Annotated in this window: 50 protein-coding genes (2 of these 50 cut by a window edge); 27 read left to right on the top strand and 23 right to left on the bottom strand. The window is 72.0% G+C overall.

Annotated elements, in window-relative coordinates; genetic code table 11:
• A protein-coding gene (locus ACIRPT_RS06330; RefSeq protein WP_403823043.1) for an SMP-30/gluconolactonase/LRE family protein crosses the window boundary here: on the bottom strand, positions 1–82 show its beginning. Its footprint begins 761 nt before the window's first position; the window shows 82 of its 843 coding nt (coding positions 1–82); the start codon lies at positions 80–82; the stop codon falls past the left edge of the window.
• A complete protein-coding gene (locus ACIRPT_RS06325) occupies positions 79–852 on the bottom strand; it encodes an IclR family transcriptional regulator (RefSeq protein WP_403823040.1) in 774 nt (257 codons plus the stop codon). The genes ACIRPT_RS06330 and ACIRPT_RS06325 overlap by 4 nt, the downstream gene beginning before the upstream one ends.
• Positions 853–1,065: 213 nt before the next feature.
• Between ACIRPT_RS06325 and ACIRPT_RS06320 the strand changes: the two genes are divergently transcribed.
• From ACIRPT_RS06320 to mmsB, 6 genes are all read left to right on the top strand, one after another.
• Entirely contained in the window at positions 1,066–2,220 is a 1,155-nt protein-coding gene (locus ACIRPT_RS06320) for a mandelate racemase/muconate lactonizing enzyme family protein (protein WP_403823037.1), read from the top strand.
• Positions 2,217–3,251: a zinc-binding dehydrogenase gene (locus ACIRPT_RS06315; protein ID WP_403823034.1), complete on the top strand. Its 1,035-nt coding sequence runs from the start codon at positions 2,217–2,219 to the stop codon at positions 3,249–3,251. Before ACIRPT_RS06320 ends, ACIRPT_RS06315 begins: the two co-directional genes overlap by 4 nt.
• Before the next feature lie 115 nt (positions 3,252–3,366).
• Positions 3,367–4,365 (top strand): hypothetical protein, encoded by a 999-nt coding sequence (locus ACIRPT_RS06310; protein ID WP_403823031.1) that lies wholly within the window; start codon positions 3,367–3,369, stop codon positions 4,363–4,365.
• A gap of 1 nt (position 4,366) precedes the next feature.
• On the top strand, positions 4,367–5,509 hold the full coding sequence (gene chvE, locus ACIRPT_RS06305) for a multiple monosaccharide ABC transporter substrate-binding protein (RefSeq protein WP_403823028.1): 1,143 nt from the start codon (positions 4,367–4,369) through the stop codon (positions 5,507–5,509).
• Positions 5,510–5,556: 47 nt separating this feature from the next.
• Positions 5,557–7,092 carry a multiple monosaccharide ABC transporter ATP-binding protein gene (mmsA, locus tag ACIRPT_RS06300; protein ID WP_403823396.1) on the top strand — a complete coding sequence of 512 codons (1,536 nt, stop codon included), beginning with the start codon at positions 5,557–5,559 and terminating at the stop codon, positions 7,090–7,092.
• 10 nt (positions 7,093–7,102) lie between these two features.
• Entirely contained in the window at positions 7,103–8,401 is a 1,299-nt protein-coding gene (mmsB, locus tag ACIRPT_RS06295; RefSeq protein WP_403823025.1) for a multiple monosaccharide ABC transporter permease, read from the top strand.
• A 188-nt stretch (positions 8,402–8,589) separates the two neighbouring features.
• On the opposite strand, the gene ACIRPT_RS06290 is transcribed toward mmsB, so the two are convergent.
• The gene (locus ACIRPT_RS06290) at positions 8,590–9,201 is read right to left on the bottom strand and encodes a lipoprotein (RefSeq protein ID WP_403823022.1); all 612 of its coding nucleotides are present in this window, start codon (positions 9,199–9,201) and stop codon (positions 8,590–8,592) included.
• A 210-nt stretch (positions 9,202–9,411) separates the two neighbouring features.
• Positions 9,412–9,975: a DinB family protein gene (locus ACIRPT_RS06285; RefSeq protein WP_403823020.1), complete on the bottom strand. Its 564-nt coding sequence runs from the start codon at positions 9,973–9,975 to the stop codon at positions 9,412–9,414.
• A gap of 315 nt (positions 9,976–10,290) precedes the next feature.
• On the opposite strand from ACIRPT_RS06285, the gene ACIRPT_RS06280 reads away from it, so the two are divergent.
• Both ACIRPT_RS06280 and ACIRPT_RS06275 read left to right on the top strand, forming a co-directional pair.
• Complete coding sequence (locus tag ACIRPT_RS06280; RefSeq protein WP_403823018.1) at positions 10,291–10,731, top strand: GntR family transcriptional regulator; 441 nt, start codon at positions 10,291–10,293, stop codon at positions 10,729–10,731.
• Entirely contained in the window at positions 10,728–12,011 is a 1,284-nt protein-coding gene (locus ACIRPT_RS06275; protein ID WP_403823015.1) for an alpha/beta hydrolase, read from the top strand. The genes ACIRPT_RS06280 and ACIRPT_RS06275 overlap by 4 nt, the downstream gene beginning before the upstream one ends.
• A gap of 172 nt (positions 12,012–12,183) precedes the next feature.
• Here the strand turns inward: ACIRPT_RS06275 and ACIRPT_RS06270 are convergent, their stop codons facing one another.
• Together ACIRPT_RS06270 and ACIRPT_RS06265 are read right to left on the bottom strand one after the other, a co-directional pair.
• Positions 12,184–12,840 carry a hypothetical protein gene (locus tag ACIRPT_RS06270; RefSeq protein WP_403823012.1) on the bottom strand — a complete coding sequence of 219 codons (657 nt, stop codon included), beginning with the start codon at positions 12,838–12,840 and terminating at the stop codon, positions 12,184–12,186.
• A 125-nt stretch (positions 12,841–12,965) separates the two neighbouring features.
• On the bottom strand, positions 12,966–13,607 hold the full coding sequence (locus ACIRPT_RS06265) for a TetR/AcrR family transcriptional regulator (RefSeq protein WP_403823009.1): 642 nt from the start codon (positions 13,605–13,607) through the stop codon (positions 12,966–12,968).
• A 237-nt stretch (positions 13,608–13,844) separates the two neighbouring features.
• On the opposite strand from ACIRPT_RS06265, the gene ACIRPT_RS06260 reads away from it, so the two are divergent.
• From ACIRPT_RS06260 to ACIRPT_RS06250, 3 genes are read left to right on the top strand one after another with little or no spacing between them, the layout of a single operon-like run.
• Positions 13,845–14,099: a ferredoxin gene (locus ACIRPT_RS06260; protein ID WP_403823006.1), complete on the top strand. Its 255-nt coding sequence runs from the start codon at positions 13,845–13,847 to the stop codon at positions 14,097–14,099.
• The gene (locus ACIRPT_RS06255) at positions 14,096–15,469 is read left to right on the top strand and encodes an NAD(P)/FAD-dependent oxidoreductase (RefSeq protein WP_403823003.1); all 1,374 of its coding nucleotides are present in this window, start codon (positions 14,096–14,098) and stop codon (positions 15,467–15,469) included. Before ACIRPT_RS06260 ends, ACIRPT_RS06255 begins: the two co-directional genes overlap by 4 nt.
• A 12-nt stretch (positions 15,470–15,481) precedes the next feature.
• Positions 15,482–16,744: a cytochrome P450 gene (locus ACIRPT_RS06250; protein WP_403823001.1), complete on the top strand. Its 1,263-nt coding sequence runs from the start codon at positions 15,482–15,484 to the stop codon at positions 16,742–16,744.
• A gap of 375 nt (positions 16,745–17,119) precedes the next feature.
• Here the strand turns inward: ACIRPT_RS06250 and ACIRPT_RS06245 are convergent, their stop codons facing one another.
• Positions 17,120–18,076 carry a LysR family transcriptional regulator gene (locus ACIRPT_RS06245; protein WP_403822998.1) on the bottom strand — a complete coding sequence of 319 codons (957 nt, stop codon included), beginning with the start codon at positions 18,074–18,076 and terminating at the stop codon, positions 17,120–17,122.
• Between the two features lie 161 nt (positions 18,077–18,237).
• Between ACIRPT_RS06245 and ACIRPT_RS06240 the strand changes: the two genes are divergently transcribed.
• Positions 18,238–19,155, top strand: a complete 918-nt coding sequence (locus tag ACIRPT_RS06240; RefSeq protein ID WP_403822995.1) for a zinc-binding dehydrogenase — start codon at positions 18,238–18,240, stop codon at positions 19,153–19,155.
• Between the two features lie 77 nt (positions 19,156–19,232).
• The gene (locus ACIRPT_RS06235; protein ID WP_403822992.1) at positions 19,233–19,679 is read left to right on the top strand and encodes a nuclear transport factor 2 family protein; all 447 of its coding nucleotides are present in this window, start codon (positions 19,233–19,235) and stop codon (positions 19,677–19,679) included.
• A gap of 120 nt (positions 19,680–19,799) precedes the next feature.
• Here ACIRPT_RS06235 and ACIRPT_RS06230 read toward each other — a convergent pair whose 3' ends face one another.
• Both ACIRPT_RS06230 and ACIRPT_RS06225 read right to left on the bottom strand, forming a co-directional pair.
• Positions 19,800–20,183: a barstar family protein gene (locus ACIRPT_RS06230; protein ID WP_403822989.1), complete on the bottom strand. Its 384-nt coding sequence runs from the start codon at positions 20,181–20,183 to the stop codon at positions 19,800–19,802.
• A gap of 118 nt (positions 20,184–20,301) precedes the next feature.
• Entirely contained in the window at positions 20,302–21,756 is a 1,455-nt protein-coding gene (locus ACIRPT_RS06225) for a serine hydrolase domain-containing protein (RefSeq protein ID WP_403822986.1), read from the bottom strand.
• A 135-nt stretch (positions 21,757–21,891) separates the two neighbouring features.
• On the opposite strand from ACIRPT_RS06225, the gene ACIRPT_RS06220 reads away from it, so the two are divergent.
• From ACIRPT_RS06220 to ACIRPT_RS06160, 13 genes are all read left to right on the top strand, one after another.
• On the top strand, positions 21,892–22,617 hold the full coding sequence (locus ACIRPT_RS06220) for a TetR/AcrR family transcriptional regulator (RefSeq protein WP_403822983.1): 726 nt from the start codon (positions 21,892–21,894) through the stop codon (positions 22,615–22,617).
• Positions 22,618–23,028: 411 nt separating this feature from the next.
• Positions 23,029–24,270 (top strand): glutamate--cysteine ligase, encoded by a 1,242-nt coding sequence (locus tag ACIRPT_RS06215; protein WP_403822980.1) that lies wholly within the window; start codon positions 23,029–23,031, stop codon positions 24,268–24,270.
• A gap of 747 nt (positions 24,271–25,017) precedes the next feature.
• Complete coding sequence (locus tag ACIRPT_RS06210) at positions 25,018–26,913, top strand: chloride channel protein (RefSeq protein ID WP_403822976.1); 1,896 nt, start codon at positions 25,018–25,020, stop codon at positions 26,911–26,913.
• A gap of 328 nt (positions 26,914–27,241) precedes the next feature.
• Positions 27,242–30,850 (top strand): nitrate reductase subunit alpha, encoded by a 3,609-nt coding sequence (locus ACIRPT_RS06205; RefSeq protein WP_403823393.1) that lies wholly within the window; start codon positions 27,242–27,244, stop codon positions 30,848–30,850.
• Between the two features lies 1 nt (position 30,851).
• On the top strand, positions 30,852–32,471 hold the full coding sequence (narH, locus tag ACIRPT_RS06200) for a nitrate reductase subunit beta (RefSeq protein ID WP_403822973.1): 1,620 nt from the start codon (positions 30,852–30,854) through the stop codon (positions 32,469–32,471).
• Positions 32,468–33,058 carry a nitrate reductase molybdenum cofactor assembly chaperone gene (narJ, locus tag ACIRPT_RS06195; protein WP_403822970.1) on the top strand — a complete coding sequence of 197 codons (591 nt, stop codon included), beginning with the start codon at positions 32,468–32,470 and terminating at the stop codon, positions 33,056–33,058. The genes narH and narJ overlap by 4 nt, the downstream gene beginning before the upstream one ends.
• A complete protein-coding gene (gene narI, locus ACIRPT_RS06190) occupies positions 33,055–33,810 on the top strand; it encodes a respiratory nitrate reductase subunit gamma (RefSeq protein ID WP_403822967.1) in 756 nt (251 codons plus the stop codon). Before narJ ends, narI begins: the two co-directional genes overlap by 4 nt.
• A 245-nt stretch (positions 33,811–34,055) precedes the next feature.
• On the top strand, positions 34,056–34,946 hold the full coding sequence (locus ACIRPT_RS06185; protein ID WP_403822964.1) for an alkaline phosphatase family protein: 891 nt from the start codon (positions 34,056–34,058) through the stop codon (positions 34,944–34,946).
• Between the two features lie 5 nt (positions 34,947–34,951).
• Positions 34,952–36,253, top strand: coding sequence for an MFS transporter (locus ACIRPT_RS06180; protein WP_403822962.1), 1,302 nt, complete (start codon positions 34,952–34,954; stop codon positions 36,251–36,253).
• Positions 36,254–36,320: 67 nt separating this feature from the next.
• Positions 36,321–37,346, top strand: a complete 1,026-nt coding sequence (locus tag ACIRPT_RS06175) for a TolB family protein (protein ID WP_403822959.1) — start codon at positions 36,321–36,323, stop codon at positions 37,344–37,346.
• 270 nt (positions 37,347–37,616) lie between these two features.
• The gene (locus tag ACIRPT_RS06170) at positions 37,617–38,342 is read left to right on the top strand and encodes a hypothetical protein (protein WP_403822956.1); all 726 of its coding nucleotides are present in this window, start codon (positions 37,617–37,619) and stop codon (positions 38,340–38,342) included.
• 117 nt (positions 38,343–38,459) lie between these two features.
• A complete protein-coding gene (locus tag ACIRPT_RS06165) occupies positions 38,460–39,095 on the top strand; it encodes a hypothetical protein (protein ID WP_403822953.1) in 636 nt (211 codons plus the stop codon).
• Between the two features lie 76 nt (positions 39,096–39,171).
• Complete coding sequence (locus ACIRPT_RS06160) at positions 39,172–39,927, top strand: dienelactone hydrolase family protein (protein ID WP_403822950.1); 756 nt, start codon at positions 39,172–39,174, stop codon at positions 39,925–39,927.
• 52 nt (positions 39,928–39,979) lie between these two features.
• Here ACIRPT_RS06160 and ACIRPT_RS06155 read toward each other — a convergent pair whose 3' ends face one another.
• Together ACIRPT_RS06155 and ACIRPT_RS06150 are read right to left on the bottom strand one after the other, a co-directional pair.
• On the bottom strand, positions 39,980–41,113 hold the full coding sequence (locus ACIRPT_RS06155; protein ID WP_403822947.1) for an AI-2E family transporter: 1,134 nt from the start codon (positions 41,111–41,113) through the stop codon (positions 39,980–39,982).
• Positions 41,114–41,439: 326 nt separating this feature from the next.
• Positions 41,440–42,150: a hypothetical protein gene (locus tag ACIRPT_RS06150; protein WP_403822944.1), complete on the bottom strand. Its 711-nt coding sequence runs from the start codon at positions 42,148–42,150 to the stop codon at positions 41,440–41,442.
• Between the two features lie 77 nt (positions 42,151–42,227).
• Here ACIRPT_RS06150 and ACIRPT_RS06145 point away from each other — a divergent pair, with 77 nt between their 5' ends.
• Positions 42,228–43,133: a LysR substrate-binding domain-containing protein gene (locus ACIRPT_RS06145; RefSeq protein WP_403822941.1), complete on the top strand. Its 906-nt coding sequence runs from the start codon at positions 42,228–42,230 to the stop codon at positions 43,131–43,133.
• A 59-nt stretch (positions 43,134–43,192) separates the two neighbouring features.
• Here the strand turns inward: ACIRPT_RS06145 and ACIRPT_RS06140 are convergent, their stop codons facing one another.
• From ACIRPT_RS06140 to ACIRPT_RS06085, 12 genes are all read right to left on the bottom strand, one after another.
• Positions 43,193–44,851 (bottom strand): amidase, encoded by a 1,659-nt coding sequence (locus ACIRPT_RS06140; protein ID WP_403822938.1) that lies wholly within the window; start codon positions 44,849–44,851, stop codon positions 43,193–43,195.
• An 81-nt stretch (positions 44,852–44,932) separates the two neighbouring features.
• Entirely contained in the window at positions 44,933–46,480 is a 1,548-nt protein-coding gene (locus ACIRPT_RS06135) for an AMP-binding protein (RefSeq protein WP_403822935.1), read from the bottom strand.
• 70 nt (positions 46,481–46,550) lie between these two features.
• Positions 46,551–47,168, bottom strand: coding sequence for a 4'-phosphopantetheinyl transferase family protein (locus ACIRPT_RS06130; RefSeq protein WP_403822932.1), 618 nt, complete (start codon positions 47,166–47,168; stop codon positions 46,551–46,553).
• Complete coding sequence (locus ACIRPT_RS06125) at positions 47,165–48,337, bottom strand: acyl-CoA dehydrogenase family protein (protein ID WP_403822929.1); 1,173 nt, start codon at positions 48,335–48,337, stop codon at positions 47,165–47,167. The genes ACIRPT_RS06130 and ACIRPT_RS06125 overlap by 4 nt, the downstream gene beginning before the upstream one ends.
• Complete coding sequence (locus tag ACIRPT_RS06120; protein WP_403822926.1) at positions 48,330–49,511, bottom strand: acyl-CoA dehydrogenase family protein; 1,182 nt, start codon at positions 49,509–49,511, stop codon at positions 48,330–48,332. The genes ACIRPT_RS06125 and ACIRPT_RS06120 overlap by 8 nt, the downstream gene beginning before the upstream one ends.
• Positions 49,508–49,786, bottom strand: coding sequence for an acyl carrier protein (locus ACIRPT_RS06115; RefSeq protein WP_403822923.1), 279 nt, complete (start codon positions 49,784–49,786; stop codon positions 49,508–49,510). The genes ACIRPT_RS06120 and ACIRPT_RS06115 overlap by 4 nt, the downstream gene beginning before the upstream one ends.
• A gap of 26 nt (positions 49,787–49,812) precedes the next feature.
• Positions 49,813–50,958 (bottom strand): acyl carrier protein, encoded by a 1,146-nt coding sequence (locus tag ACIRPT_RS06110; protein ID WP_403822920.1) that lies wholly within the window; start codon positions 50,956–50,958, stop codon positions 49,813–49,815.
• 64 nt (positions 50,959–51,022) lie between these two features.
• Positions 51,023–51,730: a maleylpyruvate isomerase family mycothiol-dependent enzyme gene (locus ACIRPT_RS06105; protein WP_403822917.1), complete on the bottom strand. Its 708-nt coding sequence runs from the start codon at positions 51,728–51,730 to the stop codon at positions 51,023–51,025.
• On the bottom strand, positions 51,727–52,998 hold the full coding sequence (locus tag ACIRPT_RS06100; RefSeq protein WP_403822914.1) for a pyridoxal phosphate-dependent aminotransferase: 1,272 nt from the start codon (positions 52,996–52,998) through the stop codon (positions 51,727–51,729). The genes ACIRPT_RS06105 and ACIRPT_RS06100 overlap by 4 nt, the downstream gene beginning before the upstream one ends.
• The gene (locus tag ACIRPT_RS06095; RefSeq protein ID WP_403822911.1) at positions 52,995–54,377 is read right to left on the bottom strand and encodes a KamA family radical SAM protein; all 1,383 of its coding nucleotides are present in this window, start codon (positions 54,375–54,377) and stop codon (positions 52,995–52,997) included. The genes ACIRPT_RS06100 and ACIRPT_RS06095 overlap by 4 nt, the downstream gene beginning before the upstream one ends.
• Positions 54,377–56,056, bottom strand: a complete 1,680-nt coding sequence (locus tag ACIRPT_RS06090) for a carbamoyltransferase C-terminal domain-containing protein (protein WP_403822908.1) — start codon at positions 56,054–56,056, stop codon at positions 54,377–54,379. Before ACIRPT_RS06090 ends, ACIRPT_RS06095 begins: the two co-directional genes overlap by 1 nt.
• A 30-nt stretch (positions 56,057–56,086) precedes the next feature.
• Positions 56,087–56,546 carry the 3' portion of an ATP-grasp domain-containing protein gene (locus tag ACIRPT_RS06085; RefSeq protein WP_403822906.1) on the bottom strand. 1,973 nt of this gene lie beyond the right edge of the window, so only the last 460 of its 2,433 coding nucleotides appear in the window; its start codon lies beyond the right edge, outside the window; its stop codon occupies positions 56,087–56,089.

Below are 56,546 nucleotides of genomic sequence, written 5' to 3'. Positions count from 1 at the left end.
AGATCAGCCGGCGCGCGGCGGTGTCCCAGGTCGGGCCCTCGCCGAGCTCGGCCGATGCGCGTACCGCGAGTTCGGCCCTCACCAGTTGCCCCGGTAGCCCAGGCTGACGGACAGGTCGCCGGCGCCCTTCACGGCCAGCTCGCTCAGTGCGCGCTCCCGCTCCTCGCTCCAGCGCACCATGGGAACGGAGATGGACAGGGCCGCGACGACCGCGCCGGAGGCGTCCCTGACCGGGGCGGCGACACAGCTGACGTCCGGGTTGGCCTCGCGGTGCTCGACGGCGGTGCCCGCCATCCTGATCTCGGCGAGCTCCTCGCGCAGCGCGTCGGAGTCGGTGATGCTGTTCGGGGTGAGGGCCACCAGCTCCTCGCACTCCTCCAGGCGGGCCTCCAGCTCGTCGTCGGCGAGCGAGGCGAGCAACATCTTGCCCACGGAGGTGCAGTGGGCGGGCAGTCTGCGGCCGGTGGCCGAGACCATGCGTACGGCGTGGATGGAGTCGACCTTGGCGATGTAGATGACGTCCACGTCCTCAAGGATCGCGACGTGCACGGTCTCGTCGCAGGTCTCGGCGACCTCGCGGGCCACGCGCTGGCCTTCGGCGGCGAGGTCGAGCTTCTCCGCGTACCGGCTGCCGAGCTGGTAGTTGCGCACTCCGAGGCGGTAGCGGCCGGGCTGTTCGGGGACGGGCACCAGGTAGGAGCGGGCGGTGAGCGTGGTGACGAGTTCGTGCACGGTGGTGCGCGGTAGTTGGAGCTTGCGCACGATGTCGGGTGACGAGAGCGTGCCGTCGCCTTCCAGGAACAGTTCCAGTATGTCCAGCGCCCGGGTCACTGCCGGAACGTGTCGCCCCATGGGTGCGCACCCACCCCTCTGCTTCGTTCGAAACCCCGGCCCCTTGCCGGTATGACGAACACAGGCTAAGCACAGGTCACTTCGGCGGGCAATCGTCCTACCGACGATCCCTCCTCCGCGCAACCCATTGACACCCCTTGGACGGCCTGTTTACGTTCACGCCACGATCTCGAACGGCTGACGAAATACCGAACACGCGAGAGGGCAACTGCCTTGCGCATCACCGGAATCAGCACCCACGTCGTCGGAACTCCCTGGCGGAACCTCACGTATGTCCTGGTCCACACCGACGAGGGACTCACGGGGGTCGGCGAGACCAGGATGCTCGGGCACACCGACGCCCTGATCGGCTATCTGCGCGAGGCGGAGGCCCATCACATCGCCGGCTCCGACCCGTTCGCGGTCGAAGACCTGGTGCGCCGCATGAAGTACGGCGACTACGGGCGGGCCGGGGAGATCGTGATGTCCGGCATCGCGGTGATCGAGACGGCGTGCTGGGACATCAAGGGCAAGGCGCTCGGCGTACCGGTCTGGCAGCTGCTCGGCGGCAAGGTGACGGACCGCGTCAAGGCGTACGCCAACGGCTGGTACACCACCGAGCGCACCCCGGAGGCGTATCACCAGGCGGCCCAGGAGGTCGTGGCCCGCGGCTACCGCGCCCTGAAGATCGACCCGTTCGGGACCGGTCACCTGGAGCTGGACCACGAAGCGACCCTGTACGCGGTGGGGCTGATCGAGGCCGTGCGCGACGCGATCGGCCCCGAGACCGAACTGATGCTGGAGATGCACGGCCGGTTCGCGCCCGCCACGGCGATCCGGCTCGCCCGCGAGCTCGCCCCCTTCGAGCCCGCCTGGCTGGAGGAGCCGGTGCCGCCGGAGAACCTCAAGGCGCTGAAAAAGGTCGCCGACAAGGTGGATCTGCCGGTCGCGACGGGTGAGCGGATCCATGACCGGATCGAGTTCCGCGAGCTGTTCGAGTCCCAGGCGGCCGACATCATCCAGCCCGACCTGGGCCACATAGGCGGCATCCTGGAGACCCGCAAGCTCGCGGCCACGGCCGAGACCCACTACGTGCTGGTGGCTCCGCACAACGTCGGCGGCTCGGTGCTGACCGCGGCCTCCCTCCAGCTCGCCGCCTGCACCCCCAACTTCAAGGTTCTCGAGCACTTCAACGACTTCGCGGACGCGGAGATCAAGAAGGTGGTGCGCGGGGCGCCCGGGGTCGACCCGGCCACGGGCTGCTTCGAGGTGTCGCACGCCCCGGGCCTCGGCGTCGAGCTCGACGTGGACGCGGCGGCGGAATTCCCGCAGCAGAAAGCCCGGTTCGACCTGTGGGCCGACGGCTGGGAGCAGAGGAAACCCCGGTGACCGGCCCCACGGCACCCCCCGCGAGCCGCGCGCTGGTCATCGACCGCCCCGGACGGCACCGGCTGGTGTCCGGCACGGTGCCCGCGCCGGGCCCCGGCGAGGTCTTGGTGCGCGTCGCGGCGGCCGGGATCTGTATGAGCGATCGCGAGGTGTACGACGGGCACCGCGACGCCGCCTACGTCCGCTACCCGGTGATCCCCGGGCATGAATGGTCCGGCACCGTCGAGGACGTCGGCGCGGGAGTGGACGGCGCGCTCGTCGGGCGCAGGACGGTGGCCGAGGGGTTCCGCGCGTGCGGGTCCTGCGAGCGCTGCCGGTGCGGCGAGACCAGCCTGTGCACCGACGGCTATGCGGAGACCGGGTTCACCGAGCCGGGCGCCTTCGCCGATCATCTCGTGCTGCCCGCCCGCCTGTTGCACCTGCTGCCGGACGACGCGGACCTGCGCGCCGCCGCGCTGCTCGAACCGGCCGCCGTGGTCGCCGCGGCGGTACGGGCCGGGCGGCCGGTGCCCGGCGAGCGGGTCGCCGTGGTCGGCGCGGGCACCCTCGGCCTGCTCGCGGTGCAGCTGCTCGCCGCGTCGTCGCCGCGAGAACTGACCGTGATCGATCCCCGGTCCGCGCGCGGCAAGCAGGCCCTGGCCTTCGGCGCGAGCGGGGCGCGCACGCCCGGCGAGGCCAAGGGGCTCGTGGCCCGCTTCGATCTGGTGGTGGAGACCGCCGGTGCGCCCACCACGGCCGGTGACTCCTGCCGGCTCGCCCGCAGGGGCGGCCGGGTCGTCCTCACCGGCATGTTCGCACCCGGCGCCGAGGGCATCGACCCGGTGCATCTGTCGCTCAGCCAGCTGGAGGTGCGCAGCGTCTTCGGCGCCCCCTCGTCCGCCTGGTCGGACGCGGTGCGGGCGTTCGCCCAAGGACTGCTCGATCCCGCACCGTTGATCACCCACGAGTTCCCGCTGGAACGGTTCGGTGAGGCCGTCGCCCTGGTCGGCAGCGGGGACCCGACGGCCGGAAAGGTGCTGCTCCGGCCCTGAAGACGTACGCCGGTACGGAGCACGCGCCCGCTCCGTACCGGCGTACACCCACGACCCGCACGGCCGTATGTCCTTCTGCCCGAACCGCGTCCGAAATACCGAACATTGGAGTCTCGTGATCGACCCTTCCGTGATCGGCCCGTCCGCGATCGCCCCTGCCGCCCCGCGCAGGCCCGGCGGCGCAGCGCTCGACCGCATCGGTCACCCCTCGCCCCGCACCGACCCCGCCGACGCCTCGCCGCACACCTTCCCCGACGGCGGCACCTGGCGCACCGAGATCCCCTCCGTGGAGGGCCCCGAGGCGCTGGCCACCGTGCTCAAGGAGAGCTCACGGCTCGATGTGCCGATCCACCGCATCAGCCAGGGCAGCGGCGTGTGGATGCTCACGGACACCGAGATCACCGAGATGGCCGAGTCGTGCGCCGAGCGCGATATCGAGCTGTGCCTGTTCACCGGCCCGCGCGGCACCTGGGACACCGGCGCCGCCACCCGCACCGACTCGGGCGGCGCGGGGCTGCGCGCCCGTGGCCATGATGCGTTCGCGGGCTGCGTCGAAGACGCCCTGCGCGCCGCCGAGTTGGGCGTGCGGTGTCTGCTCGTCGCCGACGAGGGGGTGCTGTGGACGCTGCACCGGCTGCGCGTGGCGGGCGTGCTGCCCGCCGACACGACCCTCAAGGTGTCGGCCCTCATCGGCCCGGTCAACCCGGCGTCGTACATCGTCTTCGAGCGCCTCGGCGCCGATTCCCTGAACGTGCCGTCCGATCTCACCCTCGACCACCTCACCGAGATCCGCCGGGCCGGCCGCGCCCCGATGGACCTGTATGTCGAGGCGCCCGACGACCTCGGCGGCTTTGTGCGGATGTACGAGGCCGCCGAGCTGATCCGACGCGGCGCGCCGCTGTATCTGAAGTTCGGGCTCAGCAAGTCGCCCGGCATCTATCCCTACGGCGCCCAACTGCGTGAGACCGCTCTGGCCGGCGCCCGGGAACGGGTGCGGCGCGGCCGGCTGGTCCTCGACCTGCTCGCCCGGCTGGGCGCCGACGGCGGTATGTCGCCGCTCGGCTCCCGCGACCCCGGTGAGCTGCGCCGCTTCCCCGTTCCGGAAGGAGACTGATATGCGCACCCGTACCCGCCGTGCCGCCCTCGCCGCGACCGTGGCCGGGCTGCTCGCCCTGTCCCTCGCCGCCTGCGGCCAGGAGGCCCTGGGCGGCAGCCGCTACAAACCCGGGAAGGGCAAGGGCGTCACCGTCGGCCTCGCCATGCCGACGAAGTCCTCGGAGCGGTGGATCGCCGACGGCGAGAACATGGCCAAGCAGTTCCGGAAGGCCGGATACCGGACAGATCTGCAGTACGGCGACGACAAGGTGGAGAACCAGGTCGCCCAGATCGAGAGCATGATCACGAAGGGTGACGGCCTGCTCGTCGTCGCGGCCATCGACGGCTCCGCCCTCTCCGACGTGCTCGAGCAGGCCCACGAAGCGGGCATCCCCGTGATCTCCTACGACCGCCTCATCATGGGCACCAAGAGCGTCGACTACTACGCGTCCTTCGACAACGAGCGGGTCGGCCGCCTCCAGGCCCAGTACATCGTCGACAAGCTGCACCTCGGCAAGCCAGGCAGACCCGAGAAGCCCGGCAGGTCCGAAGAGGGCGGCAGGTCCCACACCATCGAGCTGTTCGCGGGCTCGCCGGACGACAACAACACCAAGTACTTCTGGAACGGCGCCATGAAGGTGCTGCGCCCGTACTTCGACAGCGGCCGGCTGGTCGTACGCAGCGGGCAGACCGGCATGGCCAAGGCGGCGACGCTGCGCTGGAGCGGCGAGAGCGCGCAGAAGCGGATGGACGACATCATCACCAAGAGTTACGGGCAAGAGCGGCTCGACGCCGTGCTCTCGCCGTACGACGGCATCTCGATCGGCGTCATCTCGGCGCTGCAGAGTGCCGGTTACGGCACCAAGAGCCAGCCGCTGCCGGTGGTCACCGGCCAGGACGCGGAACTGGCGTCGGTGAAGTCGATCATCCGCGGCGAGCAGACGCAGACCGTCTTCAAGGACACCCGCAAGCTCGCCAAGCAGGCCGTGCAGATGGGGGATGCCGCGCTCACCGGCAAGAAGGTCGAGGTCAACAACACCACCGACTACGACAACGGCGTCAAGACCGTCCCGTCGTACCTCCTCGACCCGGTCAGCGTCGACGAGAAGAACACCCAACTCCTCGTGGACGAGGGGTACTTCACGGCGGGACAGCTCAGGTGACCGGGGCCGCGGGCACCACCGTCGAAGGCGCCGGCCCGGTGCTGCGGATGTGCGGCATCACCAAGACCTTCCCCGGCGTGACGGCGCTCAGCGACGTCGATCTGACCGTGCGCGCGGGCGAGGTCCATGCCGTCTGCGGGGAGAACGGCGCGGGCAAGTCGACGCTGATGAAGGTGCTCAGCGGGGTGCATCCGCACGGCAGTTACGAGGGCGAGATCTCCTTCGAGGGCCGGCCGGTCGCGTTCAAGGACATCCGCGCGAGCGAACGCCTCGGCATCGTGATCATCCACCAGGAGCTGGCGCTCGTCCCCCATCTGTCGATCGCGGAGAACGTCTTCCTCGGCAACGAGCAGACCTCCGGCGGCTTCATCGACTGGAACGGCACCCTGCGCCGGGCGGCGAAACTGCTCGCCCGGGTCGGCCTGCGCGAGCAACCCGGGACCCCGGTCAGTGAACTGGGCGTCGGGAAACAGCAGTTGGTGGAGATCGCCAAGGCCCTGGCGAAGGAGGTGAAGCTGCTCATCCTCGACGAGCCGACCGCGGCACTCAACGACGAGGACAGCGCGAAGCTCCTCGACCTGATCCTGGAGCTGCGCGCCCAGGGCATCGCCGCCATCGTCATCTCGCACAAGCTCGGCGAGATCAGGGCCGTCGCCGACTCGGTGACGATCCTGCGCGACGGGCGGACCATCGAGACGCTCGCCGTCCGCGCCTCCCCGGGCGCCGCGCCGGAGGTGTCCGAGGACCGGATCATCCGCGGCATGGTCGGCCGCGACCTCGACCACCGCTATCCCGAGCGGACCCGCTACGAGGGCGCGGACGCGGGCGAGGTCGCCCTGCGCGTCAAGGGCTGGACGGTGCGCCATCCCGTCGACCGGCAGCGCACGGTGGTCGACGACGTGTCGCTGACCGTGCGGCGCGGCGAGATCGTCGGCGTCGCCGGGCTGATGGGCGCGGGCCGCACCGAGCTCGCCATGTCCGTCTTCGGCCGCTCGTACGGGAGTTATGTCTCCGGAACGGTCGAGGTCGGCGGGCGCGAGGTGCACACCGGGACGGTGCCCGCCGCGGTCGCCGCCGGGATCGCGTACGTCACCGAGGACCGCAAGCAGTACGGCCTGAACCTGATCGACACCATCCACCGCAACATCTCCCTGGCGTCGCTGCCGGGCATGGTGCGCCGGGGCGCCGTCGACGAGCACCGCGAGCGGTCCGTCGCGGAGCGCTACCGCTCGTCGATGAACATCAAGGCGCCCACGGTCTTCGAGCGGGTGGGCCGGCTCTCCGGCGGCAACCAGCAGAAGGTCGTGCTCGGCAAGTGGATTCACGCGGACCCCGAGGTGCTGATCCTCGACGAGCCGACCCGTGGCATCGACGTCGGTGCCAAGTACGAGATCTACACCGTGATCGACCGGCTCGCCGCGCAGGGCAAGGCGGTGCTGATCATCTCCTCCGAACTGCCCGAGCTGCTCGGGATGTGCGACCGGATCTACACGATGGCCGAGGGCCGCCTCACCGGTGAGGTCGAGCGGGCCGACGCCACCCAGGAAGTCCTGATGCGTCATATGACCATGAACAGAAGCTGAGGCCCCTGTCATGACGACCACGACCACACCGCCCGAGGACGCGGCCACCGGAGCGGCGCCGCCGCCGTCGACCGGTGCGCTGCTGCTGCACGGGCTGCGCACCAATATGCGCCAGTACGGCATGCTCTCCGCGCTGGCCCTCATCGTGCTGCTCTTCGGGTTCTGGACGGACGGCGCGCTGCTGCGCCCGGGCAACATCTCCAACCTGCTGCAGCAGAACGGCTACATCCTCATCCTGGCCATGGGCATGATGGTCGTCATCATCGCGGGCCATATCGATCTGTCGGTCGGCTCGGTCGCCGCGTTCGTCGGCGCGATATCGGCCGTCATGATGATCGAACACGAGCTGCCCTGGGGCCTGGCACTGGCCCTCTCGTTGCTCATCGGCGCGGTGGCGGGCGCCTGGCAGGGCTTCTTCATCGCCTACCTCGGCATCCCGTCGTTCATCGTGACCCTCGCCGGGATGCTGCTCTTCCGCGGCCTGACGCAGATCACCCTGGCGGGCCAGTCCCTTTCCCCGTTCCCAGAGGCTTTCCAGAACCTCGCCAAGGGCGTCGTACCGGAGGCGGGCCCGGCCTGGAGCATCCCGTTGCCCTTCGATCTCCACCTCGACCTGGGCTTCATCGAGCTGAAGACACAGGCGATCGGCCCGTACCACAACCCGACGCTGCTGATCGGCCTCCTGGTGATCGCGCTTCTGCTGCTGCGCGAGGTCCGCGACCGCCGCCGTCAGCGCTCCTACGAACTGGAGGTGCTGCCGCGCACCCTCTGGATCCTCAAGTGCGTGGCCATCGGGGCGGCGGTGCTGGCGTTCACGCTGACCCTGGCGAGCTGGCACGGCATGCCCGTGATCATGCTGATCGTGAGCGGACTGCTGCTCGGCCTCGGCTATGTCATGCGCAATGCGGTCGTGGGCCGGCACGTCTATGCGCTCGGCGGCAACAAGGCCGCGGCGAAGCTGTCGGGCGTCAAGGACAAGCGCGTCACCTTCTTCGTCTTCGTCAACATGGGCGTCCTGGCGGCCCTCGCCGGCTGTGTCTTCGCGGCCCGGCTCAACTCCGGCACCCCGCAGGCCGGCCTCAACTTCGAGCTGGAGGCCATCGCGGCGGCGTTCATCGGCGGGGCGTCGATGAGCGGCGGCGTCGGCACGGTCCTCGGTGCCGTCATCGGCGGCCTGGTGCTCGGCGTCCTCAACAACGGCATGAACCTCGTGGGCGTCGGCACCGACTGGCAGCAGGTCATCAAGGGCCTGGTGCTGCTCGCCGCGGTCGGCGTGGACGTGTGGAACAAGCGCAAGGCCGGTTCGTAGCCCGGCGCCCCGCCCCCGATGACGGCATGCGACGGCCCGGCCGGAGGGAGGTCCGGCCGGGCCGGCGCGCGCAGTTCTTGCCGTCGGGGCGCCATTGCCCGTCGCCTGGGTCTCCTGTGGCCCGTCACCGTTGTTGTCGCGATGAAGCGCACGCGGAGGCCAGGAGTCAGGAGTGCGGAGGCCAGGAGTCAGGAGGTCAGGCCGAGGGACTTCTTGGCCAGCTCGAACGCCGGAAGCATCGCCTTGTGCTCGTCCGCGTCGAGCCCTCCGAGATGGAGGACCACGCCACCGTGCTTGGTCATCACTGCCAGCGCGCGTTCGGGCCTGACCTCGCCGGCGGACGGGTCGGCGACGGTGTAGCTGGCCTCGGTGGCGGACAGACCACCGGCCTTGACCTCGCGGAGCTTGAGCTTGCTCTCGAAGTGCTCGGCGGCGACGAACTCCTTCATCAGGGCGCGGGAGGTGCCGCCGGGCGCTGCGGCGCCCTTGGTGCCGGACCACACGGTGAGGAACCCGATGTTCCCGGCGGGCTTGGCGTCGAGCTCGCAGGCGGGCGTGAGCGGTCCCTGATGGCCGAGCGGACCCATCTGGTCCACCGTTGCCTGCGTGATGGCCTCCGCCTTCCAGGACGTCGCGAGGGTGAAGTGCACCGGCAGTACGCACGCCGTGCCCTTGTCGCCAAGCTTCTTCTCGGGGGCCTTCTTCTTCTCGTCCCCGCCCTCGCCTCCGCCGAACGAGCAGCCGCCGAGGACGCTCATCGCGACCATCGCACTCACCATGGCCTGCGACACCTTGCGCATTCCGGAAATCCCCCGCCCTTTGAGCATGAAGTTTTGAAAATTCGCCGCAGCATATACGACAAGTTCGATCTCGAACCACACCGTTTCACCGATGCGGCAGGGCGGGGTACGCGTCCCATCCGTCCGACGGCGCGGAGACCGGCGCCGTCGGACGGTGTGTGAGGTCTGACTACTTCGGGAGTCCGGCGACGGATGTACCCCCGGCCCTCGTCACTGGCCCACCCTTCCGTCGATGCACTCGCGCAACAGATCGGCGTGCCCGCAGTGACGGGCGTACTCCTCGATCCTGTGCACCATCAGCTCCCGCACGGCGATCCCGTCCTTCCGCAGACGCTCGCCCAGATCCGGGTGCTCGGCCAGCGCGGCGTCGGTGGCGGCCTGCTCGCGCTCCAGATCGGCGTACGCGGCGTCGACCTCGGCCTGTTCGCCGACGGCTCCGTCGAAGTCCCCGTCGCGCTCGCCGTACAGCTTCGGCAGCGGATCATCGTCGCTGATCCAGTTGAACCAGTCCCGTTCCGCCTCGGCGAGGTGCCGCAGCAGGCCGAGCAGCGACATCGTCGACGGCGGAACCGAACGACGGGCCAGTTGCTCCGCGTCCAGACCCTCGCACTTCATGCGCAGGGTCATGCGGTAGCCCGACAGGAAGTCCAGCAGCGTCGCAAGCTCGCCGTCCGGACTGGCACCGTCGCGGGGGTCGTCGTCCGGGTCAACCCACATGTCGGGGTAGACAGTTGCCCGGGTCCATCGTGCGGGTTCATCGCTCATGCGGCCCATGGTCGTCCGTGAGGGCCCCGGCTCGCGAGTGCGTTTTCCGGTTGACGGCTCGGCGGCTCGGCGGCTCGGGCGGGGAGGTCGCGGATGGGCCGGAAGGTGCCGCGTGAAGCCACGGTCGGTGGAGGCTCGGCGCTCGATCGGGGAGAACCGGACCTCGCCCCGGCCGCGGCGGTGACCATCCCGACCGGCCCAGGGCCGACGCAGAACCGCAAGCCCTCACCGAAATTTTGTCGCGTCCTTAACGGCCTCACCGCCCCCGCAGACCGCTTTACTGTTCTATAAAAGATATAACAGCCCGACAATGGGAGCCGGAACGTGATCCTCAGCCTCGATCTGAGCAGCGAGGTCCCGATCTACCAGCAGATCCGGAACCGGATCGTTGAGGCCATCGCGTCCGGTGAACTGCTCGAAGGCAGTTCCCTGCCCTCGACCCGGCAGCTCGCCGTCGATCTGGGCATCAATTTCCACACCGTGAACAAGGCGTATGACCTGCTACGGCGGGAGGGCCTGCTGCGGATCAACCGCAAGAGCGGCGCCCTGGTGCAACGCGACGCGCGCAGCGGTCCGCCGGAGCCCGGTTTCGCCGACGAGTGGGAGACACGGCTGCGGACGCTGCTCGCCGAAGCGGTTGCCCATGGCGTCGGCGATCCGACGGTTCTGGACAGCTGCGGGGCCGTACTGACCTCGTTCAGGCCATCCGCATGTGCCGCAGGCGGCGCGGGCCACGGTGCGGAGGTAGGAGATTCGGCGTTATGAACAGCGGAACGCTACTGGTCAACGCGGCCATACCAATAACCTGGCCGATCCGGCACGCCGACCAGCCGCTGTCGCCGGTGCTCGCGGTGCTGCCGGTGCTGCTCGGTCTCGCCATCGTCGTCGGCGTCGCGCTCCGTACCCGGCACAGGAGCAGCCGACCGCCCGTGAGCACCGGCGCCTGGCGGCGCCGCGTACTGGCCGTGCTCATGGCCGCGGTCGCCGTCACCGCGGCCGGACCGGTGTCGGGGACGGCCGTGGTGACGGCGACCGCGGCCACGGCGGCCCGTTCCACGGCCGTGATACCCGCCAGTGATCGCCAGGTGGAGTTCACCGTCGACGGCGCCACCACATACGGCACCGTGCACATCCCCGCCCATCTCGCGGGCCAAAAACTTGCCGCCGCCCTGTTGCTCCCCGGCAGCGGCCCGACGGACCGCAACGGCGACCAGCCGCCTGAGATCAGACCGCACACCCTCGCCCTGCTCGCGAACGCCCTTGGCGATGACGGTGTGATGAGCCTGCGCTTCGACAAATACGGCACGGGCCGTACCGGATATGGCCGGTACAAGAACTCCGACAGCCTCGACATGACCGCGTACACCGACCAGGCTGTCGCCGCGTACAACGCCCTGCGCGCCCAGCCCGAGGCCGACTCGCACAAGCTGATCGTCGTCGGGCACAGCGAGGGAGGCCTCCAGGCGCTGCTCGTCGACCACGCCGTACGGCCGAAGCCCGCCGGGCTGGCGCTCATCGCCCCGCAGGACACCCGGCTCCTGAACGCGCTCGGCCGTCAGCTCGCGGACGACTTGGACCGGCAGGTCAGGGCGGGCGAACTCTGGCCCGGGCAGGCGGAGTTGAACAAGGAGGGCCTGGCCCAGGCCATCGCGGACTTCCGTGCCGGACGTCCGGTGGAAACGTCGAGGCTGCTGCCCTTCATCGCTTCCTTTCTCACCGCGGCGCTCGGTCCGCACAACGCCGCCTTCGTCCGCAGCGACGACGTCCTCTATCCGCCGGACATCGCCCGAGGCGTCGTCCCTGGCACCCGCGTACTGATCACCTGTGGCACCGCGGACACCAACGTGCCGTGCCGGACCCTGACGCCACTGGTCGCGGCCTTGGCCGCGGCCCACACCACCGGTCCCGGGCTACGGATCCTGCCCGGCCTCGACCACTTCCTTCACCCGGCGGGCACCCCGGTCAACTACCAGGTGATCGCCCCGGCCGCGCAGCGCGCCCTGTCCGACTTCGTCCGCCCCTGGAAGCCCCATCCGGCGCCCTGAGCGACTCGTACAGGGCCGCGGCCAGGCCGGCGCTTTCGTTCTGGTGAACCGGGTGCCCCGGCAGCGGTGACGCCGGCGATGACTCAGCACGGGATCCCCTGGCGGCGGGACCGACGGGCCGGCCGTCAGGGGCGGGTGGCCGAGACGGTCGCCCGCACGAGGTCCTGCCCGGTCACGTTGTCGCCCGGGCCGGGCTCGGCTGCCCGGTCGTCCGGGGGGTGGGGGCGATCAGCAGCTTGGCGTGGACCCTGGGCCCCAGGACGGTCACGGTGACGGCGATGGCCGCGGCGGTCAGCACCTGGGCGTTGGCCACGTAGGGATCGATCAGCATCTGGGCCAGCAGCGCGGCGGCGATGAGGCCCAGCTTGGCGCAGATGACCCGGGGTGCCGACAAGGTGGGGCGGGCCGAGGGGTGCACACCCCCGGCCCGTGCGCGGTGGGCGGCGCGGATCTGCAGCGGGATGGTCAGCAGGACGCAGAGGATGCGGATGCCGAGCGCCGTGGTGTCGTGGGCGGTGTGCGGGTCCATCAGGTGGCCGAGGAGGGCGCCGGCGACGAGGGCCGCCGAGACGATGAGGATCCGGGCCGCGATCAGCCGGGCGAGCGCCGGGCCGGGGTGCGCGGACTCGTAAAACGCGGCGGTGAGGCGGCGGTTGGTCCGCAGCAGCAGCGGCGGTATGAGCAGCAGGAGGAAGGCGGCGCGGACGGCGTGGGCCCAGGCCGGCTCGTTGGCCTCTCCCAGCCACATGAAGGCGAGGACCGCCCCGGCCACCACGTAGCCCCTGCGGATGCCCCGGGCAGCTGATGGCCGTTGCGGGTTCGGGTTCATGAATGCGGCTCCTTGCGGGAGGAGTTGCGGGCGATCGGGGCCCTGCCGTGGCAGTGGCGCACGGGACGCCCGCCGTTGGTGGCGGACCGCGGGGCGATCCAGGAAGCCGTGCCGGTGAGTGCCGCTCAGTCCTGGTCGGCGGGACGGGCCGGTGCGGGGCCCGCACCGATGCCGCTGAACAGCCAGCGCAGGGCCTGGCCGAAGAGCTCTTCGGGAACGCTGTCCGGATCGACGCGCCGCAGGCGCACCAGCCCCTGGAACAGCGCCACCACCACGGTGGCCACGGAGTCGGTGGGGACCTCGGACGGGGCGCCCTGCTCGGCGAGCCAGGTGTCGATCAGGCCTTCCAGCGCCTGACGCGGTTCGCGCAGGGCGTCGGCCATCGTGTCGAGGACGTGGGGGTTGCGTACCGCGTAGAGCCAGAACTCGGCCTGGAGGGGTGCGAAGTCGGTGTCCTTGTCGGCGACGTGCACCAGCAGGCGGCCCAGCTCGGCGGCGGCCTCCCCGGTGCCCGCCTCGTGGCGGTCGAGGGTCTGGGCGGCCTCGGCGACGCGGCCCAGACCGCGTTCGGCCATCAGCTCCAGGAAGAGGGCCTCCTTGCCGCCGAAGTTGGAGTACAGCGCACCGATGGAGAAGCCCGCGGACTCGGCGATCTCCTCCACCGAGGCACCGGCGAAGCCCTTACGGGCGAAGACCCGGGCCGCCGCGTCCAGCAGCAGCCGCCGGGTGCGGGCCTTGGCCTCCGCGCGGGTGAGTCGCTGCCGCACGGGTTCAGCATGTTCATCACGCTCGGTACTCATGTTGCTCATGCTATTCAAATAGTGATGACTATGTCAATGCGCCGATAGCGTGTACAGTCCAAATAGTGGTTGCTATCTGAATGGCGGTTGCGGCGATGGGATCCGCGGGCGGTCCCGAGACGCCCCCGACGATCGCGGAGAGGTCCGCGGACCGAGCCGCAGAACGTGCCGCCGTACCCCGCTGACCTGGGAGGAGAGCGAAAGATGTGCACCGATTCGCCACCCGCCGAGCTCCGGCTCGTCGTGGATCTCAATCGATGCCAGAGCTACGGACAGTGCGTCTACGCCGCGCCGGACGTCTTCCGGTTCCACGGTGAGGAGGCCGTGGAATACGACTACGCGCCCGATCCCCGTACGCGCCGCGAGGTCGAGCGGGCCGCCGCGGCGTGTCCCGTACAGGCCATCACCCTGGGCAGGGCCACCGAGGCCGCGCCCCTGACCACGCAGAGTGAACGATGAACGGCCCCGGGCGCATCGTCGTGGTCGGCGCCTCCCTGGCCGGGCTGCGCGCCGCCGAGGCGCTGCGCGACGAGGGGTTCGACGGCGAACTCACCCTCATCGGCGACGAACCGCACGCGCCCTACGACCGCCCGCCGCTGTCGAAGGCGGTCCTGTCCGGCTGGCTGTCCACCGACCACACCGTGCTGCCCCGGGTGCGCAACATCGACGCCCGTTGGCTGCTCGGCACCCCCGCGAGCGGCGTTGACCTGCGCGAACGCCGGGTGACGCGGGCCGACGGGCGGGAGGTTCCGTACGACCGGCTGCTGATCGCCACCGGCACCCGGGCCCGGCCCTGGCCCCAGCGGCAGGGCGGTGCCCTGGACGGGGTGCATCTGCTGCGGTCCCGCGACGACGCCGACCGGCTGCGCGCGGCACTCGCCGCCGGGCCGGGCCGGGTGCTGGTGATCGGCGCCGGATTCACCGGCGGCGAGGTCGCCTCGTCCTGCCGCGACCTGGGCCTCGAGGTGACGGTGACCCAGCGCGGCGGCGGCCCGTTGGCGAGCGCACTGGGCGGTGTCATCGGCCGTTCCGTGACCGGCTGGTACCGCGACGCCGGGGTGGACCTGCGGCTCGGCACCACGGTCCAGGCACTGGAGGGCGACGCCCACGGCTGGTTGCGGCGCGCGGCCCTGTCCGACGGGACCCTGGTGGAGGCCGAGGTGGCCGTCGTCGCCACCGGCGCCCTCGCCAACACCGAGTGGCTGACCGGCTCCGGGCTGGCGGCGGACGTCCGCGGTGTGGAGTGCGACAACGCCTGCCGGGCCCTGTCCGACGACGGAACACCGGTGCCGGACGTCTTCGTCGCCGGTGACATCGCCCGCTGGCCGCACCCGCTCTACCCCGGGCAACTGCTGTGCCTGGACCACTGGGACAACGCCGTCGCGCAGGCCCGTACCGCCGCACACAACATGACCCACGGGTCACGGTCGCCTCGTGCGCATCGCCCCCTGCCGGCGTTCTGGTCCAACCAGTTCGGGGTCAACCTCAAGTGCCTGGGGCTGCCGGCGCAGGCCGATCAGGTCGTCGTCACCCAGGGCTCGCTCGACCAGCGGCGCTTCGTGGCCGCGTACGGCCGGCGCGGCCGCATGGTGGCCGCCGTCGCGGTGGACTCCCCCCGTGTACTGGACGGATACGCCGCCCTGATCGAGGCCGGAGCGCCTTTCCCTCCGGAGCTCAACGCCGCCGACGGACCGGAACGGCTCGACCCGCTCGACGCGGAGTTCCCCCGGCCCGCCGGCGCTGCGTTCGCGCCGGGTCCGTCCATCCCGTCCATATCGCCCGCCCCTTCCACCCCTTCCATCCCTTCCGCCCTGGCCGGACACGAGTGAGGGAGCTCCACCATGACTTCAACCACGACCTCGACCACGACCTCCACCGCTACCTCGACCACGCACCGGCACACCGCCTCGGACCTGTTCACCCAGGCCCTCCGCCACGAGCACCGGGCCGACCCCTACCCCCACTACGAGCAGTTGCTCCGGCAGCCGGTCGTGCGCATGGACGACGGGACCTGGCTGGTCAGCGGTCACCGCGAGATCAGCCTGCTGCTGCGCGACCCCCGCATCAGCGCCGACCGGCTCCCCCCGGAACACCAGCGGCCGATCCGCAAGAGCCTGCTGGTGGAGGACCCGCCCCGCCACGACCAGCTGCGCCGCCTGGTCACCCAGCAGTTCGTCCCCCGCGTCATGGGCATGCGCGACCACATCGACGCGCTCGTCACCGGGCTGCTCGACGCGCACACCAGCGAGCGGCCGGGACAGCTGGACGTCGTCGCCGACCTGGCCTACCCCCTGCCCGTCACCGTCATCTGTGAACTGCTCGGCGTACCGCGCGAGGACGAGTCCCTCTTCGGCAGCCTCGCCCGTCGGCTCACCCGGGGTCTGGACCCCATCGACACCCAGACCGAGGACGAGATCCGCGAACTCCTGGCGGCGCGGGCCGAGTTGCAGCAGTACCTCGAAGGGCTCATCGCGCGGCACGGCGCCGTCGCCCCCGGTGACGACCTGCTCTCCGGCCTGATGCACGGCCAGGGCCCCGAAGGCCCCATGGACCCCGTGGACCTCCGCGTCACGCTCGGCCTGCTGCTCATCGCCGGCCACGAGACCACCGTCAACCTCATCGCCAACGGCACCCTCGCTCTGCTGCGGCACCCCGAAGCCCTTGCCCGGCTGCGCACCGATCCCGATCTCGCCACTCCGCTCGTGGAGGAGGTGCTGCGCTACGACCCGCCGGTACAGATGTCCGGACGCAGCACCCTGGCCGACATCGACGTCTCCGGCACCACCATCCCCAAGGGGTCACGCATCCGCCTGCTCCTCGCCGCCGGCAACCGTGACCCGCGGCGCTTCGCGGACCCGGGCCGGTTCGTACCCGACCGTCCCGACAACGCCCATCTCGGGTTCGGCGGCGGCATCCACTACTGCATCGGCGCCACCCTCGCCCGTGCCGAGGCGGGGATCGCCCTGACGGCGCTCGCCCGCCGCCTGGAGTCCCCCCGCCTCGTTGCCGACCCCCCGCCCTACCGGGAGAACGCCATCCTGCGCGGCCCGGAACGCCTCCCGGTCTCCTTCACCCGCCTCGTGCCCGCTGCGGGCGGCGCCTGACGGCCCACGGAGCGCGCGGGACGCGTACGCCTCGGCCGTGGACCGCACGAACGGGTGGTGACCGATGGTGGCGTGGCGTGGACCGGCCCGGGCGGGGTCGCCTCGAGGGCGGCCCCGCCCGGTTGGGTAACCGCGCGGCGCAGCCGGTCCAGTTCGTCCCGCAAGCGGGCGTCCTTCTTCGCGTCCCGACGCAGGGTCCGCCGGGTGACGATGTGACGAACACGCTCGCCGCGTCCGCGGGTACGGGGCCAACAGCGCCTGCGTGGAAGGTACTTGGCGGTGAAGGCAGGGACCGGTATCGCACGGGTACGCCCGTGCCCGCGCCCGAGCCACGGTCCGGGCGGGCCGAGGAGACGGGGAGAGCCCCGGGTCCGACTAAGGGGTGCGGCCCGCGAGCTTCACGTGGTCGGTGTCCGGGAGCCAGTCGCGCTGGGGGTCGTAGTCCAGCCAGCGCCGCGAGCGGCCGGTTTCGGTGAAGCCGCGCAGCAGGGTGTCGAGCTGCGGGTGGCGGGCGGACTCGCGCCAGGCCAGCGACCAGGCGTACAGCGGGGTCGGCTCGACGAGCGGGATGGCCCGCAGGCCCGCGTGGTCGGGCAGCGGTGCGTCGGCGGGGAAGAGGGTGAAGGACCCGGCGTCGTCGCGGAGGTGCTGAACGAGGTGGTCCGGGCCCAGGTTGGGGCCGTCCTGCCGCCGGGTGAGGGCGAAGTGGTCGGCGAAGCGGCGGAGGAAGTCCAGGCGGGTCAGTTCGGCGGGGCACCACAGGGTGCTGTCGCGCAGGTCGGCCGGGCGCAGCGCGTCCGCGCCGGCCAGCGGGTGGGACGGTCCGACCAGTGCGTCGACCGGTTCGAGCCGCACCAGCCGCTGGGTCAGCTCCGCGTCGCGGCCGCCGGGCAGCGGGTGCACCCGGCCGAGACCCAGGTCGGTGTCGCCGCGCAGCAGCGCCTGCGCGACCGAGGGCCAGTCGCGTCCGTGGCCGGGCTCCAGCCGCACCGGCCCGAGCGCCTGCACGGCCTGGGCGACGGTGCGCATCGGGGCGTAGAGGTGCCCCCAGGTGTCGATCCGTACGACGGACCCGGCGCCGCACACCGCCGCGATCGCGCGCTCACCCGCCGTCAACGCCTCGTGCGCGGCCGGCAGGAACCGTTCGCCCGCCTCGGTCAGCCGGACGCCGCCCTCGCGCTCGAACAGCCGGACGGTCAGCAGCTCCTCCAGCCGCGCGATGCGTTTGGACAGCGCCTGCTGACTGGTGTTCAGCTCCCCGGCCGCCCGTCCGAAGTGCAGCGTTCCGGCGGTCGTGGTGAACGCGCGGACGAGGGCGAGGTCGAGATCCATGGCGCTGACCTTATGCGACAACCGAACGTTGTCGGCCTGGCGGCTTCGTTGTTGGCGGGGCCACACCGCCACCCGGTCAGATGGTCCTCGACGCCGCACCGGGCGCCGGACCGGGCACCACACCACGGACGGCCCCGGAGATCACCGAGGAGAGGACCACGATGAAAGCCCTGATACCGACCGGGGATCCGGCCGAACCGGTCGTACTCGCCGACGTCCCGGAGCCGGCGCCGCGCCCGCATGAGGCGCTGGTGAAGGTCGAGGCGTTCTCGGTCAACCGGGGCGAGACGTTCAAGCTGGAAAAGCCGGTGCCCGGCGAGCGGCCGGGCAAGGACATCGCGGGGCTGGTCGTCCAGCCGGCCGCCGACGGAAGCGGACCGTCCGGGATCACCCGGGTCGTCGGCCACCCCATGGCGGGCGGCTGGGCGGAGTACGTGGCGGTGCCGACGGACGCCCTCGCGGTACTGCCGGACGGCGTCTCCGTGCTCGAGGGCGCGGCGCTGCCGCTGGCCGGGCTCACCGCGTTGCGGCTGCTGCGGGTCGCCGGGCCCGTGCCGGGCCGGCGCGTCCTGCTGACCGGTGCGTCCGGCGGCGTGGGCCACTACGTGACCGAACTCGCGGCCGCGGCGGGGGCGCAGGTCACCGCCGTGACCCGGGACGCCGAACGCGGCGCCCGGCTGGCCGAGCTCGGCGCCGAAGTCGTCCACGACGTCGCCGACGCCCGTGGCCCCTACGACGTCGTGCTGGAGTCGACCGGCGGCCGGGCCCTCCCGCTCGCCCTGGCGCGGCTCGCCAGGCGCGGCACGCTCGTCTGGTTCGGCCAGGCCAGCCGTACGCCCGCCACGCTCGACTTCTTCGACTTCTTCAAGGGCCCCGAATCGGCCGTCATCCGCCACTTCCACTATCTGGACGCGGACTCCCGCCTCGACGACGACCTGGCAGCGCTGGTCCGGCTGACCCAGCAGGGCCGTCTGCACCCGGAGATCGGCCGCGTCACGGACTGGGCCGACACCGCGACCACCCTCACGGACCTGCGCGACCGCCGCATCCGCGGCAAGGCCGTCCTCACCCTGCCCTGAACCCTGAACCCCGAACTCCCTTCCCCCGCCCCCTTCCCCGACCGCGAACTCCGCACAGCAACCCAAGGAGCATGACCATGACCACCATGAACGTCACCACCGACCCCCGGACCGTCGTCATCCGCTACGTCGAGGCCGTGCGCGACGGCGACGCCGATGTCATCCACGACAGCTTCGCCGAGGACGCGACCTGGCACTACCCGGGCAGCCTGCCGGTCTCCAAGGTGTGGCACGGCCGCGACGCGATCATCAACGACTTCCTCGGCGGCATGGGACCCGCCTTCGTCCCCGGCACCCTGGAAATAGCCCTGGTCAGCACCGTCGCCGAGAACGACCGCGTGGTGGCGGAATGGACCTCGAAGGCCACGACCGTGCACGGCGGCCGCTACGACAACCGCTGCCTCGGCATCTTCACCGTCCGCGACGGCAAGATCACCTCCGTCATCGAATACGCCGACACGCACCATGTCGCCGCCGCCCTCTTCCCGGATCAGGACAGCCCCCGGCCCACCGGCGACGCGTGACGCGTGACGCGTGACGCGTGACGCAGCTTCGTCCCTGCCGCACTTGGTCTCCCATGGGTCTCGATCCGCGGCCCTCGACGAGGCCAGCGGCAGGGAGAGCTGCGTGACCCGTCCGCACGGTCAAAGAAGGCGCAGGCCGCCCGGAAGTTCCTCTTCGATGATCTCGACCAGCCAGTCGAAGGCGGTCGGGCCACGCCCGGCACGGGCCTCCGCAAGCCTGGCGGCCATGCGGTCCTTGTTCGTCGGATGACAGCGGACGAGCCATTTCTCGAGCTGGCGAGCGGTTTCATCGTGTCCGAGGCTCCGGCGGGAGGCTTCGTGATCACGCCACTCGATCACGAAGTCGCCGTCGTCCGGTGTCCCGAAACCGCCTCGGAGGCAGTCCGCGAAGGCATCGAGGTTGCGGCCGAAGTAGCCGCCGCAGCCGATGCTTTCGCCGGCGACCCGCCAGAAGTCCTCCAGCGTCTTGACCTCACTGCCGTCCAGCACATATCTCACCGTCACAGCCCGCAGACTATGTCCGGCCCGGTGGCGCGCCTATCCGTTTTTGACCCGGGCCGTTCCGGCAGCGGCTCACGCGGATTCACCGGAATGCGGGCCGGCTTCGCGCGGTGCGGCCGTGCTACGCGACCTTGGGGCCGCAGCGCATCCCGATGTACACGCACCCGGTGCCGTCCAGCAGCGTGGAGAAGATCACGGGCATGTAGTCCTCGCTGAACGCCGCGCCCACCCCCGTACCGGCGAAGACCGTCTCCGTCACCGGCACCAGATCGATATCCAGGGGTTCGGAGAAGTCCTTCATGCCGTCGACGAACTCGTACACCATGTGCCCCGCACCGTCGCGCTCGGTCACGGTGATGATCACGCCCTCGCGCCGGTACGTGCCGACGAGCGGCGCGAAGTCGACCACGGGAGGCTCCGCCGGCGGGGCGAAGGCGTCCGGCATCGTCACCCCGGCGAGTTCGGCGAGGAGTTCGCGGTAGAGCGCCGCGTACAGCTCGCGCGCTCCGCCGCCGTTGGTGAGCAGCGCGACCGCGACGCCCGCCGACGGGACGACGCGCAGATAGCCGTACTGCCCGATCGAGGCGCCGTCGTGGCCGTAGCCCTGGATTCCGTTCCAGTCGTACAGGGTCCAGCCCAGACCCCAGCCGTCCGCGCTGACCGACCACTTGTCGGGGGAGTCCACGACCCGGCGCTGCATCAGCGCGACGGTCTCCTCGGAGAGCACCCGGGTACCGTCCTGTGCCACTCCGCCCGCGAGGTGCATCCGCGCGAGCCGCGCGAGGTCCCCGGCCGTGGCGAGGACCCGGCCGTACGGGCCCGCCGAGCGCGGCATCAGGTCCCAGGACGGCGCCGGTTCCGGGTCCTGGCCCGGCTCGCCCAGGTGGCCCATCGCTGCGCGGAACCGCAGTGCCTCCTCGGGCAGCGTCATCGTGTGGTCGAGGCCGAGCGGGGTGAAGAGCAGGTCCTTCAGTGCCTCGTCCCAGACCTTGCCGGTCAGCACCTCGATGATGCGGCCGAGCACGACGTACCCGATGCCGCTGTACGAGAGCGCCTCGCCGGGCGGGCAGTCGAGTGCCACGCCCTTCGCTGCCTCGACGTACTTGGCGAGGCAGTCGTCGCCGCGCCCGCTGTCATAGGTGAAGTCGCAGGTGAGGCCGCTGGTGTGGCTGAGCAGCTGGCGCGTGGTGATCGCCCTGGTCACCTCGGGGTCGGCGACCGAGAACTCCGGCAGGACGTCCACGACCGGTGCGTCCAGGTCCAGTTGGCCCGCGTCGGCGAGCTGCATGATCAGGGTCGCGGTGTAGACCTTGGCGATCGAGCCCATCTGGAAGACCGAGTCGGTCGTCGCCGTCACGCCCGTGCCGCGGTGCAGCACTCCACTGGCCAGCTCGTGGACGGTTCCGTCCACGAGGACCGCGAGGGACGCGGCCGGGACGTGGTGCTTGGCGCGCAGTGCGTCGAGGCGCTGCTGCCAGCGGGCGAGGTCCAGTTTCTTTCCCGCCGAGTCCCTGGCCCCCCAGTCGCCCGTGGCGTCCCAGTTACCCCGCTCGTCCCAGTTCACGTTGTTCGACATGTCTGCTCCCACCCCATTGCGTACGGCGTTCTCTTGATGTGAACACTGTACGCATGCCGTAACGCTGTACGCAAGGTGCGCACGGCGTGCGCTACCGTGACGGGGAGACGACGCACAGCAGAGATGAGGGGCCGCATGCCAGCCGACAAGAAGCCGACCGCCTCGGTATGGAGCCGGCCGCGGCCCCGGCAGCGGGAACACCTGACCCGCGAGCAGATCGTCGCCGAGGCAATCCGGTTGCTGGACGAGGAGGGCATCGAGGCGCTCAGCATGCGCAGGCTCGGCACCCGCCTGAACGCGGCGGCCACCTCCATCTACCGCCATGTGGCCAGCAAGTACGAGCTGATCGAGCTGGTCGTGGACGACGTCTACGGCGAGCCCGGGGTGCCGGCCACGGCCGACGGTAAGCAATGGCGGGCCGCCGTCACCCGCACCGCCACCGAGCTGCGGGCGATGGTCCTGCGCCACCCGTGGATCGCCCCCGAGCTGGGCCAGGTGGGCCTCGTCCATATCGGCCCGAACGCCATAGGGATGTCGTCGGGGCTGCTGGCGCAGTTCGAGGCGGCCGGTTTCCCGGCGGACGAGATGGACCAGGCGATGGGAACGCTGATGGCGTATGTCATCGGGACGGCGGTGTCCGAGGCCGCGTACCTCTCGGGGATCGCCCGCAGCGGAAAGACCGAGGAGGAATGGGTGGCGGAGCTGCGGCCGGCCTTCGACGAGGCGTCCCGGGAGCACCCGCGGCTGCGCCAGGGAAGCTCCGCCCAGCCGGACGCGGACCCGCAGCGGATCCGCGATGACTCCTTCGCGTACGGACTCGACCGGGTCCTCGACGGCCTGGCGGCCCGGCTCGACGCCTGAGCCCACGCGGGGTGGCACGCCAAGCCCCGAACGCGCAGCGGTCAGCGCGTTCAGCCCGCCCGCTTTCTGCCACGCGCTTCAGGACCGGAAGCCGTCTGCGCTTTGGCGTGCCGGTGTGCGTGGCGCAGGCGGGGACGCGGATCGCGGTGCAGGCGCTGGGACCGGATGCGGCAGCGGGAGGAGGGCGGGCAGTCGGGATTCACCCACGTGGTAGCGGGGGAAAAGGTTGTTCTCCAGGAGCGTCACCGGAAACCTTGCCGGGCCGGCACGGCGCCTGCGGTCGCCCCCGCGGGCCCGCCGCCGGTGACGAGTGCCTGCGCCTCTTCCCGCACGCGGATCCCCCTCAGCGGGTTGGGGAAATGGGTTGATACCCACTCGCATGCGATTACGTTAGGTGACAGGCTTCTCACCATGACGAGCCGGAACTGGACACGTGCCGACGCGCATCCTCTGGCAGCCGATGGTGAAGGGCGCCCCCGGGCCGCGGCCGGGCCGGCGGCCGTCACGGTGGGGGTGGAGGAGGAGTACCTGCTGGTGGATCCGGCCTCGCGGCAGCTCAGCACGGAAGCCGAGAAGGTCGTGGCACTGGCGGCCGCCGAACTCGGCGACCGGGTCACCACCGAAATCACCCGCTACCAGGTCGAGGTCCGCACCGATCCGCACACCGGCCTGACGAGCCTGAGAGACCAGCTCCACACCACACGTCGCGCGGTCGCGGACGCGGCAGCCCGTCTGGGGCTGCGCATCATTTCCAGCGGCACGCCCATCCTCGGCCAGCACACCCCGCCGCCGCTGACCCCCGGTCCCCGCTACGCCCGAAGCGCCGCGATGTTCCGCGCGCTGGATCACGAACAGACCGCCTGTGCCTGCCACGTCCACGTCGGCATCCCTGATCTGACCACGGCCCTGCAGGTGAGCAACCATCTGCGACCCTGGCTTCCCGCGCTCATCGCCGTCACCGCCAACTCGCCGTACTGGGACGCCCAGGACACCGGATACGCCAGCTGGCGGACCATGACATGGGGGCGCTGGCCGGTGGCGGGACCGCCTCCGTACTTCGAGTCCCGTGCCCACTTCGAGGACCTGCTCGACGACCTCATCGGCACCCGCACCGTCATGGACCGAGGCGGCCTCTACTGGGACATCCGCCCCTCCCATCACGTCCCCACCCTGGAGATCCGGGTCGCCGACGCCGCCCCCACCGTCGATGACACCGTGCTGCTCGCCGGAGCGCTCAAGGGCCTGACGGCCCTCGCCCTGGCAGCCGTACACCGCTCCGAACCCGCTCCGAACCCGCAGCCGGAGATGCTGCGCGCCGCTTGCTGGCGCGCCGCACGGGACGGCCTGGCCGGCCAGAGCATCAACCTGGGCGCCCGCCGGCTCGAGCCGGCCGGCACGCAGGTCGACCGGCTCTTCCACGCCGTGCGCCCCGTTCTCGAATCCACCGGCGACTTCGTCCCCCTGCGAGCCGCACGCGCGCGCCTCCGTACCGACGGAAACGGGGCCGTCCGGCAGAGAACCGCTTACGGCCGCCGGCGGAACGTCGCCGATGTCGTCGACTATCTGATCCGGACCACCGCCGCCACTGCCACCACCGCTGCCACCAGCGCTGCCGCCACCGACTGCGAGCAAAGCCCGCTCGACCCGGTGTAGGCGCCGACGGCCACCAGGTTGTTCCGAGATCCGCCTTCTCCAACGGTGGACGGTTCGGCTCGCGTGCCGGGCGTCCTGTTATAGATGGGGTGCGCCTCATGGATGGGGTGCGGCCGATAGTGGCCCGGGCATCGGGCCCCCTCCCCTCGCGGGCCGTGCCGGGCGCGGCGCGATCAGGGGCACAGGCGGTGCGCTCCGGCGCGGCGGGCGAGGCCCCGTGCCCCCGGACTGCGCCGGTTGCAACTATGCACCCGTCTCACTTTTGCAGAGTGCAATAGTATGCTCGTATCCATTACTCGAGGTGTCGTGGGCGCGACGACTTCGAAGCGAAAGGTGTGATGTCATGCAGGCCGAGCGGGAGCACGGAAGCTCCTCAAGCGTCTGTGTGTGCTGCGGGCACGCTCGCGAAGCCGCACGTGAGCGCCTGCACCTCACCGTCGACGCGGCAGCGGGAACGTACAGAAGTCCGTCGCCCGTCTCAGGGGCGGTCGCCATGAACCGCTCGCGCTGCGCCGGCTGACCGCGCCGGGCATCCGGCGGCGCGACCCGCACCGACGCGTGTCGCGGAACGGCCGCCGGGCTCTGTCCACTCCCGCATCCCTCTTTCTCCCCTTGCCTTGAGGGCGGCAACGTCGCCGCCCTGTGTCCACCGTCCCGGCGCGCCCCGCCGGGACTCGGCACGCCCGAACGGTGCACTCGGGCGTCCGGATACGACAAAACCGGCCTTCTCACCCCGGAGGTACCCTCATGCCCTGGTACAGCCCTGCCTCACCGCAGAGCGCTGCTCGACGTCCCCAACCTCAGCTGAAGATCCCGCACTTGGGCGACTTCCATGTCCCTCCGCGTGCCGTCCTCATCACGTCGTTGGCCATTCCGGTGGGCGCGGCGGCCGCGCTCGTCGCCGTCGGACTGCTCAAGCTCATCGCGCTCTTCACCAACCTGTGCTTCTACGGGCGGCTCAGCGTCGACTCCGCCACTCCGCACGGCACCGCGCATTCCTGGCTGCTGCTGGTGATGCCCGTGGTCGGTGGCCTGGTGATCGGGCTGATGGCCAAGTACGGCTCGGAGAAGATCCGGGGGCACGGCATGCCCGAGGCCATCGAGTCGATACTCATCGGCGGCAGCCGGGTCCAGCCCCGCGTCGCCCTGCTCAAGCCGACGTCCTCGGCCGTGTCCATCGGGACCGGCGGGCCCTTCGGCGCCGAGGGGCCGATCATCATGACCGGCGGCGCGGTCGGCTCGCTCATCGCGCAGTTCCTGCGGGTGACCACCGACGAGCGCAAGGCGCTGCTGGTCGCCGGGTCCGCGGCCGGCATGGCGGCCACCTTCAACGCTCCCCTGGCGGCCATTCTGCTGGCCGTCGAACTCCTGCTGTTCGAATGGCGTCCGCGCTCCTACCTGCCGGTGGCCGTGGCGGCCGTGACCGCCACTCTCGTCCGCGGTCCCCTTCTGGGCACCGAGCCGCTGTTCGCCGGCGCGCATGTCCCCACGCACCTCGGGCTGCCGGTCTACGGACTGTGTGTGGTGGCCGGCCTGACCGCCGGACTGCTGGCGCTGGGCGCCACCGCGCTCGTCTACTTCTCCGAGGACCTCTTCGCCAAGCTGCCCTTCCACTGGTCCTGGTGGCCGGCCATCGGCGGCGCGATCATCGGCGTCGGCGGGCTCATCGAACCCCGCGCTCTGGGGGTCGGGTACGACGTCATCGACCAGCTGCTGACCGGCCGGGCCACCGTGGGACTGATCATCGGCATCCTCGTGGTGAAGACGCTCATCTGGGGCCTGTCCCTGGGGTCGGGCACCTCCGGAGGCGTCCTCGCCCCGATGTTCATGATCGGCGGCGCGCTCGGCGCGGCCGAGGGGCTGGTCTTCCCGCACGTCAGCCCCGGTTTCTGGGCGCTGGTCTCGCTCGCCGGAGTGCTCGGTGGCGTCATGCGCTCGCCGCTCACCGGGATCGTGTTCTGCATCGAGCTCACCCACGAGATGAACGCCCTCATCCCCATGGTGATCACCGCGTCGGCCGCCTATCTCCTGTCGGTGGTCCTGCTCAAGCGCTCCGTGCTCACCGAGAAGCTCGCCCGGCGCGGTCTGCACCTGTCCCGCGAATACAGCGTCGACCCGCTGGAGGTCCACCTCGTCCGCCAGTTGCAGATTCCTCCCGCCGCCACCTTCCGCGCCGACGCGACCGCGGGCCAGGCCACCCGTGTGCTCCGCGAGGGCCATGACGCCGCGGACCCCGAGCAGCGACTGGCCCAGCGCCTGTACCCGGTCCTCGAGGCCGACGGCACCCTGTGCGGCGTGGTCACCCGCCGGCAGCTGCTGCGCACCCCCGCCGACGACCCCACGCCGCTCACCGAGCTCGCCCGCCCCGCCGTCACCGCGTATGACGACGAGACCCTGCGCACGCTCGCCAACCGGATGGCGCAGCATGAGGTGACCCGCATCCTCATCGTCGACCGCGGGGAGCGTCCCCACCTCCAGGGCATCGTGAGTCTGCGTCATCTGCTCCACGCCCGGCGCGTCGACCACCACGAGGAACACCACGTCGAGCGCGTACTGGGCCGGCGCCGCGACCGGGCGCTCGCGGAACAGCTCGTGCCGGTGGGCGAGCCCGCGGTCGCCGGAGGCGCCGCCGAGCGGATGTGAGCAGGTGGCGGGGGGTGAAGGGCGGCAATGTCCGCCCTCCCCCGCGAATTACATGCGAATGACAAGTATTGCAAAGGGCAAGAAAAGCCGCGTATAAGTCTTCTCAACTGTGTGTGTTCACTCCGCCACCAGGGGTGTTCGCGGGCGAAACTGCTGTCAGAGGAACACCGGTCTCTTCGGTGAGCAAGCCCTGCTCGGGGCGTGCCGACGGAGCCGGTGTCTCTGTCCACACGCCGCGAGAGGAGCGAGGGTGGTGCGACGCAGCGCCCGCAGGGAAGCCGAGCGGGTGGCGGCAGTGGCCGCCGAGCAGTTGTTGCGGGCCGGGCGGATGCTGCGACGCACCGACACGGCACCGGACCTGCGGGCGGTCTACCGCACCGATCAGCAGGTCAACGACGCCCCGTACCGCGAGCGTTGGGCGCACGACCGGGTCGTCCGCTCCACGCACGGGGTGAACTGCACGGGTTCGTGCTCGTGGAAGGTGTACGTCAAGGACGGTCTGATCACCTGGGAGACACAGGAGACGGACTATCCGTCGGTGGGCCCGGACCGGCCGGAGTACGAGCCCCGGGGCTGCCCCAGGGGGGCGTCGTTCTCCTGGTACACCTACTCGCCGACCCGGGTGCGCTACCCGCATGTGCGCGGCGTGCTGCTGGAGCTCTACCGCGCGGCGCGCCGGCGTCTCGGCGATCCCGTGGCGGCGTGGGCGGAGATCACCGGTGACCCGGACAAGCGCCGTGCGTACCAGTCGGCCCGCGGCAAGGGCGGTCTGGTGCGGATCGGCTGGGACGAGGCCCTGGAGATCGCGGCCGCCGCGCACGTCCACACCATCGCGACGTACGGCCCCGACAGGGTGGCGGGCTTCTCGCCGATCCCGGCCATGTCGATGGCCTCGCACGCCGTCGGCGCGCGGTTCATGTCGCTGATCGGCGCGCCGATGATCTCCTTCTACGACTGGTACGCGGACCTGCCCATCGCGTCCCCGCAGGTGTTCGGCGACCAGACCGACGTGCCGGAGTCGGGTGACTGGTGGGACGCGGCGTATCTGATCCTGTGGGGCTCGAACGTACCGGTCACCCGCACGCCGGACGCCCACTGGATGGCCGAGGCGCGCTACCGCGGGCAGAAGGTGGTGGTGGTGTCGCCGGACTACTCGGACGCGACCAAGTTCGCCGACGAATGGCTGCACCCGCACCCGGGGACGGACGGGGCACTGGCGATGGCCATGGGCCATGTGATCCTCTCCGAGTTCTTCGTGCAGCGGGAGGTCCCGTACTTCGCCGACTACGTGCGGAAGTTCACCGATCTGCCCTTCCTCGTCGAACTCGAAGCGCGCGACGGGGCGTTCGTGCCGGGGAAGTTCGTGACCGCCGCCGATCTGGAGCTGTCCGACGGCCAGGAGGAGGCGCGATGGCAGCCGGTGCTGCTGGACGCGGTCTCCGGCCGGCCCATCGTGCCCAACGGCACCCTGGGCGACCGCTGGTCCAAGCGCGGTCAGGGCCGGTGGAACCTTGACCTGGGCGACGTGGAGCCCGAACTCACCTTCCACCGGGCCGACGGTGACGGCGTCGAGGTCCTGCTGCCGCGCTTCGACCGCGACGAGGCCGTGCGCCGCGGCGTGCCGGTCCGCGAGGTCGGCGGGCGCCGGGTGACCACCGTCTTCGACCTGCTGCTCGCGCAGTACGGGGTGCGGCGTGCGGGGCTGCCGGGTGACTGGCCCGAGGGGTATGACGACGCGTCGCGGCCGTACACCCCGGCCTGGCAGGAGACGATCACGTCGGTGCCCGCCGGCGCGGTGGTGCGGGCGGCGAGGGAGTTCGCCCACACGGCGGAGAAGACCCGCGGCCGCTGCATGATCGTCATGGGTGCGGGGACCAACCACTGGTTCCACTCGGACACCATCTACCGCTCCTTCCTGACGATGCTGCTGCTCACCGGCTGCCAGGGCGTGAACGGCGGGGGCTGGGCCCACTACGTGGGGCAGGAGAAGGTCCGTCCGTACACCGGCTGGCAGCAGTTGCAGTCCGCCGCGGACTGGGTCCGCCCGTCGCGGCAGACGGCCGGAACGCCGTACTGGTATCTGCACACCGACCAGTGGCGGTACGAGGGCCGCGGCGCGGGCGCGCCGGCGTCGCCGACGGCGCGCGGCACGTTCGCCGGCCGCCATACCGCCGATCTGGTCGCGCAGTCGGTGCGGCTCGGCTGGATGCCGTCCGCGCCCATGTTCACCGCCAGTCCGCTGGATCTGGGGCGGGCGGTGCACGAGGCGGGGCACGAGCCCGACGAGTGGGTGGCCGCCCAACTCGCCGCGGGGCGGCTGGCGTTCGCCTGCGAGGATCCGGACGACCCGGCGAACTGGCCGAGGGTGCTGACGGTGTGGCGGGCGAACCTGATCGGGTCCTCCGCCAAGGGCAATGAATTCTTCCTGCGGCACCTGCTGGGGGCGAGCGACAACGCACGGGCCGAGGAGGCGCCGCCGCAGGACCGGCCGCGGGACCTGGCCTGGCGGGCCGAGGCGCCGCGCGGCAAGCTGGACCTGCTGCTCGCCCTCGACTTCCGGATGACCTCCACCACGCTGATGGCGGACCTCGTCCTGCCCGCCGCGACCTGGTACGAGAAGCACGACCTGTCCAGTACGGACATGCACCCCTACGTCCACGCGTTCTCGCCCGCGATCAACCCGCCCTGGCAGGCGCGCACCGACTTCGAGATCTTCCACGGCCTCGCGGAGAAGTTCTGCGCCCTGGCCAAGGGACGGCTGGACACCGCGTACGACCTGATGGCCACGCCCCTGCTGCACGACACGCCGGACGAGACGGCCCAGCCCGGCGGGACGGTCCACGACTGGCGGGAGGGCGCCCCGCCGCGGCCGGGCAACAACCTCCCCCGCTTCAGCCTCGTCGAGCGGGACTACACCGCGGTCGCCGACAAACTGGCGAGCTTCGGCCCGCTCGCCGAGGAGCACGGCATGACGGCGAAGGGCGTCACCGTGCATCCGCTCGCCGAGGCGCGCTGGCTGGGGGCCCGTTGCGGCACCGCGCCGGCCGGCCCGGCCCGCGGGCGCCCGCTGCTGGACACCGACGTGAAGCTGTGCGAAGCGATCCTGGCGCTGTCCGGCACGACCAACGGACGCCTCGCGGCGGAGGGCTTCGACCGGCTCGCCGAACGCTGCGGACCCGTCAGCGGACTCACCACGCTCGGCGAAACGGTCGCCGACCGGCGGGTGGTCTTCTCGGACACCCAGGACCGGCCCGTACAGGTGGGGACGAGCTTCGAATGGTCAGGCAAGGAGGCCCCGGACCGCCGGTACGCGCCGTTCACCGTCAACACCGAGCACCGCAAGCCCTGGCACACCCTCACCGGACGCCAGCACTTCTTCCTCGACCACGACTGGATCGCCGAGCAGGGTGAACAACTGCCGGTGTACCGGCCGCCGCTGGCCCCGGACACCAGGCCGGGCGAAACGGCCGACAGCGGCCGGTCGGTGACCGTCCGCTATCTCACCCCGCATTCGAAGTGGTCGATCCACTCCGAGTACCAGGAGAACCTCCTCATGCAGACACTGGCCCGCGGCGGCCCGGTCATCTGGATGAGCGTGGCCGACGCGGCGGCCATCGGTGCCGCGGACAACGACTGGGTGGAGGCGGTCAATCCCAACGGCGTGGTGGTCGCGCGGGCCGTGGTCTCGCACCGGATGCCGTCCGGCACGGTGTTCATGTACCACGTACAGGAACGCCTGGTGAACGTGCCGCGCACGCAGGCCGGCGGGCGCCGCGGGGGCGTGCACAACGCCCTGACCCGGCTGCTGATCAAACCCACCCATCTCATCGGCGGCTACGGCCAGTTGTCGTTCGCCCCCAACTACTACGGACCCACCGGCAACCAGCGCGACGCCACGACCGTGATCCGCCGCCGCACCCAGGATGTGGAGTACTGACATGCGCGTCATGGCGCACGTGGCGATGGTCATGAACCTCGACAAGTGCATCGGCTGCCACACCTGCTCGGTCACCTGCAAACAGGCCTGGACCAACCGGCAGGGCACCGAGTACGCCTGGTTCAACAACGTCGAGACCCGTCCCGGCCAGGGCTACCCGCGCGGCCATGAGGACCAGGACAAGTGGAAGGGCGGCTGGCGGCTGGACGTCCGGGGCCGCCTCGTCCCCCGCACCGGCGGCCGCGCCCGCCGCCTCGCCCGCCTCTTCGCCAACCCCGAACTCCCGTCACTCGACGACTACTACGAGCCCTGGACGTACGACTACGAGAACCTCATCTCCGCCCCGCTCGGCGACGACCTGCCCACCGCCCGCCCCCGCTCCCTGATCGACGGGCGCCCCACCGCGGTGACCTGGGGCCCCAACTGGGACGACGACCTGGGCGGCGGCCCGGACCATCTGGCCGGGGACCCGGTCCTGCAACGGATGAACGAACGGGTCGCCCTGGAGTACGAGCAGGCGTTCATGTTCTACCTGCCGCGCATCTGCGAGCACTGCCTCAATCCGGCCTGCGTCGCGGTGTGCCCCTCCGGGGCGCTCTACAAGCGCATCGAGGACGGCATCGTCCTGGTGGACCAGGACCGCTGCCGTGGCTGGCGGATGTGCGTGAGCGGCTGCCCGTACAAGAAGGTCTACTTCAACCACACCACCGGCAAGGCCGAGAAGTGCACCTTTTGCTATCCGCGGATCGAGGCGGGCGAGCCCACCGTCTGCTCGGAGACCTGCGTGGGCCGGCTGCGCTACCTCGGCGTCCTGCTCTATGACGCCGACAAGGTCGGCGAGGCCGCGTCCGTCCCCGATGAGCGGGACCTCTACGAGGCGCAGCTCGGCTGTTTCCTCGACCCGCACGACCCCGACGTCGCGCGCGCGGCCGAGGCGTCCGGCATCCCGCACGACTGGATCACCGCCGCCCGCCGCTCCCCGGTGCGCGACCTCATCACCACCTACCGCGTGGCGCTGCCGCTGCACCCGGAGTACCGCACCCTGCCCATGGTCTGGTACGTCCCCCCGCTCTCCCCGGTCGTCGACGCGCTGACCCGCAGCGGCCACGACGGGGAGGACCCGGCCGCGCTCTTCGGCGCCATCGATGCGCTGCGCATCCCGCTGGGCTATCTGGCCGGGCTGTTCACCGCCGGGGACACCGCGCCGGTCGAGGCCGCGCTGTGCCGCCTCGCCGCGATGCGCTCCCATATGCGCCGGATCAACCTCGGCGAGGAGCGCGATCCGGCGATCGCCCGCGGCGTCGGCATGGACGAGCGCTCGATCGAGGCCATGTACCGGCTGCTCGCCCTCGCCAAGTACGAGGAGCGGTACGTCATTCCCACCGGATACGTGGCCGATCCGGCCGCGGACCACGACGGCGGGGGATGCAGCCTGGACGGCGACGGCGGGCCCGGTATGTACGGACCGGGACCGGGCGACGCGGAGGCCTTCCATACGCCGCCGGTGTCGTCCGGCACGGCGCCGGAGAGCCGGCTGCGCGGCCGGCTCAACCTCCTGAACTGGGACGGCCGCGGCCGTCCGAGCGGCCTCTTCCCCCGGCGCGGCGGAGCCGACCGGTGAGCCGGCAGCGCGCCGTCCATCAGGCCGCCTCCCTGCTGCTCGGCTACCCGGACGCCTCCTGGCCCCAGCGGGTGAGCCAGGTCGCCGCCGCGGTCGGCCGGCTCGACGGCACCGCGGCCGGATTGCTGCTGCGTTTCTGCCGGGAGACGGCATCGGTGCCGCTCCTCGACCTGGCCGCGCGCTACGTGACCACCTTCGACCGCAGCCGCCGGCGCACCCTTCACCTGACCCACTACACGGACGGCGACACCCGCCGCCGCGGCGCCTCGCTCGCCGAGCTCAAGGCCCGCTACCGGGCGCACGGCTGGGAGCCCGCCGACGGCGAACTGCCCGACTTCCTCCCCGCCGTGCTGGAGTTCGCCGCCCGCTGCCCCGAGGCGGGCACCGCCCTGCTCGACGAGCACTGCGGGTCCCTGGACCTGCTCCTGCGGGCGCTCGACGACCACCACAGCCCCTACGCCCAGGTGGTGCGGGCCGTCCGCAGCACCGTGCCCGGCCGCCGGGCCGCCGTACCCGTACCGGAAATGCCGGGCCCCGTTCCCTTCCCGTTCTCAGGTGCCTTGGGCGACGAAGGAGTCCGCCGGTGACCACGCATGTGCACATCGCCCTGTGGGGCGTGCTGCCGTACCTCTCCCTGACCGTGCTCGTGGCCGGTACGGCGTGGCGCTACCGCTACGACCGCTTCGGCTTCACCACCCGCTCCAGCCAGCTGCACGAATCCCGGCTGCTGCGCGTCGGCGGCCCGCTCTTCCACTACGCCCTGTTCTTCGTCATCGGCGGCCACGTCATGGGCCTCCTCGTCCCCGAGGCGCTGACCGACCGGCTGCGGGTGAGCGAGACGACGTACCACACGGTGGCCCTCTCGCTGGGCGGCGCGGCGGGCGTCGCGGCCGTGTGCGGCCTCGGCATCCTGCTGTGGCGTCGGCTGCGGGTTCCTGCCGTGCGCCGCGCGACCAGCCGCAGCGACCGCCTGACCCACCCGCTGCTGACCGCCGTCCTGCTCGCCGGCCTGACCGCCACCGCGTCGTCGGCCGCCAACCCTTACGACTACCGGCTCGGCGTCTCCGTCTGGTTCCGCAGCCTCTTCGCGCTCGACCCGGACGTGCCGGCGATGGCCCACGCCCCGCTCGTCTACCAGGTGCACGCCGTGCTCGCGATGGCGCTCTTCGCGCTCTGGCCCTTCAGCCGCCTGGTGCACGCCTTCACGGTCCCGCTCGGCTACGCCGTCCGCCCGTACATCGTCTACCGGTCCCGCGCCCGCGTCACGCCCCACCGGCACCCCTCCGTCGGCATGCCCCCCACGCGCAGGAACGTCCGGGACGAGGAGCCCTGCCCGTAGGGCGCCGGGCCGCGCTCCCGCTGAGTTCCGGGTCCGGCACACCGACCACTTCGACCGCACCGACCGCACCGACCGCACCGACCGCACCCAAGGCCGCGTGAATTCTCGTCTCTGCGCGGCCGGTTGAAGCGGAACCACCATTCGCCTTTTCTTCATGTGCCGGATGCGGCCGAGTCCGCCGGCCGCTTCTAAGGTTGCGCCGTGCCGCCCCCCGAACGCTCGTTGCTCCTGTCCGGAGGACAGTCATGACCGCAGTAGAGGCACCCAAGCGCAGACGACGTACCCGCACCTCACTCGCCGGGGCCATGGCCCTCGCCGTCACTTCGATCGGGCTGTGGGTCACCACCGGATCCTCCGCCTCGGCCGCCGGGCTGCCGGCGCCGGACCATGTGGTGGTCGTGGTGATGGAGAACCACGCCTACTCCCAGGTGATCGGCAGTTCCAGCGCGCCGTACATCAACAACACCCTCAAGGCGGGTGGCGCCAACCTCACCCAGTCCTTCGGCCTCACCCACCCCAGTGAGCCGAACTACTACCAGCTGTTCTCGGGCTCCAACCAGGGCCGCACCGACGACAGCTGCGTCCCCGTCGGATCCCTCAACGCGCCGAACCTCGGCTCCGAGCTGATAGCCGCCGGGAAGACCTGGGCCAGCTACAACGAGGATCTGCCCAGCCAGGGCTCTACCGTTTGCAGCAGCGGCCAGTACGCGCAGAAGCACAACCCGTGGTTCGGCTTCTCCAACGTGCCGACCAGCACCGCGAAGACCATGACGCAGTTCCCGACCGACTACACGACCCTCCCCAAGGTGTCCTTCGTCGTACCGAACCTGTGCAACGACATGCACGACTGCTCGGTCTCCACCGGCGACTCCTGGATCCAGAGCAAGCTGGGCGCGTACGCGACCTGGGCGCAGACCCACAACAGCATCCTGGTCGTCACCTTCGACGAGGACAACAAGCAGTCGGGCAACCGCATCCCCACGGTCCTGTACGGAGCGCATGTCGCCCCCGGCAGCTCCAGCGCCACCACCTACAACCACTACAACACGCTCCGCACCTTGGAAGACCTGGCCGGTCTGACCACGCACGCCGGCAACGCCGGCTCCGCCTCCGACATCACCGGCATCTGGAACTGACGCCCGTGTACCTCGCGGACTCCCGCAGCACCAAGCCCGCCGTCGCCCCGGACACCCGTCCGGGGCGACGGCCCGCCGTGCCCGGCACCGTCCTGGCTCTCGGTGCGGTCAGCCTGATCACCGACATCTCCTCGGAGATGGTCACCGCCGTCCTCCCGCTCTACGTGGTCGCGGCACTCGGCCTCTCGCCCCTCGGCTTCGGCCTGCTGGACGGCATCAACAACGGCGTCGGCGCGCTGGTCCGGCTGGCCGGCGGCCACCTCGCGGACCGCGGCGGCCGGCGGCACAAGGTGGTGGCAGGGCTCGGATACGGGCTGTCGGCCCTGTGCAAACCGCTGTTGCTGCTCGTCCACGGCCTCCCGGCGATCGGCGCCGTACTCGCGGCCGACCGCACCGGCAAGGGCCTGCGCACCGCGCCCCGGGACGCGATGATCTCGCTGGCCACCCGGCCCGAACACCGGGGCAGGGCGTTCGGCGTGCACCGCGCCATGGACACCACCGGCGCCGTGCTCGGCCCGCTGGCGGCCTTCGCCGTGCTCCGGGCCACGGTCGACGGCTACGACGCGGTCTTCGCGGTCAGCGGCTGCGTCGCCGCACTCGGGGTCCTCGTACTGGTCCTGTTCGTGCCCCGCAGGATCACCCCCGGGTCGGCCCCGACGGCCACCTCCGAGACCGCGGCCCGGGGCGCCGGGCACTCCCCCGCCGACCCCACGCTGCGCGACGCGCTCGCGCTGCTGCGCCGCCCCGGACTCCGCAGGCTCACCCTGTGCGCCGCGCTGCTGGGCCTCACCACGGTCAGCGACTCCTTCCTCTATCTGCTCCTCCAGCGCGAACTGCGCCTGCCCGCGCACCTCTTCCCGCTGCTGCCGCTCGGCACGGCCGCGGTCTTTCTGCTGCTCGCGGTCCCGCTGGGTGCGCTCGCGGACCGTATCGGCCGTCCCCGGCTCTTCCTTGCGGGACATGGCGTCCTGCTGCTCGGCTACGGCCTGGTGCTCGCCCCTCTCCGCGGTGCCCCGGTCGCGGTCGCCGTCGCCGTCCTGGTGCTGCACGGCGCTTTCTACGCGGCGACCGACGGGGTGCTCGCGGCGGCCACCGCCGGCGCCGTCCCCGCCGAACACCAGGGCGCCGGGCAAGCCCTGGTGGGCACCGGCCAGGCGCTGGCCCGGTTCCTGTGCTCGCTCGCCTTCGGCGCCGCCTGGAGCCTGTGGGGCGGGCGCAGCGCGCTCGCCGTCACCGCCGCCGCGCTGGCGGTCAGCGCGGTCGTCGCGTCGGCCGCTCTCCGTACGACCGGTGAGGCAGCGGTGTGACCCGTCGGCCGCTGCCGCCGCTCCCCGCCCGAGGGCGTGTCCGCCCGTATGACCGATGAGGTGCTGTATGACCCGAACCGCCCGCCTCGCGATCCTGCTGGTCGCCGTACTGCTGCTGGGAACGGTCGGCGCGGTGGCGGTGTTGCGCGCCGCCGAACGGTCCGACGAGCGCAACCAGGAGCAGGCGGGCGGTCCGCCCGTCCGGACCGGCACCGTCTCGCTCCGGGCGGCCGACGCCGGCCGTCGGCTTCTCGTCCGCAACCTGGCCTGGGGCCCGCACCGCGACGAGATCGCCACCGTGCCCGCCGACCGCCCGGACGGGCCGCGCACCGTGTCCGGCGTCAAGTGCCTGCGCTTCCACGCGGCCGCCGGTACCGGCATCTGTCTACAGGCCGTGCACCACGCCTTGGACGACACCTACCGCGCCGTCGTACTCGACTCCCACCTGCGCGAACGGCATCACTTCCCGGCGGCCGGCATCCCGACCCGCGCCCGCGTCGCGCCCTCCGGTCACCTCGTCGCGTGGACGGTGTTCGTCAGCGGAGACTCCTACGCGGGGACCAAGTTCTCCACCCGCACCGCCATCGTGGACACCCGCACCTGGTCGATCGACGACAATCTGGAGTCCTTCGCCGTCACCAAGGACGGCCGGCCGTACCGCGCCTCCGACATCAATATCTGGGGCGTCACCTTCGCCGACGACAACCGCTTCTACGCCACCCTGGCGACCGGGGGCCAGACCTACCTCGTCCGGGGCGATGTCGCCGCCCGCACCCTCACCACCCTGCACCGCAACGTCGAATGCCCCTCCCTCTCCCCCGACGGCACCCGGATCGCCTACAAGAAGCGCGTTCCGGGAGCCTCGCCCGACGCCCCCTGGCGGCTGTACGTACTCGATCTGCGGGACATGACGGAGACCGCCACCGCCGAGCGGCGCAACATCGACGACCAGGCCCTGTGGGCCGATGGCTCCACCCTCGTCTACGCGCTCTCCGGCGACTACGGCTCGGATCTGTGGACGGTGCCGGCCGATGGCCGCGGCACGGCCCGGCGGCTGATGGTCTCGGCCCTCGCTCCGGCGTATCTGCCCTGATGAGCCACCGGCCCCGCTCTTCCGGGCCGCCGTTCCCGCGTGATGCTTGCCATAGGAAATTCTCGGAAGTCAGGGGCAACTGCCCGGTTTCACGGAGATCCTCCCCTGCGGCTCCCCGGCCGTCCGCCGTCGTCCGGTGACGGATCGCTGGGCGCCGCGGTCGTACAGCCTTACGATCAGCGCCTGCCGCACCGCACACCCCCATACCGCGACGGCCTTGTCTTCCCTTCCTGACTGCGTTTTGTTCCACTTGATCCAGAAGAAGGCTTCATGAAGCTTCGTCGTGCCCTGGTGACGGTCGCCTCGACCGCCCTGCTCCCGCTCGCCCTCACCGCCTGTTCCGGCGGCACCGACGGCTCCTCGAAGGACGCGTCCGCGCCGTCCGCCGGTTCGAAGGCCCCCTCGGCCGGCTCCCACCTCCTCAACGGCGCCAAGCTGAAGACCGTGCTGCTTCCGGCCGGAGCGCTGCCCAAGGGTTACAAGGCCGACCCGGGGGCCACCCGCGACTCGGGGAACGCCCTCGCGGCCCCCTCCCCGAAGAAGCCCGTCAACCTGGCGAAGGCCTGCCCGAAGCTGGAGGCCAGCGCCTGGATCCAGACCAGCGGCATCGAGGGCGCCGCGTTCGCCCAGGCCGACTTCACCAACGCCGCCCAGGAGGAGTTCAACGAGGAGGCGGACAGCTTCCGGGGCAACGACGCGGAACTGGTGATGAAGCGCCTGGCGCTGGTCTTCCAGAGCTGCGCGCACTTCAAGGACACCTCCAACGGCACCACCGCCTCGGTGACGGTCAAGTCCACGGTTGTGCCGAAGGTGGGCGACCAGACCCTCAAGGCCACCCTCTCCGCGCCTGAGTGGGAGGGCGGCACCACGCTGGTGGCGACCCGGGTCAAGAACGTCGTCATCACCACCTTCTACAACGTCCAGTCCAAGGACATGGGCGCCGCCGGCCTCGGTCTGACCGAGAAGATCGCGGCACAGGTACAGCACGCGAAGTAACCGGGCATAACGCGCCTTGATGGTGCGTTGGCCGGGCGAGGGCCTTCTGGCTCGGTGCGGACCGCAATATCCGCATCCGATGACGGAAGGCCCTCACCGCGTGGCAGAGTCACGCGCATGCCGATCTCCATACGTGGACGGCGCAGATCCTGCGCCACAGTCGCCCTCCTGCTGGGCGCCGTCCTCTCCGTGACCGCCTGTGGCCAGCAGCGCGGCAGGGTGACCACGGCCGCCGCGCCGAGCGCGCCGCCCAGCCTCCCCGGCTCCACCTCCAGCGCCGGTGCGAGCCCCGGTCCCAGTGCCCCCGGGGCCTCGCCCTACGTGGAGCCCGGCGCCGGCGACGGTGCCCCGCACTACCAGGACAACAACGCCCACCGTCGCCCCGGCGAGATGTCGCCCGCCGACGCGAAGGACGCGCGGCGGGAAGCCGATCGCATCGAGCCCGTACTCAAGCGGCTCTGGGAGCGGAAGAAGTGGGACCCCAAGAGCGTACGGGCGGCGCTGCTGGCACTCGGCTACGAGGAGGTGCGGACCGGCCCCAAGGGCGAGCGACTCGGCGGAAAACTCGACGTACGCGGGATGGAACCGCGCTTCGAGGGCAACCATTACGTCACGCCCGAGGGCACCCGGGTCGGCCTTCGCGTGCACGACGACGCCTGCGTCACGGCGTTCGTCCAGAAGAGCAATTTCCAGGTGTCGACCAACGGGCCGTACATGGAGAGCGGCTGTTTCGAACCGCCCTTCGGCCACTGACGCGCCGAGGCGGGCGGCCGGCGGAACGGCCCCTCGTGCGTCGCCCATGGACCGCTACGAGAGATGAGAACACGACATGACGAGCGTGCACGGAACCCTTCTGGACGTGCCCACCCCGGACGGGATCGCCGACGCTTACCTCGCGCACCCCGACGACGGCCGCCCGCGCCCCGGCGTCCTCCTCTATATGGACGCGTTCGGGCTGCGCCCGTCACTGGAGGCGATGGCCAGGCGGCTGGCCGGCCACGGCTACACCGTGCTGGTGCCGAACGTTTTGCACCGGTCGGGGCGTGCCCCCGTGGTGGAGCTGCCGGAGTTCATCGATCCGGCCCAGCGGCCGGAGATCTTCCAGCAACTCTTCCCCCTTCTGCAGTCGCTCACCCCTGAGCTGGTGGTGCGGGATGCCGGCGCCTACCTGGCCTGGCTGGCCGCCTCCCCGCTGGTCAGCGACGGGCCGGTGGGCAGCACGGGGTACTGCATGGGCGGCGGCCTCGCGCTCCGTACCGCCGCGGCCTTCCCCGACCGGGTCGGGGCCGTGGCGGCCTTCCACACCGGCCGTCTGGTCACCGACGCCGAGGACAGCCCGCACCGGCTCGTCGGCCGGATCGCGGCGGAGCTGTACTTCGGCCACGCCGACCAGGATCAGTCGATGACGGCCGACCAGATCAAGGTCCTGGAAGGCGCCCTGGACGCCGCGGGGGTGCCCTACCGCAGCGAGCTGTACGCGGGTGCCCACCACGGGTACACCCAGACCGACACCTCCGCGTACGACGCCGAGGCGGACGGGCGGCACTGGCGCGCCCTGTTGGACCTCTTCGAGCGCCGGCTCTGAGAGCGGGCCGTGGACCGGCGGGCGTAGGGCGCGCCCGCCGGTCCGTGGTGGTTCAGGGCGTGGGGACGGTCAGGTCGGTGGTGCGCAGCACGCCGTAGACGGACCAGACCACCGAGACGAGCGGCACCGCGACGACCGCGCCGAGGACGCCCGCCGTGACCGCCCCGCAGATCACCGACAGCGCCACCACGACGGGGTGCAGCCGCACGGCGCGGCTCATCACCAGGGGGTGCAGCACATGGCCTTCGAACTGGCCGATCACCACGATGAGCAGAACGACGACGACGGCCGCCAGCGGGCCCTTCGCGGCGAGCGCCACCACGGCGGCGACCGCCAGCGCGACGGGTGACCCGACGAGCGGGATGAAGGCGGCGAAGAACTCCAGTACGGCCAGCGGGACGACGAGCGGGATGCCCAGGATGAAGAGCGCCACGCCCACGAGGAGCGCGTTGGTCGCGGCGACCACCACGATGCCACGGGTGTATCCGGTGAACGTCGTCCACGCGGCACGTCCGCCGATGCGTGCCGGGCCGCGTCGGTGCTCCGGCAGCTGGCCGCCGAACCACCGCCACATCCGGCCACCCGAATGCAGGAAGAAGACGGAGCAGAAGAGCGCCAGCGCTCCGACCGTCAGCACATCCACCAGGCGGCCCAGCCCGCTGACCGCGGTGTTGAACAGGCTGGATCGGTGGGTGGCGATGAACCGGGACAGCCACGACTGGAGCTGTGACAGGGTTCCGTGCCGGAGGTGGACGGGCCCGCGTTCCAGCCACCGTTCGATCCGCGTCACGCCGCCTTCGAGCTCCCGGCTCAGCCCCTGCCACTCCCCGGCCACGGTGGCTCCGACCAGGCTCAGCACGCCGAGGACGAGCACGATGCCGAGGAGGAGCCCGGCCGTGACGGCCGCCGAGCGCGGCATCCAGCGGTCGAGCAGGTCGGTCAGCGGCTCCAGGAGAGCCGTCACCACCAGCGCGAGGAAGAGCGCCAGCGTCACCAGGTGGAACCGTCCGAGCGCCACGAAGATCACGTAGACCGCGGCGCCCACGACGATCAGCCGCCAGGCGTACGCCGCGGCCACCCACAGCAGCGGGGAGAAGCCACCGGTACCGCCGGGCCGGTGCTCTCCCCCGGCCGTACGCTCGGCGCGGCCCATGCGCTCCATGATGCGCACGCGCTGCCGGGCCATCCCACGGAGCGCCTCAAGAGACCGCTCGCGCTCGCCACCAGGTCGGTTCCGCACCCGCCGCCACCACCTCCTACCCCTCCTATGGCCGGGGCCGAAGGGGGACGACTTCCGCACGGGGACGGGCGACGGCCCCTCGTGCACACCCAGTGGTGGTATCACCGACGGGCGGTCCTCGAACGCGTCCGGGCGGGCTTTCCCCCGAAGGCAGGCGGCAGTCGGCCGGTCACGGCCGGACGGCAGGGTACGGCCGGACGGCAGGGTACGGCCGGACGGCAGGGTACGGCCGGACGGCAGGGTACGGATTCAGGTCCGCGGGGTGCGCCGGCTCATCGGGTACGGGCATGGTCGACCGCGGCCTCGGCCAGGCAGGTGATCAGCGGGTGGGCCCGGGTGCCGTCGCCGTCCAGTTCGGGCTGGAAGAGGGTGGCCAGAAAGAAGGGGTGGGCGGGCAGTTCGGCGATCCGGACCTCGCCGGATTCGTCGGTTCCGGTGAAGGCCAGGCCGTGGGCGCGCAGGGTGTCCAGGTAGTGGGGGTTGGCCGCGTAGTTGCAGTGGTAGCGCGCCTGCGCGCGGTCGGTGCCGATCAGGCCGGCGGCCCGGGAGCCGGGGGTGATGCGGACGATGCCCTCGTGGCCGACGAGCGAGCAGGCCAGCGGGACGATCACGGCGTCTTCGTCGGCGGCCTCCGGGGTGTTCTCGGCGTGGGCGGCGCGCTCCAGGCCGCAGACGTTGCGCGCGAACTCGAGCAGGGCGTGCTGGAAGCCGCCGCACGTGCCCAGGAAGGGGATGCCACTCTCGCGTGCCGCGCGGATCGCGGCCAGGACCTTGGCCTCGCTCCGGTAGGGGCTGCCCGGCAGGACCCAGACCGCGTCGAAGCCGTACATGCCCTGATCGGCGTCCTGTGTGGCGATCCAGTAGGCGTCCAGATCCAGCCCGTCCCGCACCCGCAGGGCCTCCAGCAGGCCGGGGATGCGGGTGTGGGAGCGAACGGCGTCGGAGCGGTCCCCGACCAGAGCGATGCGTGCGGTGTGGTTCATGCCGCTGATCCTGCCGACTTGGCCCGCATCGCGTCCAACGATGATTCATACACTCTGCATAAGCGATACTGATGCGCATGGATCCACATCTGCTGCGTACCTTGGTCGCGGTCCTGGACCACCGCTCCTTCTCGCACGCCGCCTCGGCCCTGGGCTACACCCAGTCCGCCGTCTCCCAGCACATCGCCGCGCTCGAAGCCGACCTGGGCACTCGGCTCGTCGAACGCCGGCCCGTCGCCCCCACGCCCGCCGGGGCGCGGCTGATGGAGCACGCCCCCGCCCTGCTGCTGCGCCTGGATGCCGCCCGCGCCGACCTCGCCCGGCTGCGCCACGCCCGCCCCACCCGGCTGACCCTGGCCTGTTCGCCCGCCGCCCTCACCCCCGCCGTCGCGCAGGCGCTCGCCCAACTGCGCGGCGACATCGCCTCGTTGGACGTCGAGGTGCAGGTCCTGGGCCGGGCAGCGGTGGTCGAGGACGTCCTCACCGCGCGCGCCGACCTCGGCCTGATCGACGGCATCGCCGCGCCCAGCGACCCGCTTCCGCTGCCGGATCTGGGCCCCGGCACCGCCCTCGCGACGGCCGAGCAGCCGCCGGCCGTCCTCTTCCCCGACCGTCATCCCCTGGCGCGGCGCCGTTCGGTCCGGCTGACCGACCTGACGCAGGCCCAGTGGGTCGACGCCCCTGACACCGCCGTCCCCCTCGACCGGCTGCGGGCCGTCTGCCGTACCGACGGATTCCGCCCCCGGATCCGCCACCGCGGCACCGATCTCCACGGCCTCGCCGCCCTGGCCGCCGCCGGCCACGGGCTCGCCGTCCTTCCGCTGTCCCTGGCCGCCACGCTCCCGGGCGTCACCGCCGTCCCGGTCGAGGAACCCCGCCTCGTTCACCGCACCGAGCTCGTCCATGCCGCCCACCCCACCGATGCCGCACAGCAGTTGGCCGACCTCCTCCTCGCCACCGGTCGTGCGGCAGCCGCGCCCTGATCGCCTCCGCCGATCCACGAGACCGGCGGCCGAGGGCGCGGCCCGCGGCGGTGTGCCGGTTACCGGTCAGCCGAGGCTCGTGTGCGCCGCGGCGGCTGCGGCGACGACGCGCTCGGCGCCGGGGCGTCGGGCCCCAGTGACGGCAGGTAGCGCGGTGCCCGCCAGGCGTGGAGTCGGTGTTCCACCGCGGCCCCCAGCGACAGGAGCTTGCCGTCCTGGTGGTCGCCGGCCATCAGGAGCAGACCCACGGGCAGGTCGTTGACGAATCCGGCGGGCACCGACAAGGACGGATATCCGGCCACGGCCGCGGGGGTCGAGGACGGGATGACGTCGTTGTCTCCGCGCGCACAGTCGGTGGTCCAGGCGGGCGGGTTGGTCGGCGAGGCGATGGCGTCCAGCCGGTGGGTGGCCATGGTCTCGTCGATCGAACGCCGGGAGAGGTCCTTCAACTCGGCGCGCATGGCCCGGTATTCCGGATCGGTGGTGGGCGGCGCGGCGAGGGCCTGCTCGAACAGTTCCTGGCCTGCGAAGCAGGTTCGCTCCCCCGGGTGGGTGCGGTTGAATTCGATCAGCTCGGAGAGGTTCTGCGGGCCGTCGCGGGTGGCGAGGTAGGCGTCGATGTCCCGGTGGAACTCGCTGAGCAGCGCGAGGAATTCGAGTGCGGCGAGTCGTTGCTGGTACGGGGGTGTCACCTCGACGACCTCGGCGCCCGCGTGCCGCAGTCGCGCCGCGGTACGGCTCATCAGGGCATCGACGTCCGGCCCGAGCGAGGGCAGTCGCCACAGGCCGATGTGTTTGCCGCGTAGGTCGTGCGGGCGCGTCAGCTCGTCCTGAAGGCCCGCGGGGCCACCCGGGCGCGAGGAGGCGCCGCCGCTGAGGACGGAGAGGGTGAGCGCGGTGTCGATCACGTTGCGTGCCATGGGCCCGGCGGTGTCCTGCTCGGCGGAGATCGGGACCACTCCGGCCCGGCTGACCAGGCCGAGGCTGGGTTTGTGGCCGACCACCCCGTTCATCCCGGCCGGGCACACGATGGAGCCGTCCGTTTCGGTACCGATCGCCACCTGCGCCAGCGACGCGGCGAGCGCGGCGGCCGAACCGGAGGAGGACCCGCACGGATTCCGGTCCAGTACGTAGGGGTTGTGGGTCTGTCCGCCCACCGCCGACCACCCCGATGTCGGCTTCGTCGCGCGGAAGTTCGCCCACTCGGACAGATTGGTCTTGCCGAGGATGACCGCCCCGGCGTCCCGCAGCCGGGTCACCAGGGCGGCGTCGGCGTCCGGTGGGCTGCCCGCCAATGCCAGCGACCCGGCGGTGGTGGGCAGGTCGCGGGTGTTGACGTTGTCCTTGAGCAGGACGGGAATGCCGTCGAGCGGGCCACGGGTGGCGCCGTGCCGATGTCTGGCGTCGCTGGCGGCTGCCTGGCGCAGGGCCGTCGGGTCGGTGCGCAGCACCGCGTTGATCTTGGGGTCGATGGTCTTGATCCGCCGCAGGTAGGCGGCGGTCAGTGCCGACGAGGTCAGCGAACCGTCCGACATGCGCGCCTGTAACTGCGGGATCGTCACCGTGTCGAGATCGATGGCCGGCCTCGGGGGCGCACCGGCCGGCGCCGGGTTGCCGACGCCGCTTTCCGCGGCCGCCGCGCGCGGATGGGGTGCGGCCGCGCAGAGGGAGCCGGCGACCAGGGCGGCGATCAGCGTGGCCGTGCTCCTCTTCCTCATGCTCCTCATGAGGGTCAGCGGACTATAAGCAAGCGGCCCGGTACAAGAGCCTTTCGCGCCGCCGTCCCCCGGAATTCCGGGTCACGAGCGGCCGTCCGCCCCCAGGAGGGCCGTCAGGGCCGTCCGGTCGACCTTGCCGTTGTGGTTGAGCGGGAGGGCGTCCAGCCGGGTGAGCGTGGCGGGCACCATGTAGGCGGGGAGCCGGTTCCGGAGGGCGGCGCGGACGTCGTCCCCGTCGGTGGCGGTCCCGGTGTACGCGGCGCCGAGTTCCACACCACCGGGGTTCGTCAGCGGGACGACGGCCGCGTCGAGGACTCCGGTCAGTGCGCGCAGAGCCGCCTCCACCTCGCCGAGTTCGACGCGGTAGCCGTGCACCTGGACCTGCTGGTCGCCGCGGCCGAGGTGGACCAGCGGCGGGACGGTGTCCGCGGCGGGGCCCGGTGCGCCGGGCAGGGTGGTGACGCGGTCGCCGGTGCGGTACCAGTGGGCGTCGGTCAGGGCGGTGGCGGGGTCGTACGGTGCGCCGTCGGGCGCGAGGAAGCGGCCGGCGTTGTTGGCCGGATCGAGGTAGCCGGGGAAGCGCTGGGCGCCCCGTACGCACAACTCGCCTTGGTAGAGGCGGAGTTGCAGTCCCGGGTGGAGGGTGCCGATCGGGACGGTGCCGTTGGCGGGTGCCGGCCAGGCGGCGCGGCCGCCCGGCAGCCGGTAGGCGGTGCAGGTGACGGTCAGTTCGGTGGGGCCATAGGCGTTTTCCACCGTGCTCTGCGGCGCGGCCCGGTGCCATGCCTCGGCCTGCTGGAGCGTCAGCGGTTCGCCGCAGAACATGCTGCTGCGCAGCGTGGGCATGCTGCCCGGCCGCAGGGCCCGGAACCGGTGGGCGAGGGAGATCACCGACGGAACGGAGTTCCAGTGGGTGAGGGCGCGCCGATTGACGAAACGGACCGGCGCGAGGAGTTCGTCGCGGGTCGCCGCGACCAGGGTGGCGCCGCTGCCCCAGGCGGTGAACATGTCGTGCACCGAGGGGTCGAAGGTCAGGTCGAAGGTCCCCGAGACGCGGTCGCCGGGTCCTGCCGCGCCGCGTGGCACGGCGTGCGCGAGATAGCCGCAGACGTTGCGGTGCTGGATGGGGACGCCCTTGGGGACGCCGGTCGAGCCCGAGGTGAAGAGGATGTAGGCGAGGTCTTCGGGGCGGGCGGTGCGGCGGGTGGGGGGTGTCGTCGTCGCGAGGCGGAAGAGTTCCGGGTCGGTGAGGGCCAGGGTGGGGACGTCGGGCCACCCGGAGTGGTCGGCGGTGCCGTCGGCCAGTACGGCGTCGAGCCGGGCGGCCCGTACGATCCCGGCGTTGCGCCCGGCGGGGAAGCCGGGGCCGAGGGGTACCACCGCGGCGCCGAGGCGCTGCACGGCGAGGTATCCCGCGTAGGCCAGGACGGTTCGGCCGGCCAGCAGGCCCACCCGGCCGGGCCGTGTGCCGTCCAGGCGCAGCAGGAGGTGCGCGGCCAGTGCGTCGGCGAGGCCGGCGAGCTCGGCGTAGGTCAGCTCGGTGTCGCCGAGCTCGAGTGCGGTGCGGTCCGCGTGGGTGGCGGCGGACGCCGCGAACCAGTCGTAGAGGGTGTGCCGTTCGGCGGGCATGCGTACCGTTCGCCTTTCTCGGGTGGTCGGGTCTGGCAGGGCGGGGCGCGGGGCGGCGGCGGCCGCGCGGTCAGTCACCCGTGGGCCAGAGGAACGCGCAGCTCAGGGGCAGCGCGGAGCGGTCGCGCAGGCTGATCCAGCGGTAGTCGCCCCAGCGGCCGGTGGGGGCGCCCGGCGGCACGTCGATGGTCCAGGGGCGCCCGGCGAACCCGGCGCCGCTGGCCTTGACGCAGGCCTCTTGGGCCGTCCAGACCCAGGCCACCTCCTCGGCGGCCCGCGCCGGGGGCAGCGCGGCGATCCGCCGGGCGTGTCGGTGCAGCAGCCGCCGGGCGAACGACGCGGTGACGGAGGTGCCGGGGCGCTGTACGTCCACGCCCATGGCGCGCCCGACCGCGACGCCGGCGGCGAGGGCGCCGTGGCTGTGCGAGACGCTGATGCCGACGCCGGGGTGCCCGCGCAGCCGGGGCTTGCCACGCGGGTCGGTGGTGATGTCGGCGTCGGCCAGGGCCGGGCGCAGCGCGGCGAGCGTCTCCCGCAGCAGCCCGCGGCCGGCGAGGAATTCCCGGGCGCGCCGGTCGGGCAGGGCGGCGGCGCGGCGCAGATCGTCGCGGTGGGTGCTGGGGGCGATGTGGTCCTCGGTGGTTGTCGTCACCCAGACCTGGTCGGCCACCATCAGGGGCGATGTCACGGCAGGGTGCCCGGCCGCGTCAGCCCGGCCAGGACGCTCTCGGCGGCGTCCGCCAGCGTCCCCAGCACCACTTCGTTCGCGCCGCCGCCGATGCCGAACAGCGCGGCCTGGGCGCGTATTTCCTGGATGCCTCCCGTGGTGAAGCCGACCGCGCCCCACAGCTGGCCGCACTCGGTCAGTACGTGGTTGACGGTGGCGCCGGCGGCGGCCTTGAGCGTGGCGGCGGCGGTGGCGTCGTGGTGCACCGCCACGGGCTCGGTGTACTCGGCGACCAGGGCGTGCAGTTCCCTGACCCGAAGGAGGCAGGCCGCGAACCGTTGCCGTACGGCGGGCAGGTCCCAGAGGGTGCCCGTGCCGTGCGGGCGGCCGGACAGCCGGCGGTGGGTGTCCGCCAGGATACGGCGGCACAGGGCCACGCCCCACTGCGCGCCGGCGAGCCGTTCGGTGGCGATATGGCGGGCGAACAGCGGGAGCCCGAAGCCGACCCGGCCGATCACCTGGTCCCGGTCGAGCCGCACCCCCTCGAAGGTGACATGGCCGACGCCCGAGTCGGCGAACAGGGCGGTGTCCGCGGGGCGCACGGTGACGCCGGGCGCGTCGGCCGGTACCAGGACCCAGGTGAAGTCGGTGAAGTGCCGTCCGGCGCGGTGCCGGGCGAGGACGAGGAAGGACTCGGCCGTGGTGGTGTTGGCGATCCAGTCCTTCTCGCCGGACACCTCCAGGGCGTCGTCCTCGATCCGCACCTGGGTGCGCAGCGCGGTGAGGTCCGTGCCCGCGGTGACGTCGGTGGCGGCCAGGGCGACCGTCGCCCGGCCGGTCAGCGCCCGTTCCAGTGCCTGCCGGGCCGAAGGCGTCCGGCCGGTCGCCAAGACCGGTAGGGCGGTGGCCAGTTGCACGCTCACCGACAGGGTGGCGGCGAGGGAGCAGCGGGCGTCCACGGCGGTGAGCAGGTCCGCGAGGCCGCCGGGGTCGGTGCCGGCCTCGATGGCGCCGTCGCGGTAGGCCCGGGTGATCAGGCCCGCGCGGCCGAGCGCGGCCCATACCTGCGCGCCGTCCGCGGTGCGCGGCAGCGCGTCGAGTGCGGCGAAGCCGGTGGCGGTGGACGGGGGCCGGCCGTCGCCGGTTTCGGACGGTGCGGCGGGGCGGTCCCGGGTCAGTGGCTCAGGCAAAGCTCACTCCCTGGTCGCGCAGCGCCAGCCGGCCGTCGGCGAGGTGGAGCCGGTCGTTGCTGTAGTTCAGCGCGGCCGAGCGCAGGTCTCGCAGGGCCCGTTCGAGGCGGGTGGGCGAGTCCTGGAGGTAGCCGTGCCGCAGCCCGACGGCGGTGATCAGGTCGTCCACGGCCGCTTGGCATTCCTCGGATGCGGTGATCTTCAGTGCGTTGAGCTGGAGTTGACGGGCTGGGACGGAGAGGTCCGCGCCCGAGGTGACCGTCCGGAGGGTCTCCTGGAGCAGGGCGTGTACGGCGTCGAGTCGCCTGCGGGCCCGGGAGATGCGGGTGAGCAGCAGTTCCGAGGTGAGGTCGAAGCGTGCGCGCCCCGCCTGGCTGCGCAGCAGCCGCAGTACGCGCGAGAGCGCTCCCGCCGCCGTTCCGAGCCACACCGCCGACCAGCCCAGATGTGCCAGGGGGCCGAAGACGTCGGCGGCGATCTCGTGGAAGTGTCCGGGTGTGCCGACGATGTGGTGCGCCGGGACGCTGCCGGTGAGCCGGAGGGCGACGCTGTGGCTGGCACGCATGCCCATCGGCTGCCAGTCCCCCGATGCGGTGATCTCGAGCTGGTCGCGGTGCGCGTACACCAGCGACACCTCGTGTTCGGTGGCGTCGCCGGGGCTGCGCATGGTGATGAGGAAGCCATCGGCGTGGGCGCCGCCGGTGACGATCGGGGCATCCCGATCGATCGCCAACTGCCCTTTCTCATCGACGAGTTGGGCGTCCGCGCTGAGCAGGTGGCCGCCCTTGCCGGCTTCCGTGGTGACGGAGGCGAGGTAGTTCTCCCCCGCCGCGATCCGCGGCAGCAGTTCCTTGCGGAGCCGTTCCTGGCCGTGGCGGACGAGGGCCTCGGTCTGCTGGCAGTGCATCGCGAAGATCATCCCGACGGACATGTCGCTGCGCCCCAGGGTCTGAGCGGCCGCGACCAGGTCGCCCACGGTGCCGCCGAGTCCGCCGTACTCGGCGGGGACCAGCAGCCCGAGCAGGCCGGTGCGGCGCAGCGCGGCGAGCGCGTCCACCGGGAATTCCGCGGCCCGGTCGGTGCGCCGGGCGTGCTGCTCGGTGACCTCGGCGACCTCGGCCAGACGGGACGTCAGGTCCAGGAGGGCCGGGTGGCCGGCCGTGGCCGGGCTCATGGGGTCACCTCGCCGGTGTCGCCCTCGGTGGCCTGGTCGGGGAGCTGTGCGGCGATCGCCTGCCACAGGTTGCCGGCCGTGGCGAAGGTGGCGTCATTGAGCTCGTCGTCCGGCAGCGATATCCCGAAGGTGTCCTCGATGGCGAAGAGCAGCTCGATGGCCTGCATGGAGTCGACGCCCAGGGTGCGCAGGTCGGTGTCGGGGGTGAGGTCGATCTCCTCGGGTCCGGAGTGCTTGAGGAAGGGGCGCAGCAGTGTGGTGAAGCGGGGATCCATGGGGGCTCTCTTCGGTAGGGGGTGGTTCAGCGGGCGATGCGGCACAGGTCGTCGACCCGGCGGAGGTTTTCCGGGACGAGCGCGTCGGCGTCCAGTTCCCGGCCCAGTTCGCTCTCCAGCCGCTCGATGATCTCGATCAGGCGGAACGAGCTGAAGGAGGCGAAGGTGTCGAACGGGGCGCCGTCGAGGAGCGCGGCCCCGTCCACGCCGAGCACTTCACCGGCCAGGGCGGCCACCCGGTGCCGCAGCGCCTCGTCCGGGGCCGCGGGGGCGGGGGCGGCGGCCGGCGGGGCGCCGAAGACCGTCCGGTCGGCGGCGAGGACGTCGCGCAGCCGGTCCACGATGCCCGGCGGTTCGGCGCGGCCCCGGGAGACCCGGCGGTGGGCGAGGTAGGTCTGCTCGACGACCTTGTCCCAGGCGCGCAGGTGCGCGCGCTCGGCCTCGGTCTCCTCGGCCCGGCCGGCGAAGTGCGCGCGGTAGCGGGCGTGCAGCTTGCGGGCGCGGGAGAGCAGCCAGGTCTCGGCGGTGAGTCGTTCCACGGCCGCCGCGCGGTCGGTGCAGGCGTCATACGCTCCGAGGTAGGCCGCCACGGCGGGCTCGTCCATGGACAGCGCCGGTGTGGGCGCGGGAGCCGGCGGGCCGCCCGCCGTGGCCAGTTCGACGACGTCGGCCGCCTCGATGGCCGCGAGGTCCGCGGCGGTCAGTACCCAGCGGCCGGGCGCGGCCGGTCCCCAGTGGGTCTCGCTGCGGTAGGCGTCGGTGATGTGCCAGCCGCCGGGCGCCGCGGCGAGCAGGAAGCTGTGCTCCATATGTGCCTGTCCGTGGTACGGCAGCCAGGGCAGTGTGTAGGCGTCGGCGACGACGTAGCGGACCCCGTCGCAGGGCCGGAGCCGGGCGAGCAGGTCGCCGGCGGCCATCCGCTCCTGGCGCACCACCGTGAGCCCCAGGAGCTCCGGTGCCAGGTGCAGCTGCTGCGCCAGCGGGGGGTCGACGGTGGGCAGGCCGTCCGCCCGTTCCCAGGAGCGGAAGGTCAGCGGCGCGCCGAGCCGCAGATGCGTTCCGGGGCCGTGGTGATGGTCCGCGAGCACCGCCAGATTCGCCTGGATGCAGTCCAGCAGACCGCTGTGCACCGAATCCAGGCCGAACTGCTCCGGTTCGCCTGTGACGGCCATGTGCGTTCACCTTTTCTTGCTTGGTCGTGGGCTGTGCGGGTGGTGCGGGGGCGTGGGGTGGCGGTCACAGCCACGGCGGCAGCGCGGGCGGCTGCCCTGTGAGTCCCGTGCCGGTGGAGCGTCCGCTGAGCCAGGCGAGCAGGTCGGCGGGGGTGCCGGAGACGACGGGACCGCCCGTGCCGAAGCGGCCGAGGAGCGCTCCTTCGGGGTCGCGGAGGGTGACGTCCGGCGTGCCCTCGGCCTCGGCGTAATAGCCCAGTACGTCGTCGAGGACGATCCTCCGGGCCGGCTCCGGGATGTCGGCGACGTCATAGCCGATGTCCAGGTCGACATGGTGCAGTACGAGTTCGCGTATCCGGATCACCAGGATCCGGCAGGGCGTGCACAGTTCGCCGGTGAACGGCCGGACCGTTGCCTTCCAGGCGGGTGCGGGAAGTTCCTCGATCGTGCGCCGGAAGTGCGCGGCGCTGGTGCGGACATCGGTCAGCAGCGTGGCGGCCGGTCCCTGGGCGCCCGCCTCGATCTCGGCGTTCCGGGCGGCGCGGCTGGGGTACTGCGCGGTCTCGACGCCCGTACGGGCCCACTCCAGCAGCCGCTCCAGTGCCGGGGCCTGGCGCGCGAGATGGCTGAGGACGTGGCCGCGGGTCCAGCCGGGGAGCCGGGAGGGGGCGGCGATGTCCTTGTCGTCGAGCCCTGCCACGCCGGCCAGCAGCGCGTCCGTCGCGGCGGCGATCACTTCGAACGATTCCGGGGTGGGGGGTATCTCCTTCATGCTCCTCCGTTCAGCCGGGCGAAGCCCCGGGCGATCGTGGTGAGTTCGCCGGCGATGTGCGGCAGGCGGGTGGGGTCGTCGGCCCGCAGCGCTTGCTCCTGCTGGTGCTCGTCGCCGTACAGCAGGCTGGTGGCGGCCTTGAAGCGCAGCGCGTGGGGATCGTCGCCGAGCAGATGTCCGGCCAGCACGACGATTCCGGAGTCGTCCAGGAGCCGGACGGCGAGCGACGCCGAGTCCGTCACCCCGGCGCGGGCCAGTACCTCGCGCTGCGGTGCGAAGTCCGGGTAGACGTAGAACCCTCCGGTGGGCGGCCGGCATTCGGCGCCCGCTTCGACGGCGATGCGGTGCACCGCGCGGGCCACCGCGCCGTGCAGCCGGGCGCTCGCCCGCATCCGTTCGACGATCTCCGGCGGCTCGGCGTAGGCGTACCGCGCGACCTGTTGCATGGGACCGGCGAGCGTCGACCAGATCTCGCTGGCCGCCGCCACCACGGCGTCCCGCAGCAGCGCCCCGGTGTCGCCCTCGGGGAAGCGGGCCACGCCGATGCGCCAGCCGCCGATCCCGAGGGTCTTGGACAGTCCGCTGGTGACGACGGTGCGCTCCGGTGCCGCCTCGGCCGGGCTGAGGAAGGGGGTGGCCTCGGGGTCGTGGACGAGGTCTCGGTAGATCTCGTCGGAGACGATCAGCAGGTCCTCGGCCCGGGCGAGCGCGCACAGTTCGCGGATGACCGAGGGCGGCGCGAGCGTCCCGGTGGGGTTGTCGGGGAGGGTGAGGACCAGCAGCCGGGGGTCGGCGCCCGTGGCGCGGGCCCGGTGGATGGTCTCGCGCAGCGCGTCCGGTTCGGGGACTCCGCCGCAGTCGGCGGGGACCGGCACGCCGAAGACCTTCTTGCCCGCGTAGACCGCCTGGGGGGCGTAGGTGTTCCAGGCGGGGCGGGGCAGCAGCACATCGCCGGGGATGACGAGCTGCAGCGCCATCAGCAGGGGTTTGCTGCCGGGCGCGACCACCACCCGGTCGGCTTCCGTGGGCAGCCGGCGGCGGGTGAAGTAGCCGGCCACCGCATCGCGTACGTCCTCGGCGCCGGCCACCGGGCCGTAGGCGGAGCGCGCCGCGCCGAGCGTCAACTGCTGGGCCAGTTGGGGCAGTACGGGCAGCCGGGCCTCGCCGAACGCGAGGTGGACCAGGGACGCTCCCGCCGCCCGGCGCTGGTCGACCAGCTGGTTGAGCGCCAGGTTCGGGGAGGCCGGGGCCACGGTCACGGCGGTCATATCGCCTTCCTCTCCGTACGGTGTGCCGCGCGGGGGCCGCCGGCGGGTGGTGGGGTGGCGCCGGCCGGGGCGGTGCCGCGGAGGGCGGCCGCGAGGTCGGCGGGGGTGGCGGGGTCCGGCTCCAGTTCGTCGAGCCAGGCGGCCGTTGCCGAGTAGCGGGCCCGGAACGGCCGGCCGACCAGCGCGGGGTCGCGCGCCTGGAGCATCCGGAGCCGGAAGTACGCCCCTTCGGGTGTCTCCTCGACGCCGTCCACCACGACCTTGCCGGGCGTCGCCGACATGACCGGGCCGCGTACGGTGCGGGCGAGGCCGGGCAGCGTGCGGTACGCCGCGGTGAAGATCTCCACGGCGCGGGCCAGCGGTACCTTGAAGTAGTCGTACGGCCCGGTGTCCCGCTCGACGAACAGGTAGTAGGGCACCGCGCCGACCGCCAGCTCCGCCTGCCACAGCTCGCTCCAGGCCTGGGCGTCGTCGTTGACGTGCGCGATCAGCGGTGCCTGGCAGTAGACCACCGCTCCGGTGGCGCGGATGCGGGCCACCGCCCGCCGCGCGAGGTCGGTCGCCAGTTCCCGGGGATGGCTGAAGTGCGCCATCACGGCGAGCTGCCGCCCGGAGGCGACGATGCGCTCGAACAGCCGCAGGACGTCGTCGGCGTCGGGATCGGTGACGAAGCGCTGCGGCCAGTAGGCCACCGACTTGGTGCCGATCCGGATCGTGCGGACCGATGCGACGTCCAGCAGCGGCTCCAGGTGGCTGCGCAGCCGCTCGGTGGACATCACCATCGGGTCGCCGCCGGTGACCAGGACGTCGTGCACTTCGGGGTGTCCGGCCAGATAGTCGATGAGCCCGCCGGGGTCGGGGGCGGCGAAGCGCAGGTCGGCGTCCCCGATGAACTGCGCCCAGCGGAAGCAGTAGGTGCAGTAGGCGTGGCAGGTCTGGCCCTGGCCGGGGAAGTAGAGCACGGTCTCGCGGTATTTGTGCTGGAGGCCCGGGAGTTGTACGCCGTCCCGGCTGGGCACGTTGAGCTGCTGCTGGCCGGAGGGGTGGGGGTTGAGGCGGCCCCGGATCTCCCGCACCGCCTCGCGCAGCAGCAGCTTGTCGGCGGGGTCGGCGGACAGCTTCGCGAGCTGGTCCTCGTCGGCCCCGGCCAGCATCCCGCGCTGCGGGAAGGTCAGCTGGAAGAGGGGGTCCTCGGGGACCCGGTCCCAGTCGATGAGCTGGGTCAGGACGTACTCGTTGACGCGGAAGGGCAGCACCAGCGACACCCTGCGCACCGTCTCCCGGATGTCCTCGGGCAGCGCGTAGCGCCGGGCGATCTCGTCGAGGTGGCGCGGGCCGAACGCCCGGAAGCGCGCCGGTTCCGGCAGGCCTGCCGTCATCAGCGGGTCCCTCCGGTCCGGTTCGGTTTGCGGTACAGGTCGTCGCCGAGCACCAGGAAGTCCAGGTCCATGGAGCGGAAGGCCGCCAGTGCGTCGGCCGCGGTGTTGACGATGGGCTCGCCCTTGTCGTTGAAGGAGGTGTTGAGCAGCACCGGTGGCGCGCCGCGCCGCTCCATGCAGTCCAGGGCCGCGCCGACGGCCGGGGCCTCGTCACCGTGCAGCACCTGCGGCCGGGTGGTGCCGTCGATGTGGACGACGCCGGGGGCGACGCGGCGGCCGAGCTCGGTGGCCTTGGCCGCGCCGAGCATGTAGCGGCTCAAGTGCTCCTGCTGTTCCCACAGTTGGGCGCCGTAGGCGGGCCTGGTCACGCCCGCGAAGGGGCGCCACTGCTCGCGGTTCTTGACGGTGTTGACCCGGGTGTTGACGTCCGCGGTGTTCGGTACGGCGATGATCGACCGGCGGCACAGGGCGCGCGGGCCCACCTCGGAGCGGCCCTGGGCGACCGCGCCGATGCGGCCCTCCAGCAGCAGGGTGGTCAGCTCGTCGATGTCCAGGTCGGTCCGGACCAGATCCGAGGTGTCGGGTGCGGCCGGCCGGTGGGCGTGGCCGCGGTGATGGATGTCCGTGCCCAGGTAGGGGCTCAGCGGCCCGGTGTGCTTCGCGGGCGGGCGTACGGTCCAGGCGGCGCCGAGGGCGACGCCGGCGTCGTGCGGCACCGGCGGTACGTACAGCGGGCCGGGCAGGGTGCCGTTGGTGCTGCAGTTGAGGGCGACGCCGCCGCTGAGGCACAGCTGGTCGACGCCGGAGGTCTTGCGGGTCAGCGCGGCGAGGTGGGTCACGGTCTGCTCGATGAGGCGCTGCGCGGTGTAGGCGACGAGGATCGCGTTGGGGTCCTCGGTGAGCCGCTCCTCGGGTGCGGTCGGGCCGTCCGCCCCGGCGATCTTCGTGTAGCGCTCCCGCCAGCGGCCGACGACGGTGTCGTAGTGCTCCTTGATCTCGTCGGCGGTGGTGCTCCCCCGGCGTTCGGTGAGCGGCTCGACGGCGAGGCGGAAATCGTCGGCCGTGAGATCCACGAGGGGTTCCACCTCGAGCTGCGCGGCGCGTCCGTAGGCGGCCAGGCCCATGGTCTTGCCGGCGTTGAGGAAGGAGAAGCCGAGCCAGGTGGAGGCGGCGTCGTAGGCGTAGCCGAGCGAGGCGGTGCGCTGCCAGGTGTGTTCCAGGCGGGGCGCGGCGCCGTCCTCGTACGTCCAGATGGTGGAGGACTCGTTCTCGCCGTGGCCGTCGATGACGAGCACGCCGGCCTTGCTGAAGGGCGAGGCGTAGAAGGAGGAGGCGGCGTGCGCCTGGTGGTGGGGGACGCGGACGACCTCGGGGGTGTGGTCGCCGAAGTCCAGTCCGACGGCGTACGCGAGGAAGTCGGCGTCGCCTGCGAAGCGGCGCGGGTAGAGCTGTTCGCTGTCCCAGCCGAGGGCGACCACGTCGATGTCGGCGGGGCTGATGCCGGCCTGCTCGAGGCAGAACCGGGCGGCGCCGAGCGGTTTGCGGTAGAGCGAGTGACGGTGCCGGTTGCAGCGCTCCTCCTCGGTGAAGGCGATGATCTCGCCGTTCTCGTCGATGAGGCAGGCGGCGCTGTCGTGCCAGCCGGTGGGCGGCGCGTTGACACCAAGGATCCAGGTCATGGGTATCTCTCTTCGTCGCGGGACGGGCGGTCAGGGAAGCGGGGTGAGGGAGTGCCGCACGGCGCGCTGGGCGCGGCCGAGCGCGGTGGCGCAGTCTTCGGGGGTGTCGCCGACGGCCACCAAGGCGGCGAGCCGCGGCACGATGCCGCGGGGCGGCAGCAGGAGTCGGGTGCCGGGGGCGGCGAGCGGCACGGCCTCGACGATGCCGGGTTCGGCCGCGGCGGCGGCCAGGTCCAGGGAGCGCACGGTGCCGTCGGTGTCGGGGTAGACGAAGCGGACCTCGGCGCAGCGGTCGCGGTCGGGGGTGAGTTGCGGGGTGCGGCCGAGTGCGATGTCGGCGGCCGCCGCGACCGGGTCGACGCCGGTGGCGAGCGTGCCGAGCAGCGGGATGAAGTCGCCGCCGAGCCTGCCGTTGACCTCGACGATGCGCGGACCGGTCGGGGTCAGGCGCAGCTCGGTGTGGGTGAGGCCGGTGCGGATGCCCAGGGCG

It is taken from the genome of Streptomyces sp. NPDC101227 (assembly GCF_044767545.1).
Classification (GTDB): Bacteria; Actinomycetota; Actinomycetes; order Streptomycetales; family Streptomycetaceae; genus Streptomyces.
Note: the sequence above shows the minus strand (reverse complement) of the source record. Positions and strands in the feature narration are given on the sequence as shown.

Excerpts from the sequence above, each read along its gene's own strand:
- ACIRPT_RS06110 (WP_403822920.1), bottom strand. The coding sequence starts at position 50,958 with ATGGCCGTCACAGGCGAACCGGAGCAGTTCGGCCTGGATTCGGTGCAC.
- ACIRPT_RS06325 (WP_403823040.1), bottom strand. The coding sequence starts at position 852 with ATGGGGCGACACGTTCCGGCAGTGACCCGGGCGCTGGACATACTGGAA.
- ACIRPT_RS06170 (WP_403822956.1), top strand. The coding sequence starts at position 37,617 with ATGAAGCTTCGTCGTGCCCTGGTGACGGTCGCCTCGACCGCCCTGCTC.
- ACIRPT_RS06135 (WP_403822935.1), bottom strand. The coding sequence starts at position 46,480 with ATGCCCGCCGAACGGCACACCCTCTACGACTGGTTCGCGGCGTCCGCC.
- ACIRPT_RS06100 (WP_403822914.1), bottom strand. The coding sequence starts at position 52,998 with ATGACCGCCGTGACCGTGGCCCCGGCCTCCCCGAACCTGGCGCTCAAC.
- mmsA (WP_403823396.1), top strand. The coding sequence starts at position 5,557 with ATGTGCGGCATCACCAAGACCTTCCCCGGCGTGACGGCGCTCAGCGAC.
- ACIRPT_RS06165 (WP_403822953.1), top strand. The coding sequence starts at position 38,460 with ATGCCGATCTCCATACGTGGACGGCGCAGATCCTGCGCCACAGTCGCC.
- ACIRPT_RS06260 (WP_403823006.1), top strand. The coding sequence starts at position 13,845 with ATGTGCACCGATTCGCCACCCGCCGAGCTCCGGCTCGTCGTGGATCTC.
- ACIRPT_RS06185 (WP_403822964.1), top strand. The coding sequence starts at position 34,056 with ATGACCGCAGTAGAGGCACCCAAGCGCAGACGACGTACCCGCACCTCA.
- ACIRPT_RS06245 (WP_403822998.1), bottom strand. The coding sequence starts at position 18,076 with ATGGATCTCGACCTCGCCCTCGTCCGCGCGTTCACCACGACCGCCGGA.
- ACIRPT_RS06090 (WP_403822908.1), bottom strand. The coding sequence starts at position 56,056 with ATGACCTGGATCCTTGGTGTCAACGCGCCGCCCACCGGCTGGCACGAC.
- ACIRPT_RS06205 (WP_403823393.1), top strand. The coding sequence starts at position 27,242 with ATGCTGCGACGCACCGACACGGCACCGGACCTGCGGGCGGTCTACCGC.
- ACIRPT_RS06290 (WP_403823022.1), bottom strand. The coding sequence starts at position 9,201 with ATGCGCAAGGTGTCGCAGGCCATGGTGAGTGCGATGGTCGCGATGAGC.
- ACIRPT_RS06255 (WP_403823003.1), top strand. The coding sequence starts at position 14,096 with ATGAACGGCCCCGGGCGCATCGTCGTGGTCGGCGCCTCCCTGGCCGGG.
- chvE (WP_403823028.1), top strand. The coding sequence starts at position 4,367 with ATGCGCACCCGTACCCGCCGTGCCGCCCTCGCCGCGACCGTGGCCGGG.
- ACIRPT_RS06145 (WP_403822941.1), top strand. The coding sequence starts at position 42,228 with ATGGATCCACATCTGCTGCGTACCTTGGTCGCGGTCCTGGACCACCGC.
- ACIRPT_RS06235 (WP_403822992.1), top strand. The coding sequence starts at position 19,233 with ATGACCACCATGAACGTCACCACCGACCCCCGGACCGTCGTCATCCGC.
- narH (WP_403822973.1), top strand. The coding sequence starts at position 30,852 with ATGCGCGTCATGGCGCACGTGGCGATGGTCATGAACCTCGACAAGTGC.
- ACIRPT_RS06215 (WP_403822980.1), top strand. The coding sequence starts at position 23,029 with ATGACGAGCCGGAACTGGACACGTGCCGACGCGCATCCTCTGGCAGCC.
- ACIRPT_RS06220 (WP_403822983.1), top strand. The coding sequence starts at position 21,892 with ATGCCAGCCGACAAGAAGCCGACCGCCTCGGTATGGAGCCGGCCGCGG.
- ACIRPT_RS06250 (WP_403823001.1), top strand. The coding sequence starts at position 15,482 with ATGACTTCAACCACGACCTCGACCACGACCTCCACCGCTACCTCGACC.
- ACIRPT_RS06275 (WP_403823015.1), top strand. The coding sequence starts at position 10,728 with ATGAACAGCGGAACGCTACTGGTCAACGCGGCCATACCAATAACCTGG.
- ACIRPT_RS06210 (WP_403822976.1), top strand. The coding sequence starts at position 25,018 with ATGCCCTGGTACAGCCCTGCCTCACCGCAGAGCGCTGCTCGACGTCCC.
- ACIRPT_RS06095 (WP_403822911.1), bottom strand. The coding sequence starts at position 54,377 with ATGACGGCAGGCCTGCCGGAACCGGCGCGCTTCCGGGCGTTCGGCCCG.
- ACIRPT_RS06105 (WP_403822917.1), bottom strand. The coding sequence starts at position 51,730 with ATGAAGGAGATACCCCCCACCCCGGAATCGTTCGAAGTGATCGCCGCC.
- ACIRPT_RS06115 (WP_403822923.1), bottom strand. The coding sequence starts at position 49,786 with ATGGATCCCCGCTTCACCACACTGCTGCGCCCCTTCCTCAAGCACTCC.
- mmsB (WP_403823025.1), top strand. The coding sequence starts at position 7,103 with ATGACGACCACGACCACACCGCCCGAGGACGCGGCCACCGGAGCGGCG.
- ACIRPT_RS06155 (WP_403822947.1), bottom strand. The coding sequence starts at position 41,113 with ATGGCCCGGCAGCGCGTGCGCATCATGGAGCGCATGGGCCGCGCCGAG.
- ACIRPT_RS06285 (WP_403823020.1), bottom strand. The coding sequence starts at position 9,975 with ATGGGCCGCATGAGCGATGAACCCGCACGATGGACCCGGGCAACTGTC.
- ACIRPT_RS06270 (WP_403823012.1), bottom strand. The coding sequence starts at position 12,840 with ATGAACCCGAACCCGCAACGGCCATCAGCTGCCCGGGGCATCCGCAGG.
- ACIRPT_RS06225 (WP_403822986.1), bottom strand. The coding sequence starts at position 21,756 with ATGTCGAACAACGTGAACTGGGACGAGCGGGGTAACTGGGACGCCACG.
- ACIRPT_RS06160 (WP_403822950.1), top strand. The coding sequence starts at position 39,172 with ATGACGAGCGTGCACGGAACCCTTCTGGACGTGCCCACCCCGGACGGG.
- ACIRPT_RS06240 (WP_403822995.1), top strand. The coding sequence starts at position 18,238 with ATGAAAGCCCTGATACCGACCGGGGATCCGGCCGAACCGGTCGTACTC.
- ACIRPT_RS06120 (WP_403822926.1), bottom strand. The coding sequence starts at position 49,511 with ATGAGCCCGGCCACGGCCGGCCACCCGGCCCTCCTGGACCTGACGTCC.
- ACIRPT_RS06140 (WP_403822938.1), bottom strand. The coding sequence starts at position 44,851 with ATGAGGAAGAGGAGCACGGCCACGCTGATCGCCGCCCTGGTCGCCGGC.
- ACIRPT_RS06150 (WP_403822944.1), bottom strand. The coding sequence starts at position 42,150 with ATGAACCACACCGCACGCATCGCTCTGGTCGGGGACCGCTCCGACGCC.
- ACIRPT_RS06175 (WP_403822959.1), top strand. The coding sequence starts at position 36,321 with ATGACCCGAACCGCCCGCCTCGCGATCCTGCTGGTCGCCGTACTGCTG.